This is a genomic window from Streptomyces sp. NPDC037421 (assembly GCF_055602105.1).
Window position 1 is genome coordinate 182288 of sequence record NZ_JBVJWV010000002.1, and the last position, 53875, is coordinate 236162.

Consider the following 53875-nt stretch of genomic DNA (forward strand, 5'->3'; position numbering starts at 1 on the left):
GCGACGACCGGCACAGCGCGGTGCTCCTGCTCCGGGGAGGCCCGGCGGCGGCCCGCACGTGGGTGGACGGAGTCCCCGTCGGCGAGGGCCGATGGCTGGACAACGGCGGGTGGTGGCAGGACGACCGGTTCTACGTGATCCGCGTCGGCGGCCCCGCCGACCATCCGCTCCAAGGCCTCGGCGACATCGGCGAGTGGCTCTACAGGATCGTTTCCCTCCTGGTGTACGACGCCGAGCGGGCGGTGGCGCGCGTGTTCGTCCCGCGGCCCGCCGAGGAGTGGACGGACCCGGTGCTGGAGGTCCGCGACGGCGTCGGCTACGTCTACGCGACCGAGGGGGCCCGCGAGGCCGGCGCCGCCGACCGGGAGTTCCCGGTGGACGGCCCGGACCCGGACCCGGAACCCGACCCGGCCGGGGGCTGAGCCGCCGCCGGACCCCGGGCCAGCAGGCGGCGTATCTCGCGCACCGCGGCGCCGCCCGCCCGGTTGGCGCCGATGGTCGAGGCAGACGGGCCGTAGCCCACCAGGTGGACCCGCTCGTCGCGCACCGCCCTGGTCCCCTCCACCCGGATCCCGCCGCCCGGCTCGCGCAGCCGCAGCGGTGCCAGGTGGTCGACGGCGGCCCGGAAGCCGGTGGCCCACAGGATCACGTCGGCGTCCACGCTCCGCCCGTCCGCCCACGCGACCCCGGTCGGGGTGATCCGGTCGAAGACGGGCAGCCGCTCCAGCACCCCGGAGTCCAGCCCCGCCCGCACGGCCTCCGTCAGGGCCAGCCCGGTCACGCTGACCACGCTCCGCGGGGGCAGTCCCCGCCGGACCCGCTCCTCCACCAGCGCCACCGCCGCCCGGCCCTCCGCCTCGCCGAAGGCCCCCTCGCGGAACACGGGCGGCCGCCGGGTGACCCAGGTGGTCCCCGCCGCCACCTCGGAGACCTCCAGCAGGTGCTGCACCGCCGAGGTGCCGCCGCCCACCACGACCACCCGGGCCCCGGCGAACGCCCCGGGCCCGGGGTAGTCCGCGGTGTGCAGCTGACGGCCCCGGAACAGCTCCTGCCCCGGGTAGCGCGGCCAGAACGGCCGGTCCCAGGTCCCGGTGGCGTTGACCAGCGCCCGCGCCGACCAGCTGCCGGACGCCGACTCGACGAGCAGCCGGCCCCCGACGCCCTCGCGCACCGCCGACACGTCCACGGGGCGGCGTACGCGCAGGCCGAAGCGCTCCTCGTACGCCGCGAAGTACTCCCCGATCACCTCGGACGAGGGCCGCAGCGGATCGGCGCCGGTCAGCTCCATGCCGGGCAGGGCGTGCATGCCGTGCACCTTGCCGTAGGTGAGCGAGGGCCAGCGGAACTGCCAGGCTCCGCCGGGCCGGGGCGAGTGGTCCAGCACCACGTGCCCGATACCGGCCCGGGCCAGGTGGTAGGCGGTGGACAGGCCCGCCTGACCGGCCCCGACGACCACCACGTCCACGTCCGCCGCGTCCGCCGCGCCCCTCAGCATTTCGTTCACGGTTCTACCAACTCGCGGTGCTCTCTGGATCTTCCCGGATGATCCGGAGCCCTGCCACGGGGACCTCTGGCCCCGGCCGGCCGGACATGGCGCTGGTCACCCTGGGATCCCCGCTCGGGGTGCGCGACCTGGTCTTCGACCGGCTCGTGCCGCCCCCGCACGCCGGACGCGGGCGCTGGCCCGCGCCCGTGCGGCAGTGGGTGAACATCGCCGACCGGGGGGACCTCGTGGCGCCGGCCCAGGAGCCGGCGCCGCTGTTCGGGGACCGGGTGCGTGACGTGCCGGTCCACAACGGGGACAGGGCGCACGACGTACGGCCCTACCTGACGGCCCGGGAGTGCGGCGAGGTGATCGGCGCGGCGCCGGCCGGGGGGAGCCGCTGACCCCGGACGGGGGCGAGGTCGTGCAGGCGTACGAGGCCCTGGCGGGACTCCTCGTCCAGCGGGACGAAGGTCGTCAGCCGAGGCCCCGAAGCCGGGCCCAGCCACAGGCTGGTGTGCTCCAGGCGCAGCAGCCCCACGTGGGCGTTGCGGATGTACTTGGTGTTGCCGCCGGCCGAGACCACCTCGTGCCGGGCCCAGATCTCCCGGAACTCCGGCGAGGCCGCCTCCAGCCGGGCCAGCAGCGTCTTCCACGCGGGCTCCGCCAGGTGCCCGGCCATGGAGGCCCGGAACTTGGCCGCGAGCAGCCGGTTCACGCCCGGCATGTCGACGAGGGAGGCCCGCCAGTCGGCGTTGGTGAAGGCCAGCCACACGCAGTTGCGGTCCCCGGGCGGCAGCGCTTCCAGGTCGCACAGCAGCCGCCCGTACGTCCGGTTGTAGGCGAGGATGTCGTACCGGCTGTTCTGCACGCACGCCGGGATCGGGTCCAGCTGGTCGAGCATCGCCCGCAGCGCCGGGGTCACGCTCGGGCAGCGGGTGTTCGGCGCCGGGTCGGTGCTGCCCGCCAGCGCGAACAGGTGCGCGCGTTCGCTGGAGTCCAGCAGCAGGGCCCGCGCCAGCGCGTCCAGCACCTGGGGGGACACCTGGATCTCGCGGGCCTGTTCCAGCCAGGTGTACCAGGTGACGCCCACGGCGGAGAGTTGCGCGACCTCCTCGCGGCGCAGCCCCGGGGTCCGCCGGCGCCGGCCCCGGACGAGCCCGACCTGCTCGGGTGTGATCCGCTCGCGGCGGCTGCGCAGGAAGTCGGCGAGCTCGTGACGGCGCAGGTCGCTCTCCGGGGCAACGGTGGTCATGACACCAGGATGCAACACCGCTCATCCCCTTGCCAGGTACTCCCGGTACCAGGATAAAGAGACTCTGGTACCAGGCTGAGCGGCGGTGGATCGTTCCTTCCGTGAGCGAAACAACCGTACGCACGACCCACCCGTCCCCGTCCGTCCCCGCGGCCCCGGCCGTCCCGGCCACCGCCGGGGCCGCGGAGCCCGCCGTCCTCACCCCGCTCGGGCTGTTCACCGTACTGCTGGGCGCGGCCCTCCCCCTGATCGACTTCTTCATCGTCAACGTGGCGCTGCCCGCCATCGACGCCGACCTCGCCGCCGGTCCGGCCATGCTGGAACTGGTCGTCGGCGGCTACGGGGTCGCGTACTCGGTGCTGCTGGTGCTGGGCGGGCGGATCGGCGACACGGTCGGCCGGCGGCGGCTCTTCGTCGTCGGCATGGCCGCCTTCGGGGTGACGTCCCTGGCCTGCGGCCTGGCGCCCACCGCCTGGGCCCTGGTCGGCGCGCGGGTGGCCCAGGGTGCCGCGGCGGCGCTGATGCTGCCTCAGGTGCTGGCCACCATCCAGGCCACCACCCAGGGCCCGCGCCGGGCCCGCGCGATGAGCCTGTACGGGGCCACCGGCGGCCTGTCCATGGTCGCCGGGCAGATCCTCGGCGGGGTGCTGGTCGCCGCCGACGTGGCCGGGTCCGGCTGGCGTTCGGTGTTCCTCGTCAACGTGCCCGTGGTCGTGGCGGGGCTGGTGCTCGCGGTCCGTGCCGTTCCCGAGACCCGTTCGGACCGTCCGGCGTCCGTGGACGTCCCCGGGACGCTGCTGCTCGGCCTCACCCTGGTGTCCCTGCTGCTGCCGCTGACCGAGGGGCGGGCGGCCGGCTGGCCGCTGTGGACCTGGGTGGCGCTGGCCGTGTTCCCCTTCGCGGCCCTGGCCTTCTACCTGACGGAGCGCCGCGCCGACCGGCTCGGCCGCACCCCGCTGGTGCCGCCCAGCCTGCTGCGGCTGGTGTCGCTGCGGCGCGGTCTCGTGATGCTGGCGCCGTTCTCGGTCGGTTTCAGCGGCTTCATGTTCGTGGTCGCCGTCGCCCTCCAGCAGGGCCTGCGCATGGGCCCGGTGGAGGCCGGGACCGCGCTGGTGCCGATGGCCCTGGGCTACTTCGGCGCCTCCCTCGCCGGACCCCGGCTGGTCGGCAGGTTCGGCAGCCGGGTCGTCACCGCCGGCGGGCTGGTCCAGGCCCTCGGAATCGCCCTCGTCCTGGCGGCCGTCGTGTACGGCTGGCCGGACCTGGGTATCGCCGGGCTGGCTCCGGGAGTCGCCGTCGCGGGCCTCGGCCAGGGCCTCCAGCAGCCGGTGCTGATGCGGCTGATGCTCTCGGACGTCCCCGCGGACCGGGCCGGGGTGGGCAGCGGGGTCATGATCACCACGCAGCAGTCCTCGCTGGCCCTGGGCGTGGCGACCGTCGGCAGCCTCTTCCTCACGCTGGTCGACCCGCTGGGGATGCGGGACGCCCTCGCCGTGACCCTGCTGGTCCAGCTCGGCCTGATCGCCGTGACGACGGCCCTCGCCCTGCGCCTGCCGCGCGTGGTGCGCTGAACGGCACCGGGGGCGCCCGCACCGCCAGCCCCCGCCGGCGTCAGGCGGAGGCGCCGGCCCCGCGCGCGAACAGCCACTCCTCGGCGGCGTCCGCGTCGAACTCCCGCTGGCCGCCCGCGAAGAGCAGCCCCGCCGCCGCGAACGCCGGATCGCCGGCGCTGTCCGCCACGTACGGGACCGCCACGCAGCCCATCCCGGCGGCGTGCGCGGCCAGCGCCCCCGGCGCCGCGTCCTCGACCACCACGCAGTCGGCGGGCAGGGCGCCGAGCCGGCGGGCCGCCTCCAGGAACACGTCCGGGGCGGGCTTGCCCCGCTCGACCTCCTCGGCGGAGACGACCGTGGTCAGCAGCGCCGACAGCCCGGTGCCCTCCAGCACGGCGTCGATCGCCTCCCGTGACGAGCCGGAGGCCACCGCCATCGGCACGCCCCGCGCGTGCAGCCGCTCCACGAAGGTCCGCATCCGGGGGAAGGCCTCCGTGCGGGTGCGGGCCAGCTCCAGGTAGGCGGCGTTCTGCTCCGCCAGCAGCTGTTCGGCCGGGGGCCGCAGGCCGTAGCGGTCCTTGAGGACTTCCAGGGTCTCCAGCGTGCCGATGCCGATGAAGCGGGAGTGCTGCTCCCACGTGAAATCGGGGACGCCGTGCCGCTCCAGGGTGAGGCGCCCCGACTCGTAGTAGTTCGGCTCGCTGTCCACGAGGGTGCCGTCGAGATCGAATATGACGGAGATCATCCGTTGTGCCCGTCCTGCCGGTCGTGTGCCTGTCCCGGCCATCCTGTCAGGATTTGTGCGTCGCCCGCCCCACGGACTCCACCAGCGGCAGCAGCCGGTGCGCGACCCGCTCGCGCAGGGCGACCTCCGTCCGCGTGCGGACCACGCCGGGAAGCCGGATCAGCCGCTGGATCACGTCCTCCAGATGCCCGGCGTCCCGGGCCACCACCCGCGTCAGCAGGTCCCCGCCACCGGTGATCGAGAAGGCCTCGACGATCTCCGGCACGGTCGCCAGCGCGTCCCCGACCTCGTCCAGGCGTCCTTGGGTGACCTCGATGTGCACGAACGCCAGCACCGGATGCCCCAGCGCGGCGGGGGAGAGGACCGGACCGGATCCGGTGATCACCCCGGTGCGCTCCAGCCGGTCCAGCCGGGCCTGGAGGGTACCGCGGGCCACGCCGAGGATCCGGGCGTACTCGCGGACGCTGGTGCGCGGCTGCTCGATCAGCAGGCGCAGGATCCGGGTGTCGAGCTCGTCCACCGCCATGTCAGGACTGTACCAATGGCCCGGATCGTCCCGCTGCCGGGAAGCCACCGCAAGCCACCGCAAGCCACCGCATCCGAGCACGCCCCCGGCGCCGAAGAACAGGGTGACAGCAGCCGCCCACAGCCCCCGACACGGAGCCGAGCGCATGAACACCGCAGTGGTCCTGTACACCTCCGACCTGCGCCTGCACGATCATCCGCCGCTGCGCGCCGCCCTCTCCTCCTGCGACCGGATCGTCCCGCTCTTCGTGCGCGACCGGGCCATCGAGGACTCCGGCTTCGCCGCGCCCAACCGGCTGGCCTTCCTCGCCGACTGCCTCGCCGACCTCGACGCGGGCCTGCGCGAACGCGGCGGCCGCCTCGTACTGCGCTCCGGGGACGTCGTCGCCGCGGTCTGCGCGCTCGTCCAGGAGGCCGACGCCGACGAGGTGCACCTGGCCGCGGGCGTCAGCGGCTACGCCCAGACCCGCGAGGAACGGCTGCGCGAGGCACTGGAGGCGCAGGGCCGCCGGCTGTACACCCACGACACGGTGGTCACGGCGGTCGCCCCCGGAGCGGTCCTGCCCACCGGCTCGGGCGCCGACCACTTCTCCGTCTTCACCCCCTACCTGCGCCGCTGGACGGAACTGCCCCGGCGGGCCGTGGCCGCCGCCCCGCGCCGCGTACGCGTCCCCGAGGACATCGGCTCCGAGGAACTGCCCCGCCGCGCAGCCGTCACCGGAACCTCCCCGGGCCTCGCGCGCGGCGGCGAACACGAGGCCCGGCGGCTGCTGGCCAACTGGCTGCGCTCCGGCATCACCCGCTACGAGGACACCCACGACGACCTCGCCGCCGACGCCACCTCCCGGCTCTCCCCGCACCTGCACTTCGGCACCCTCTCGCCCACCGAGGCCGTCCAGCGCGCCGGCGGTGCCGGCGGCGCCGGGGCCGAGGCCTTCGTCCGGCAGCTGTGCTGGCGCGACTTCCACCACCAGGTCCTCGCCGCCCGCCCCGGCGCAGCCACCGAGGACTACCGGCCCCGCCACGACCGCTGGCGCACCGGTCCGGCCGCCGAGGAGGAGCTCCAGGCCTGGAAGGACGGCCGCACCGGCTACCCGGTGGTCGACGCCGCCATGCGCCAGCTGCGCCACGAGGGCTGGATGCCGGGCCGCGCCCGGCTCCTGGCGGCCAGCTTCCTCGCCAAGAGCCTCTACGTGGACTGGCGCACCGGTGCCGGGCACTTCCTCGCCCTCCTCGTGGACGGGGACCTGGCCAACAACCAGCTCAACTGGCAGTGGGTGGCCGGCACCGGCACCGACACCCGGCCCAACCGGGTCCTCAACCCCGTCCGCCAGGGCGTGCGCCACGACCCCGAGGGCCGCTACGTCCACCGCTGGGTGCCCGAGCTGGCCGGCCTGCCCGCGCCCCGGGTCCACGAACCCTGGCGGCTGCCCGGGCCCGAGCGGGCCCGGTACGACTACCCGCCGCCGCTGGTGGAACTCGCCGATGCCCTCGGCCGCTTCCGCCAGGCGCGGCCCGGCGCCGCACCGGGCGGCGTACCGTAGGCCGGTGGACCCCGAACCCGCCCTGAGCACCGGCGCCGTCGCCCGCCGCCTCGGGGTCTCCCCGACCACGCTGCGCTCCTGGGAGCGCCGCTACGCCATCGGCCCGGCCCACCGCGAGGACGGCCGGCACCGCCGCTGGACGCCCCGGGACATCGCCCGTCTGGAGGAGATGTGCCGGCTCACCACGCGGGGCGTGCCCCCGTCCGAGGCGGCGCGGGTCGCGCTCGGCGCAGCACCCGCCGCCCGCGCCGGCGCGAGGGCGGCGGCCGCGGTGCCGGGCGGGCCCGGTGCCCTCCCCCTCGGGGAGGCGCGGCCGGAGGGACGGGGGCTCGCACGGGCCGCCGTACGGCTGGACGCGCCGGCGGTGGCGGAACTGCTGGAAGCCGCCCTGGCGGAACACGGCCTGGTCGCGGCGTGGGAGGAGGTCATCGCGCCGACCCTGCACGCGGTCGGCCGCAAGTGGGCCTCGGCGGGGGAGCGTTACATCGAGGTGGAGCACCTGCTGTCCTGGCAGGTCTCCGGCGCCCTGCACCGGATCCGCCCCGCGCCGGACCAGGCGCGGGTGCCCCCGGTGCTCCTCGCCTGCGTGCCGGGGGAGCTGCACAGCCTGCCCATCGAGGCCCTGGCGGCGGCCCTCGGCGAACGGGGCGTGCCGGTACGGATGTTCGGCGCCGCCCTGCCCGCCGGGGCGCTGTGCGACGCGGTACGGCGTACGGGTCCCCGTGCCGCGGTGCTCTGGGCGCACTCCCGCACCACCGCGGACCGGGCCCTGGCCCGCTCGGTCGCCGGCATCGAGTGGGGGCTGCGCGGCGCGCGCGGCCACTCGGCGCTCCTGCTCGCCGGACCCGGCTGGGGCCCGGAGGCCCAGGGGCCGCGCACCGGGCGGCTGTCCGGGCTGCGCTCCGGCCTCGGCGTCATCGCGGAACTGGTGGCCGGGCAGGCTCCAGCGACCGCCGCAGGGCGCGCAGGGCCCGCCGCGTATGGCTCTTGACGGTGCCCAGCGGGAGTCCGGTGCGCTCCGCGATCTGGCTCTGGCTCAGATCGGCGTAGAAGGCCAGGCACAGCACCCGCCGCTGGGCCACGGGCAGCCGGGCCAGCTCCCCGATGACCAGCACCCGGTCCAGGGCCCGCTCCGGCGGTGGCACCCGCGTCCCTTCGCGCGGCTCCCCGGCGCCCCGCGCGGCGGCCCGTGCCACCCGGGCCAGCCGCCCCCGGGCCTCCAGCGCGTCGGCCACCTTGTGCCGGGTGATGCCGGTCAGCCAGGCCCCGATCCCGCCGGGCCCCGGACGGTACCCGGCCCGGCCGCGCCAGGCCGCGAGGAACACCTGCTGGGTCACGTCCTCGGCCTCGCGCGGATCGCCCAGGGCCCGCCGGGCCAGGGCCTGCACCATGGGCCGCCAGCGCCGGTAGACGGCCTCCGCGCAGGCCTCGTCGCCGGCGGCGAATCCGGACTCCACGGCTGGGTCGGTCGCGGGGGCGTCGTCCTGCGGGCGGGAGCCCCGCGGGGGAACGGTGTTCATGCGACGAGCCTCCCGGGAGGGTGCGGGTCGTATCCACTTGCACCGTTCTCGCATCGATTCCGGCCGGGCTCGGCCCGCTCCGCTCCGGCTCAGCAGGTGCCGGGGCGCAGCGCCGGCTGCCGCAGGTAGGCCAGGGCGACCCCGCACACCACCACGGACGCGGGCAGCAGCAGCCAGTTCACCGTCCACCCGGCCCGCACCAGCAGGGCCCCGGTCAGCCCGCCCGTGAACATCGCGGCGATCGCCCACGCGCGCCGCCCCCACGCCCCCGTGCCGTATCCGAAGGCGCTGTCGTGCCCCAGCGCCGAGCCGCCGAGGAAGGCCGTCATCGACCGGGTGACCAGGGTGGTCGGGACCCCCGGCAGGTTGACCCGCATGCTGGTGACGTTGCGGAAGCCCATCGCCACCGCGAGGACGGCGGCCGTCATCAGGTGCCGCGCGGCCGGGTTCCCGTACCGGGGCGGCACGCCCCATCCGACGCAGACGGCGGCCAGGACCAGGGCCGCCTCCACCGCCAGGCCGATCACGAACCAGTGCCGCCCCCGGGCCTGCGCGGCCCCCTCCAGCCGGGCCGCGCACACCGCGCCGACCGCGAACGACAGCAGCGACACCCCCGACGCCAGCGCGGGCAGGCCCCCCTGGTGGGCCGTGCCGAAGGCCAGGAACAGCACGTTGCCGGTCTGCATGGCGGTGAACACCGGCCCCAGGGCCAGCAGGCTGACGGCCTCGATCAGCCCGGTCACCCAGGTCAGCACCAGCAGCAGGACGGTCAGCCGCCTGCACTCACGCACGTCCATGACGCCCGACAGTGACACGCCCTCCCCGTTCCGGGGGCACGACATGCCGGGCACCGGCGCACCGCCGTAGGGTCCGGACATGAGCGAACTGCTGCTGGTGAGGCACGGGGAGACGGCGTGGAGCGCGGACGGCCGCCACACGGGGCTGACCGACGTGCCGCTGACCGCGCGGGGCGCCGACGAGGCCCTCTCGCTGGCCCCCTGGTTCCGCGACCGGGAGCCCGCCCTGGTACTGACCAGCCCGCTGAGCCGGGCCGTCGCCACGGCCGAACTCGCCGGGCTCACCGGCGGGATCCCCGAACCCGACCTCCACGAATGGGACTACGGCGGCTACGAGGGAGTCACCACCGCCGAGATCCGGCGCACCCGGCCCGACTGGTCGCTGTGGACCGACGGCGTCCCGCCGGGCGACGCCCGGCACCCCGGAGAGCAGGCCGCCCAGGTCGGCGCCCGCGCGGACCGGGTACTAGCCCGCGTCGCGGGGGCCCTGAGCGCCGGCCGGGGCGACGTCGTGCTCGTCGCCCACGGCCACTTCCTGCGCGTCCTGACCGCCCGCTACCTCGGCCTGCCCCCGCAGGACGGCCGGCTCTTCCTGCTGCGCACCGGCACGGTCAGCACCCTGTCCACGGAGCACGGGCTCCCGGTCATCGCGGGCTGGAACACCCGTCCCTGACCACCCCTCAGGCAGGCTCCGGCCCCGCCGGCGGCGGCTCGGGCAGGGCCAGGCACAGGGCGTCGAGCGCCGCCGCGAACGCGTGCTCGGGCGGGGTGCCGTAGCCCAGCACCAGCCCGTCCCGCGGGGCCGTGGCACTGTCCGGGTGCAGGTACGGCCCCAGCCCGTCCAGCGCCAGCCCCGCCCGCCGCGCCGCGCGCAGGGCGGCCGCCTCGGTGCCCGGCGGCAGCTCCAGCACCGCGTGCAGCCCGGCCGCGACCCCGCTGACCCGGACGTGCGGGGCCTCGGCCGCGAGCCGCGCCGCCAGCAGGTCCCGGCGGCGCCGGTAGACCTGCCGCATCCGGCGCAGGTGGCGGTCGTAGCCGCCCGAGGAGACGAACTCGGCCAGGGTGAGCTGGTCCGTCACCCCCGACCACATCTCGCGCGGACCCTTCGCCTCCAGGACCTCGTCCACCAGCCGGCCCGGCAGCACCATCCAGCCCATGCGCAGCGCGGGCGACAGGCTCTTGCTGACGGAGCCGATGTACACGATCCGCTCCGGGTCCAGGCCCTGCACGGCGCCGACCGGCTGGCGGTCGTAACGGAACTCCCCGTCGTAGTCGTCCTCGATGACCACCCCGCCGCGGGCCCGCGCCCAGTCCACCACCGCCGCCCGCCGCTCGGGGTGCAGCGGCCCGCCCGTCGGGAACTGGTGCGCGGGCGTGAGCAGCACGGCCCGCGCCCCCGTCCCCGCGAGCTCCCCGACCCGCGCGCCCCGGCCGTCCACGGTCAGCGGCACCGTCGCCCTCCCGGCCCGCTCCAGGACCTCCCGGTGGAAGGGCAGCCCGTACGACTCCACGGCGACCGGGCCCGTCAGGACCCCGCCCAGCAGTTCCAGCGCGTGCGCGAAGCCGGAGCAGAGCACGATCCGGTCGGGCGCCGTCCGTACGCCCCGCGCCCGCGCGAGGTACTCCGTCAGGGCGCGCCGCAGCTCGATCCGGCCGCGCGGGTCGCCCACCCCGAAGGCGTCGTGCGGGGCGGCGGCCAGGGCCCGCCGGGCCGCGCCCAGCCAGGCCGTACGGGGGAAGGCGGAGGCGTCCGGGGAGCTGGGCAGCAGATCGTGGACGGTACGCCGCCGCGTGGGCCGGGCCGGACCGCGCGGCCGCTCGGGCTCCAGCGGGACGGCCCGCTCCGCGACCCGGGTGCCCGACCCCTGGCGCGCCGACAGCCAGCCCTCCTCGACCAGCTCGGCGTACGCGTCGGCGACGGTGTTGCGGGCGATCCCCAGGTCGGCGGCGAGCGTCCGGTAGGGCGGCAGCCGGGTCCCCGGCGCCAGCCGCCCCGAGTGCACCGCCTCCCGCAGGGCGCGCATCAGCCGGGAGCGCAGGCTGCCCCCGCCGCTCAGGTCCAGGTGCAGATCGCTGCCGTTGCCGGAGGGAGGTTCCTCCGCTGAATTGACCCAGGATCTCCGCATGGAAATGAACCCTACGTCCGGTCGATCACGCCCATAGCTTCTTCACATGACAACTTTTCAGGTTCCCGAACGCATGGACTTCTCCGCCGTCGCCCCCCGCGTCTTCAAGGCCGTACTCGCCCTCGACGCCGCCGCCCGCAAGGGCCTGGACCCCGTCCTCCTCGAACTGGTCCAGATCCGCGCCTCGCAGATCAACCGCTGCGCGTACTGCATCGACTACCACGCCGGCGACGCCCGCAAGGGCGGCGAGTCGCAGGAGCGGATCCACCAGCTCTCCGCCTGGCACGACTCCAGCCTGTTCACCGAGAAGGAGCGCGCGGCCCTCGCCCTGACCGAGGAGATCACCCTGCTGCCCGGCGGCGTCTCGGACGCCGTCTACGACGAGGCCGCACGGCACTTCGGTGAAGAGGAACTGGCCCACCTGATCGCGCTCGTCTTCACCGTCAACACCTGGAACCGGATGAACGTCACCACCCGCAAGACCCCCGGCACCGAGTAACGCGGCCCGCCCCGCCCGCCTCGCGCGCCGCCGTAACGTGCGTGACGATGCGTACATGAACGACGGCGACCGCGCCGAGGCGGGCAGCACCATCGGGGACGCCGGCCCCGAGGAGGGCCTCAAGGCCAACGCGATCGGCTTCCTCGACGCGCTCGTCATCGGCCTCAACTCCACCTCGCCCGCCTACTCCCTGGCCGCCGTCATCGGCCCGATCGTGGCCCTGGCCGGCATCTACGCGCCGGGCGTGATGCTGGCCTCCTTCGTGCCGATGCTCCTCATCGCCGCCGCCTTCTACTACCTCAACAAGGTCGACCAGGACTGCGGCACCACCTTCTCCTGGGTGACCCGGGCCATGGGCCCCTGGGCGGGCTGGCTCGGCGGCTGGGCCATCACCATGACCGGGGTGCTCGTCATCGGCTCCCTCGCCGACGTGGCCGTCCACTTCGGCCTGCTCGCCGCCGGGCTCGACGGCTGGGCCGCCAACCAGGTGGTCCGCCAGACGCTCACCGTCGTCGTCATCCTCGCCATGACCGCCGTCTGCGTCATCGGCACCGAACTCTCCGCCCACCTCCAGGACGTCCTGATCCTCGCCCAGGTCTTCTTCCTGCTGGTCTTCGCCGTCGTCGCGATCTACCGCGTCTACGCCGGCACCAGCACCCTCGACGGCATGGAGCCCTCACTCACCTGGCTCAACCCCTTCGGGGCGGGCGGCGCCGCCCTCACGGGCGGACTGCTGCTCGGCGTGTTCATCTACTGGGGCTGGGAGTCCGCCGTGAACCTCACCGAGGAGGTCGAGGACTCCGCCACCGCCCCCGGCAAGGCCGGCATCTGGTCCACCCTGGTGCTGCTGGTCACCTACCTGTCCGTCGGCTTCGCCATCGTCGCCTACGCCGGGACGGAGTTCCTCGCCGAGAACGCCGCCGAGGAGGAGGCGGTCTTCGCCGTCCTCGCGCACGAGGTGATGGGCGGCTGGGACTGGATGGTGCTCCTCGCCGTCTGCACCTCCGCCCTCGCCTCCACCCAGACGACGATCATCCCCGCCTCCCGGACCGCCCTGTCCATGGCCCGCCGGCACGCCCTGCCCCCGCACCTCGCCCACATCCACCCCCGCTTCCACACCCCGGAGGTCAGCACCTGGTGGGTGGCCGGCATCGCCATCGCCTGGTACCTCGTCGTCAACCAGATCAGCGAGAACGCCCTCCTGGACTCCCTCACCGCCCTCTCCCTGCTGATCGCCTTCTACTACGCGCTCACCGGCGTGGCCTGCGCCGTCTACTACCGCCGCCACCTGCTGGAGAACGCGCACAACTTCTTCCTCATCGGCGTGGGCCCGCTGATCGGCGCCGGACTCCTGACCTGGCTGCTGGTGGAGTCCGTCATCGACATGTCCGACCCGCGCAACTCCGCCGGCGGGGCCTCCTGGTTCGGCCTCGGCCCGCCGCTGGTCATCGGGATCGGCATCGCCGCCCTCGGCGTGCTCCTCATGTGCTTCTGGCGGGTCCGCGACGGCAGGTTCTGGCAGGAGCGCCGGGGCGTGGTCGACCCGGCCCTCGTACGCGGCGGGAAGAGCTGAGGAGGCCGGATGTCCGTGGTCCTTGGTTACGACGAGTCCCCCGGCGCCGAGCGGGCCCTGCGGGTGGCGCTGGAGGTGGCCACAGCCTTCGGGGAACCCCTGGTCCTCGTCTACGGAGCCGCCGCGCCCGGAGCCACGGGGGAGGAGTACCGCGCCCACCGCGAGGCCGTCCTCCAGGCCGGCCGCGCCGCGCTCGCCCGGGCCGTCGAGGCCGCCGACGAGGCGGGCGTCCCCTCGACGGTGGAGGTGGTGGACGACAAGCCGGCCCAGGCCCTGCTCGCCGCCGCCGAACGCCACCACGCGCGGGTCATCATCGTCGGCAGCTGGGGTGACAGCCCGATCCGGGGGGCCCTGCTCGGCTCCACCCCGCACAAGCTGCTGCACCTCTCGCCCGTCCCGGTGCTGTGCGTGCCGACCGAGGACGGCCCCTGATCCGACCGGGGCTCAGTCGCCGAACACGCCCGCCAGGCAACCGGCCAGCCCTTCGGCCGTCGGCGGGCAGGGCCGGGCCCCCGGGCAGCCGTCGGGCCGCACCACGAAGGCCGTCGGCTCCCGCACCCCGTACAGCCGGGCGAACTCGCCCCGCCCGTCGCGGTACACGGGCCACGCAGCCCCGGCGGGCGCGGTCCCGCCCTCGGAGAGGACCGCGTACGCCGTGAGCCGCCCCGCCGGCAACCCGTCCGCCAGTGCGGCGAGTGCGGGGACGTACGAGCCGGGTGCGCCGTCCGTGTGGAGCAGCAGCACGTGCTCGCGGTCCCGTGGCAGGTCGAACAGCCGCAGCGGGAACCGCGCGACCTCCCCCGTCAGCCCCCCGCAGTCCGGGGCCCGCTCGCCGGGCCGCGGGCCCCCGTGCCCTCCGTCGTCCGCCCCGTGGTCCGCCCGCCGGACGACCTGGCTGTCGGGGTGGCCGACGAGCAGCTGCGCCTCCCGCAGCACGAAGGAGGCGGGGTCGGCGGGATCGGCCGAGAACCCCTGGGTGGCGTGCCGGACCGTCCGCCGGACGACCTCCTCGCCGGCCGGCCGGCGCTCCGCGTCGTGGCTCTCCAGGAGCCGGGGGTGCCCCTCCCCGGCGACCGCGGGGGAGAGCTTCCAGGCCAGGTTCCAGGCGTCCTGGATGCCGGTGTTCATGCCCTGGGCGCCGGTGGGCGGGTGGATGTGGGCCGCGCCCAGGAACCGGGTGCGCAGCTCCACCGCCGCGGTCAGACCCACCGGGCCCGCGCCTGCGACGAGCACGTCCGCCGCATCGCCTCGCACCCCTCCATCGTGTGCTCGCCGCCCCCGCTCCGCGCGACGGGGAGCCCGGCGCCCGGCACGCTCCGGGACCGCCCGGTCCGTTGGCCTCCCAGTGGCCGGAAATCGCGCCCCGGAGCTGTGCCAACGGTCCAGCGTGACGGACGTCGCTTGAGCCATTGCCCCTGCGGATGCTTATCTGTGTCATATCCATGTACTTTCGGCGCCGCGCAGCGCCGGACGGCAACGAGGCCGGTCCGGAGCGCGGTGCCTTCGCCGTGCCCGTCCGCCGCCCACCACCCCCGGGCGGACGCCGGGCCGGCGCGCTTCACTCCGAGGGGGGCGGCACACCGCCATGAAGAGGATGTTCGTGGCTCCGGATCCGGGGCGCACCAGACTGCGGAACTCGCTCAGGGCGGTGATCGGCACCGGGCTCGCCGTCGCCGTCGCCGAACTGGCGGGGCTCTCGCTCACCGCCTCCATCACCGGCGGGCTCGCGGCGCTGCTCGCGCTGTTCACCGTCCTCGACGCGAACGTCCGCGCCCAGCGGGTGACCACCGCCCTGCTGCCCGCTGCCGGCTTCCCCGTCCTGGTGCTGGCCACCGGACTGCACGGGATGCCGCCCGCCCGCGACGCGGCCTTCCTCGCCGTCGTCTTCGCCGGGGTCTACGCACGCCGCTGGGGGCCGCGCGGCCACGCCCTCGGCATCTTCGGCTTCATGATGTTCTTCGTCACCCAGTTCCTGCACGCCCGGCCCGCCCAGCTGCCCGAGCTGTTCGCCGCCGTCGCCCTGGCGCTCCTGTCGGCCGGGGCGGTGCGCTTCGTGCTGTGGCCCATCGAGCGCCGCACGCCCCCCGCCGCCGCGCCGCCGCCGCTGCCCGGCACCGGCCTGGCCCGGCCCACCACCCGCCAGGCCTTCCAGGCCACCGCCGCCTGCGCCTTCGCCCTCGCCATCGGCCAGGTGCTGTCCGAGGACCGCTGGTACTGGGCCGTCGGCACCGCCTGGTGGATCTTCGTCAACACCGCCTCGCGCGGCGAGACCCTGGTCCGCGGCTTCCGCCGGGTCCTGGGCACCGTCGTGGGCATCGCCGCCGGCCTGCTGATAGCCGTACCGCTGCACGGCGCGCCCGCGCCCACCGCCGCCCTCGTGGCCGTCTGCGTCTTCGGCATCTTCTACACGGCGGCGCCCTCCTACTCCTGGATGATGTTCTTCGTCACCGTCATGGCCGGGCTGCTCTACGGGCTCCTCGGCGTGCTGCACCCCGGACTGCTGCTCCTGCGCTTCGAGGAGACCGCCGTCGGCGCCCTCGGCGCCGCCCTCGCCGTGGTGCTGATCCTCCCCGTGACCACCCACGGCGCCAACGACGCGTGGATCCAGCGCGCCCTGCACTGCGTACGGGCCGCCACCGCGGCCTCCCTCGACCGCCTCGCCGGAGACCCCGCGGCCGACCCCGCCCCGCACGCCGCCGAGCTGGAACTCCTGCTGGTCCGCGCGCGCGTCGCCCTCGCGCCGCTCGTCCACCCGCTGAGCCCGCTGCGCGCCCGCAAGGCCCGGGCCCGGCAGGTCATGGCGCTGCTCGACGACTGCGCCCGCGAGGTGCGCGGGCTCGTGGCCGTCGCCGCCGACCCGCAGGCCTCCCACGACGCCCGGCTCGCCGCCGCCTGCTGGCGGGTGGAGGCTGCCGTCGAGGCGCTCACCACCCCCGAGGGAGCCCCGGAGCCCGCCGCGCCGCGCACCGCCGCCCGGGAGTCCGGAGCCGAACCGGCCCTGGCCCACCTGCACGGCCTGGAGGAGGCCCTCGTCGCCCTGGCCACCCCGCTGCGCACGGACCCCCGCGCCCCGCTGGTCATCACCGCCTGAACCGCCCGAGCCGCCTGGACCGCCCGAGCCGCCTGGACCGCCCGTACCGCCCGCCCCGCGCGGGCGGTACGGTCGGGGCCATGACGACCCCGCAGGCCCCGGCCCTCGAATACCGCACAGCCCGCCCCGGGGACCGCGAGGCGATCGAGTCCCTGGACGGCTCCTTCCTCACCCCCACCGTGTTCGAGGTGACCGCCACCGACGGCGGCTTCGCGCTCCGCGAGGTCCCGGTGGACCCTCCGCTGCGCAAGGTCTTCCCGCCCGCCCAGGACGGGGAGGACGGGGAGGACGGGGACGGCGCGCAGGGGGAGGACTCCCGGACCTTCGTCGCCCTGGACGCCGGGGCCCTGTGCGGCTTCGCCGCCGTCACCTACGCCCCCTGGAACCGGCGCCTGACCGTCGACGACATCGAGGTCGCCCCCGGCCACCGGGGCCGCGGCGTCGGCCGGGCCCTCATGGAGCTCGCGGCCGGCTTCGCGCGCGAACGCGGCGCCGCGCACCTCTGGCTGGAGGTCAGCTCGGTCAACGCCCCCGCCGTGCACGCCTACCGGCGCATGGGGTTCACGCTCTGCGGCCTGGACACCGCCCTCTACGACGGCACGCCGGCGGCGGGCGAGCACGCCCTGTTCATGAGCCGCCCCTGCGGCTGACCCGGCCCGCTCGCGGCCCCGCTCCCCAACTATCCGGAATGCCGCGGATGATAGGCCCACGAGGCACCTCACCGCAGGGCAATGCACCGAGATCACTCGGAGGGGTGTTCCGGGCGCTCCAGCCCCGTCGGGCTGACCTGCGCCGTGTACAACGGGTGATTGTTCATTGCACATTCATCCGGCATGTACAGGGTGGATCTGGTCGGACAGGGGGTAACCGCCCGGAATGGAAATTCTGCAGAAGCACTCGAGCGCCGCTCAGGTGTGGGAGGAAGCCGAGGAGTTCATCCGGCTCTTCCACCGGGAGAATCCGCAGGCCGGTGATCCGCGTGCCCGGCTCGCCGCCGTACGGGCCGAGCTCGCGGAGACCGGCACCTACCGGCACACCCCGCAGGAGCTGGTCCACGGCGCCCGCGTGGCCTGGCGCAACAGCAACCGCTGCATAGGCCGGCTCTACTGGAACTCCCTGCGGGTCCGCGACCGGCGCGGGCTGACCGGGGCCGAGGACATCGCCGCCGAGTGCTTCGAGCACCTGCGCGAGGCGACCAACGGCGGCCGGGTCCGGCCCACCATCACCGTCTTCGCCCCCGACGCCCCGGACCGCCCGGGCCCGCTGATCTGGAGCGAGCAGCTGGTGCGCTACGCCGGCTACGGGGACCACCACTCCATAACGGTCGGCGACGCCCGCAACGCACCGCTCACCGAGGCCCTGCTCGGACTCGGCTGGTCCGGCGGCGCCGGCACCCCCTTCGACCTCCTCCCGCTGGTCGTGCAGGGCGTGGACGACAAGCCCCGCTGGTTCGACACCCCGGCGGACGCCGTGCTGGAGGTCCCGATCCGGCACCCCGACGAGCGCGACGACTGGAGCGACTGGGGGCTGCGCTGGCACGCCGTTCCCGCCATCTCCAACATGTGCCTGGAGATCGGCGGCATCCACTATCCGGCCGCCCCGTTCAACGGCTGGTACATGGGCACCGAGATCGGCGCGCGCAACCTCGCCGACACCGACCGCTACAACCTCCTCCCGGCCGTCGCCCGCAGACTCGGCCTGGACACCTCCAGCGAGCGCTCGCTGTGGAAGGACCGGGCGCTGGTCGAGCTCAACCGCGCGGTGCTGGACTCCTTCGACCGGGCCGGGGTCACCATCGCCGACCACCACACCGAGTCCCGGCGGTTCCTCTCGCACCTGGAGCGCGAGGAGCGCAAGGGCCGCGAGGTGGGCGCGGACTGGTCCTGGATCGTCCCGCCGATCTCCGGGTCCGCCACGCCCGTCTTCCACCGGACCTACGAGGACCGGCCGAGCTCCACCGCGTACGTCCACCACCCCGGCGCCCAGGAACGGGCCAGGGGACGGGACTTGGTCTAGACCTTCTGTTACCGTCGGCTCCGGAGGCGGATCCGGGACGGCGGAAAGAGGCACCAGTGGGCGGCGCGCACAGCACGGACCAGGGCGGCGGACACCGGGCCTACATCGGCTCGTTCACCTCGGGGGGCGGCCGCGGTGTCACCACCGCGGCCGTGGATCCGGCCACCGGAGCGCTGACCCCGCTCTCGTCCGCGGACTCCCTGGCCGACCCCTCGTACCTCACCGTCGACCGGGATTCCGGCGTGCTCTACGCGGTGAGCGAGACCGGCCGGGGAGCCGTGGGCGCCTTCCGCGCCACCGCCGGAGGGCTCGCCCCGCTGGGCGCCCCCGTTCCCGTCGACGGCTCGGGGCCCACCCACCTCAGCCTGGCCGGCCGTCGGCTGCTCACCGCCAACTACGGCTCCGGCAGCGTCAGCAGCCTGCCGCTCGCCCCCGACGGCGGCATCGCCGGCCCGGCCGCCGTCCTCACCCACAGCGGCTCCGGGCCCGATGCCGAGCGGCAGGCCGGCCCGCACGCCCACCAGGTGCTCCCCGACCCCACCGGCCGCTGGGTGCTCACCGTGGACCTCGGCGGCGACGCCGTACGCGTCCTCGCGCTCGACCCGGCCACCGGCGCGCCCCGGGAGCACGCGAAGGCCGTCCTGCGCGCCGGGACCGGGCCGCGCCATCTCGCCTTCCACCCGGCGGGCGAGGTGGTCTACGTACTGCACGAGCTGGAGCCGCAGCTGACCGTCTGCCGCTGGGACGCGGCCGCCGGCCGCCTCGAAGTCGCGGGCGAGGTCCCGGTCGCCTCCGGGGCCGCTCCGGACGGCGCACGGGCCTACCCCTCGGCGGTCACGGTCTCGGCCGACGGCCGCTTCCTCTGGGCCGCCGTCCGCGGGACCGACACCCTGGTGACCTTCTCCCTCGCCGGCGGCCCCGAGCGGCCGCGGCCCACCGGGACGACCGGATGCGGCGGCCACTGGCCGCGCGACCTGGCCGCCGACCCCTCGGGCCGCCGCCTCTACGCGGCCAACGAGCGCTCCGGGGACGTCACCTGGTTCGAGGTGGACCCGCTGACCGGGCACCCGCACCGGGCCGGCTCGGTGGCCGTCCCCGCGGCCTCCTGCGTGGTCTTCGCATAGGTCTCCCGGCACGGCGAAGGGCCCGTCCGGAACGGATTCCGGACGGGCCCCCTCACACGTGCGGGCGGTCCTACTGCGCGGCGGCGCCCAGCTGGATGCCCAGGGCGGCGCTGTACTGCGCCACGGCCAGCTTGCCGAGCGCCGGATACGACCCGAGCACCTCGGCGGCCGAGCAGTCGGCCTCCTTGCAGGCGGTGTCCAGCAGGCCCTCGGCCGCTTCCGGGCCGATCAGGTACGGGGCCAGCGCCAGCTGGACCGAACCGGAACCGCGCAGTTCGGCGGCGACCGCCGCCACCGAGCCCTCCTGGTCGAGGGCGGCGGCGATCACGGGCACCGCGAGCCGGGCGGCCAGCAGCATGCCGGTGATCCCGGCCGCCTGGACGGCCTCCTCGCCGCCGGTGGTGGCCAGGATGATGCCGTCGGCGGCGGTGGCCACGGTGAACAGGCGGGCCCGGTCGGCGCGGGCCAGGCCGGCCTCCGAGAGCCGGACGTGCAGGCCCTCGGCGAGCAGCGGGTGCGGGCCGAGTACGTCGGCCAGCTCGGCGGCGGCCGAGGAGTCCATCAGCGCCTGGCGCATCCGGCGCAGCAGGTCCCCGTCGGGGCCGGCCAGCAGGGGCACGACCACGGCGTCGGGGCCGGTCGGCGCGGGCACGTCCAGACCGGCGGCGCGGGCGAACTCCGCGCGCGCGGTCCGCTCCTGCGCGACGGCGTTCAGGACTCCGGACAGCGAGGGGAACTCGCTCTCCTCGCCGTCCTCGCCTTCGAGGTAGCCGATCCGGGCGTCCAGGCCCGGCAGCTCGGAGCGGCCGATGCTGATGACCTCTTCGGCCAGCCCCCGCGAGGCGGCCGAGGGGGCACCGGGCACGGCGAGCACCAGCGCGGGCGCGCCCTCGGGCGCCACCGCGGGCTCGGGCCGGCGGTGCCGTCCGGTCTGGCGGGGTCGCGGCATTCGTACGGGCAGGCCGTTTGCGGGCCCAGTGGGGGAGCTCATGGCGCCGCATGCTACTGGTTTATCGGAACCACGTGTTCGGGCAGGGCCCGCTCGGGCGGCATCTGTCCGGATTTATCCATTGAATGTCGTAGTTCAATGTCATATAAGGTTCAACTGACTGTCGGCAGGCGCCAGTCGACGGGCTCCGCTCCCTGCCCGGCCAGCAGCTCGTTGGTCCGGCTGAACGGCCTCGACCCGAAGAAGCCCCGGTCGGCGGACATGGGGGAGGGGTGGACCGACTCCACGGCCGGCAGGCTCCCCAGCAGGGGGCGCAGACGGCGGGCGTCGCTGCCCCACAGGATGGAGACCAGCGGCTTCCCGCGCGCGGCGAGGGCCCGGATCGCCTGCTCGGTGACCGCCTCCCAGCCCTTCCCCCGGTGCGCGTTCGGCTTGCGCGGGGCGGTGGTGAGCGAGCGGTTCAGCAGCAGGACGCCCTGCCGGGTCCAGGGGGTCAGGTCGCCGTTGAGCGGCCGGCCCGTCCCGATGTCCGCGTGCATCTCGCGGAAGATGTTGTCCAGGCTGGGCGGCCACGGACTCACCTCGGGGGCGACCGAGAAGGACAGGCCCATCGCGTGCCCGGGGGTCGGGTAGGGGTCCTGCCCGACGATCAGTACCTTCACCTCGTCGAAGGGCTGCTGGAACGCGCGCAGCACGTTCGCCCCGGCCGGGACGTACGTTCTGCCTGCCGCGATCTCGGTGCGCAGGAAGTCGCCCATGGCGGCGATCTGCCCCGCCACCGGCTCCAGAGCACGGGCCCAGCCCGGCTCGACGATCTCGTTCAACGGTCGTGCTGCCATGGGTGATCACTCTACTGGCCCACACCGACAGCCGGTCCCGCTCCGGGCCTCAGGGCAGTACGGCCGCCCGTACGCAGAGCACGTCCGGCAGGTGCTCGGCGAGCAGCTGCCAGCTGTCGCCGTCGTCGTGGCTGGCGTACAGCTCGCCGTTGCGGTTGCCGAAGTAGACGCCCGCCGGGTCGGCGTCGTCGGTGCACAGGGCGTCGCGCAGGACGGTGCCGTAGTGGTCGCCGGCCGGCAGCCCCTTGGAGAGGGGCTCCCAGGTGGCGCCCGCGTCCCGGGTGCGGAAGACCCGGCAGCGGTGCTCCGCGGGGACCCGGTCGGAGTCGGCGTTCAGCGGGAAGACGTACGCGGTGTCCGGGCGGTGGGGGTGGGCGGCCACGGCGAAGCCGAAGTCGGAGGGCAGCCCGGCGCCGATGTCGGTCCAGGCGGCGCCCGCGTCGTCGCTGCGGTAGACCCCCCAGTGGTTCTGGAGGTAGAGCCGGCCGGGGTCCCCGGCGTCCTGGGCGATCTTGTGGACGCACTGGCCGAACTCCGGGTCCGGGTCCGGCAGGAAGGCCGCCGAGACCCCGTGGTTGGACGGCTCCCAGCTCGCCCCGCCGTCCCGGGTGCGGAACACCCCGGCGGTGGAGACCGCCACGGTCACGGCGTCCGCGTCGGCCGGGTCGGTGATCACCGTGTGCAGGCCCTCGCCGCCGCCGCCCGGCACCCACTCCGAGCGGGTCGGGTGCTCCCACAGCGGCCGGACCAGCTCGAAGGACTCGCCCCGGTCGGCCGAGCGGAAGAGCGCTGCGGGCTCCGTCCCGGCGTAGACCACGTCCGGGGCCTCCGGGCCGGCCGGGTGCAGCTGCCAGACCCGCTCCAGCGAGGCGCCGGTGTCCTGCGGGAACTTCACGGCGGGCGAGGCGGGCTCGCGCCAGGTCGCGCCCAGGTCGTCCGAACTGAAGACGGACGGCCCCCAGTGCGAGCTGTCCCCGCCGACCAGCAGCCGGGGCCGCGGCCCCCGGGTGTCCAGGGCCACCGCCGAGACGGCCTGGGCGTTGAAGTGCGGTCCGTCGAACTCCCAGGGGCGCCCGCCCCGGCGGCGGCCGATGAAGAGGCCCTTGCGGGTCCCCGCGAGCAGTACCACGTCGGTCATGGCCGACACCTCCGGACGTCGTTGTCCTTCACGGCAGCTTTCCAGCCAGTCTGCACCCGACCGCCGGCAGCGGTGGGGCAGGCCGGGCCGCCGAAGGTCCGTTCGACCCTTCGAGGTCGTTGTACGAGAAGACTCGTACTACGGGAGTTTTCGTAGTACGGTGCTTCTCGTACTTAGCGCCGACCCCGGTGCGCGTCCGGTCACGTCTGGAGAGCCCCATGAGTGCTGCACCCGCTGCCTTCGCCGCCCTGTTCCAGCCCTACACCCTGCGTTCGGTCACCATCCCGAACCGCGTCTGGATGGCCCCGATGTGCCAGTACAGCGCCGAGGCCTTCGGCCCGAACGCGGGAGTGGCCCTGGACTGGCACTTCGCGCATTACGCGGCCCGTGCCACCGGCGGCACCGGCCTGATCATCCAGGAGGCCACCGCCGTCGCGCCGGAGGGCCGCATCAGCCCCTATGACCTCGGCATCTGGAACGACACCCAGGTCGAGGCCCTCCGCCGGATCACCGCCTTCGTCAAGTCCCAGGGCTCCGTCCCCGGCATCCAGATCGGCCACGCGGGGCGCAAGGCCTCCACCGAGCGCACCTGGAAGGGCGGCCGCCCCGTCGGCCCCGAGGGCCACGGCTGGCAGCCCGTCGCCCCGAGCGCCGTGCCGTTCGACGAGGGGTACCAGGTGCCCCACGAGCTCACGGCCGAGCGGATCCACGAGATCACCGGCCAGTTCGCGGCCGCCGCCGAACGTGCGCTGGCGGCCGGCTACGAGGTCCTGGAGATCCACGGCGCCCACGGCTACCTCATCGGGGAGTTCCTCTCCCCGCACAGCAACAGGCGCGCCGACTCCTACGGCGGCTCCTTCGAGAACCGCACCCGCTTCGCCCTCGAAGTCGTCGACGCCGTACGGGCGGTGTGGCCCGAGGAGCTGCCCCTGTTCTTCCGGATCTCCGCCACCGACTGGCTGGAGGAGGCCGGCTGGACCGCCGACGAGACCGTCCGGCTGGCCCGGCTGCTCCAGGAGCACGGCGTGGACCTGCTCGACGTCTCCACCGGCGGCCTCGCCCCGCACGTGCAGATCCCGGTCGGCCCCGGCTACCAGGTGCCCTTCGCCGCCCGGGTGAAGGCCGAGACCACCCTCCCGGTCGCCACCGTCGGCCTGATCACCGAGCCGGAGCAGGCCGAGAAGGTCCTGGCCAACGGCGAGGCGGACGCGGTCCTCCTCGGCCGCGAGCTGCTGCGCGACCCGTACTGGGCCCGCCGCGCGGCCGCCGAGCTGGGCGCGGAGATCCGCACGCCGGACCAGTACCACCGCAGCTGGTGACCCCGGTGCGGCGCCGGCCGCTCCGGCGCCGCACCCGCGTCCTTCCTACGACGCTTCTCGTACGATGGGATCCGCAGCCGAGCCGAACGAGTGGAGCAGGACATGACGGAACGCGACACGGCCCGCGCCCTCGCCCACCCCGAGCCGCGCGAGATCCGGCTGGAGGGCGTCCTGCACGCGCTCTCCGACCCGATGCGGCTGTCCATCGTCCGCGAACTCGCCTCCACGGACGCCGAACTGGCCTGCTCCGACTTCGTCCTGCCGGTCACCAAGTCCACGACCACCCACCACTTCCGCGTCCTGCGCGAGAGCGGTGTCGTGCGCCAGACCTACCGCGGCACGGCCAAGATGAACGGCCTGCGCCGCGAGGACCTCCAGTCCTGCTTCCCCGGCCTCCTGGACAGCATCCTGACAGCCGCCACGGCCGAGGAGGGCCGGCTCGGGGACAGCCCTTAGGTCTGCGAGAGGCCCGCCGCCGCGCGGAGGCCCGCCCAGTCGGGGATCTTCACCGAGCGGCGGCCCAGGGAACGGCCCAGGGCCTCTTCGGCCGCCTCGATGGACAGCCAGCCCGGCCATTCCACCGGATGCAGGCCCGCCGCACGCAGGGCGTCCAGCGGGTCCGCGGGCAGGTCCCGCCGGGCCAGCGCACCCGCGTCCTGGAGCAGTGAGGACACCGTCTCCTTGGCGCACGGCCGGTTGGTGCCGATCACCCCGGTCGGGCCGCGCTTGATCCATCCCGCCACGTACTCGCCCACCGAGGCCCGGCCCCCGCGCACCACCCGGCCCGCCGCGTGCGGCACGGTCCCGGTGGCCGCGTCGAAGGGCAGGCCCGGCAGCGGCACGCCCAGGTAGCCCACCGAGCGCAGCACCAGCTCGGCCTCGACGTCCTCGTAGGCACCCGTCCCGGTCACCCCGCCCCGGCCGTCCGGGGCGGTCCGCTCGAAGCGGAGCCCGCGGACCCGGCCGCCGGGCCCGCCCAGCACCTCCACCGGCCGCAGGTAGAAGCGCAGCCGGATGTCCCGGCCAGAGCCGTCGCCGCCGTCCGGTCCGGCCTCGGACCAGCCGCGCAGCACGTCCAGGTTGCGCCGGACCGCTGCCGGCAGCGCCTCCGCGCCCTGGCCCTCGTACGCCGGGTCGAGGGCCAGCTCGGCGGGCTCCACCCGGGTGCCGACCCCGGGCAGCGTGCCCAGTTCGCGGAGTTCCTTCGTGGTGAACTTGGCCTGGGAGGGGCCGCGCCGGGCCACCATCGACACCGTCCGCACCCCGCTGTCGGCCAGCACGCCCAGCGCGGGCTGGGGCATGTCGGTCGGCTCCAGCTCGGGCACGCCCCGGGCCAGGATCCGCGTCACGTCCACCGCGACGTTGCCGGCGCCGACCACCACCGCCGAGCGGACCCCGCGCAGGTCGAAGGAGCCGGCGTCCGGGTGGCCGCTGTACCAGGACACGAAGGCCGTCGCGGAGTGCACCCCGGCCAGTTCCTCGCCGGGGATGCCGAGCATCCGGTCGCGGGCGGCGCCCACGCAGTACACCACCGCGTGGTACAGCTCCAGCAGCCGCGCGGTCGACAGCCCCTCGCCGCCGACCTCCACGTTGCCGAGGAAGCGGATGTGCTCGTCCTCCAGTACCGACCGGAGATTTCCGGTCAGCGATTTGATCTTCTCGTGGTCGGGGGCCACCCCGTACCGCACGAGGCCGTACGGGGCCGGCAGCCGGTCCAGTACGTCGACCCGTACACCCGGCACCTCCCGCTGCTGGACCAGCGTCTGGGCGGCGTAGACCCCGCTGGGGCCCGAACCGACGACGGCGACACGAAGCACGGCGGTACTCCTCCCGCAGGTGCTCCCAGGATGCCACCGGCCCCCGGACCCGTCAGCCCATCGCGCGCATCCGCTCGATCTCGGCGCTCTGGGTGGCCACGACCTCGTTCGCCATCTCCTCCACGGCGACGTTGTTGCCCTGGGCGAGGGCCTCCCCGGCCATCTTCAGCGCCCCCTGGTGGTGGGCGGTCATCAGCCGGAGGAAGAGCCGGTCGAAGTCGGCCCCCTTGGCGGCGGTCAGCTCCGCCAGCTGCTGTTCGGTCGCCATGCCGGGCATCGCGGCGTGGTCGTGGCCGCCGGAGCCGCCGCCCGGCGCCGGGTACCGGGAGAGCCACTTCTCCATGGCCCCGATCTCCGGCCCCTGCGCGGCCGCGATCCGCTCCGCGAGCCGCTTCACCCCTTCCGCCGAGGCCCGGCCGGGGGCGAGGGCGCTCATCGTGAGGGCCTGCCGGTGGTGTTCTGTCATGTGCCGCACGTACGCGTGGTCGGCCGCGTTGGGGCTGTCGTCGGGGCGTTCCTTCGCGGCCTGCTCGGGGGTGAGGGTGCGGGCCGGGCCGCCCGGCTTGCCGGGGGCGACGACCACCGGCGAGCCGTCGCCCGCCGCGCGCGGGCCGGCGTCGTCGTCGCGGCAGCCGGTGAGTGCGAGGAGGAGGCCGGCGGCCAGCGCCGCCCCCAGGAATCGGCCGAGTAATGCATTTGCCATGTCCATGAAAAGCAAGATACTGCCGGGGTCCAGGTTCCGTTCCCAGGAGGAGCGAAACGTACGGGCCCCCACGGGAGGCACAGTGACCTCGCAGCACAGCGTCAGAGTGCGCCACCGGAGTCTGGGGGCGGCCCTGGCCGCCGCCGGACTCCTCACCACGCTCCTGGCCACCGCCGGACCGGCGGCCGCCACCCCCGACCCGGGCGACCTGACCCCGGGCCCCGGATCCCGGCAGAGCGCCGCCCCCGCTCAGGACCGCGAACTCGCCCCCGGGGAGATCCCCGGCAAGGACGAGATCGTGCACAGCGCCAACATCAAACCCCTGGCCAACATCCCCAGCGCCAACCCGGCCGGGATCAACTCCGACCTGGCGTTCCAGGGCGACTACGCGTACGCCGGCAGCTACGACGGCTTCACCATCTACGACATCGCCAACCCCAAGTCGCCCAAGGTCGTCACCCAGGTCCTGTGCCCGGGCGGCCAGAACGACATCTCGGTCTCCGGCGACCTGCTCTTCCTCTCCACCGACTCCTCCCGCAGCGACGACTCCTGCAACAGCGTCTCGCAGCCTGCGACGGAGAAGTCCTCGTGGGAGGGCATCAAGATCTTCGACATCAAGGACAAACGGAACCCCAAGTACGTCAAGTCCGTCGAGACCGCCTGCGGATCCCACACCCACACCCTGGTTCCCGGCGGCCGCGACATCTACCTCTACGTCTCCTCGTACTCGCCCAACGAGGCCTTCCCGGACTGCAAGCCGCCGCACGACGGCATCTCCGTGGTCAAGGTCCCGAAGAAGGCCCCGACCCAGGCCGCCGTCGTCGGCTTCCCGGTGCTCTTCCCGGACGGCGGCAACCCGGGCGCGCCGGCCAACCCCGGGGTCTCCAAGACCACCGGCTGCCACGACATCACCGTGCTGCCGTCCAAGAACCTGGCCGCGGGCGCCTGCATGGGCGACGGCATCCTCTTCGACATCGGCAAGCCCGAGCAGCCGAGGGTCATCGACCGTGTCCAGGACAACGTCAACTTCGCGTTCTGGCACTCGGCGACCTTCAACGAGCGGGCCAACAAGGTGGTGTTCACCGACGAGCTCGGCGGCGGTGGCGGCGCCACCTGCAACGAGGCCACCGGCCCCAACCGCGGCGCCGACGGGATCTACGACATCACCGGCCGGGGCGACCAGCGCAAACTGGTCTTCAAGGGCTACTTCAAGATCCCGCGCCACCAGGCCGACACCGAGAACTGCGTCGCGCACAACGGCTCGCTGATCCCGGTCGGCGGCGGCCGCGACATCATGGTCCAGGCCTGGTACCAGGGCGGCGTCTCGGTCTGGGACTTCACCGACTCCACCGCCCCCAAGGAGATCGGCTACTTCGAGCGCGGCCCGCTGACCACCGACCAGCTGGGCCTCGGCGGCTCGTGGTCGGCGTACTACTACAACGGGCACATCTACTCGAACGACATCGTCAAGGGCCTCGACGTGCTGAGGCTCGACGACTGGCGCACCGAGAGCGCCAAGTGGGTGCGGATGGACCGGCTCAACGTGCAGAGCCAGCCCGAGTACCACTGACGACGACCGCCCCGCGCTAGCGGGGAAACGTTCCGCCGGGCGGCCCCCCGTCCGGCGGGACACCCAGCTCCCAGTCCAGCCCGTACCGCTGGAACAGCTCCGCCCGCAGCCGGGCCGCGGGCATCGGCGCCCCCGGCAGCAGCACCGCGACCACCGCCCCCATCAGCAGCGCCCGCAGCAGCGGGTAGTCGGTGTCCACGTCCGCCGAGCCGTACGCGGTGACGGCGCCCCGCAGCAGCTCCGCCAGGCGCTGCTGCTCCGGACACCGGATGAACCCCTCCGCCTGGAGGATGCCCGCCATGTGCGTCCGCATCAGCCGGGGCTGGTCCCGGGCCAGCCCCAGGATCGCGTCGATCGCCCGGGCCAGCAGCTCCCGGCCGTCGTCGGTGCGGGGCTCGCGCTCCAGGGCCGCTTCCAGCGTCAGGTGCATCAGCCGGTGCACGGCGGACTGCAGCAGCTGGCGCTTGCCGGGGAAGTAGTACGAGACCAGGCCGCGCGCCGCGCCCGCCCGGTCGGCGATGTCGCCGAGCTTCGTGGCCTCGTACCCGCGCTCGGCAACCAGTTCGACCGTAGCCTGCAGCAGCCGCTCCCGGGAACGTCTGCGCAATTCTTCATTGACCGACGGGCTGCGCGGGACCATGCTTACTCCTGCGTTGACTGGCTCCGAGCCAATATACTCAGCGCACGGGACCGTCTGCTCGGGGCGACGCGGGGGATCGCCCCGGGCAGGCATGCCGGAACGCGGCGAGCGACACCGCGGCCACGCCCAGGAGCCAGCCCGCGAGCACGTCCGTGAACCAGTGGACGCCCAGGTAGAGCCGGGTGAAGCCGACCCCGAGCACCGAAACGGCCGCCACCGCCCAGGCCGCGGCCACCGCGCCCGCGGGTGCCTTCGCGGGCAGCAGCCACAGCAGCAGCCCGCACACCACCGTGGCCGTCATCGCGTGCCCGGACGGATAGGCCGCGTAGTACGCCGAGTCGACGGGATCCGGCCACACCGGCCGGGCCCGCCCCATCAGCACCTTCATCCCCTGCTGGATCCCCGCGGCCGCCAGCGTCGCCGCCCCGACCCGCACCGCCCGCGAGCGGTCCCCGCGCCGCCAGAGCCACAGGCAGGCCAGGACGGCCAGGGCGCGCATCGTCCACGGGTCCCACACCCAGTCGGAGAGGACCCGCACGACACGGGTGACCCCGGTGTGGGTGACGGCGTACGCGTGCAGGTCCCGCGCGAGCCGGTCGTCGTACGAGATCAAGGGCGGCCAGCCCGCCACCACCAGCACGCTCAGCACGGCCGCGAGCAGCGCGCAGCCCACCCCCGCCCTCGAAAGCCACGTGTTCCGCATGCCCCTGATCCTGTCAGGACGCGGGCCGCGCCCCTCAGGCCAGCGCGCTCAGACCCGGTACGAAGGCCACCAGCAGCGGCACCGCCGGAACCAGCGCGGCCAGCGCCGCCAGCCGCAGCCGGCGGGCCGGCGACAGGCGCGGCGCGGCCGACAGCAGCCGCCGCACCCGCTGCGGGACGTGCGCCTGCTCGGGCCCGCACGGGCCGAAGACGCCCCGGTCCTCGTTCAGTCCGACCAGGGCCAGGGCGACGGTCAGCCGCCCGTAGCGCCGCGAGGCCACGTCGTCGGCCGCCAGCTCCACCAGCCGGTGCATCTCCGCCTCGAACGCCGCGAACACCGGGACCTGCGGGAACCCCTGGGCCAGCGCCCGCGAGCAGTGCAGCAGCCAGTCGTGCCGGGCGGCCACGTGCCCCTGCTCGTGCGCGAGCACCGCGTCGAGCTGGCTGCCCTTGAGCCGGCCCAGCGCCGCCGTGGTCACCACCAGCCGCGGCGCCGCCCCGGGCTGCCACCAGGCCTCCGGACGCGGACCCTCCAGCACCACCAGCCGCGCCGCGGCCGGGTCCTCGCCGGGCAGCAGCGGTGCCCGGACCAGGAGTTCGGCCCCCCGGGCGCGCCGCCGGGCCCGGGCCCGCAGCACCTCCCGCGCCAGCATCGCCCCGGTCCACAGCCCCCCGCAGGCCAGCGCCAGTGCGGTGGCCGCGGCCCAGGACCCGCCCTCCGCCCCCAGCGCGTACGCGTCGACCACCCCGTGCGGGGCCACGGAGAACAGCCGGCCCCGTACCGCCTGCCAGGCGGCGGCCGCGCTCAGCAGCATCGACAGCGCCAGGCACAGCAGGGTCGCGGCCACCACGCACTGCCACACCCACAGCGCGACCACCGGTTCGCGCTCGGGCCACTCGGCCCGGGCCAGCAGGCGGGGCGCGAGCACCGCGGTCAGTGCGCCGAGCAGCAGGAGAGCGGCGGGGACCATCATGTCCGCCAGCCTATGAGCGCGGCCACGCCCACCGGTACGGGCTCGGGGCATTGGTGACGCAGGACACGTCCCGCCCGCGCCCCGGCACCCGGGCCGGGGGCCTCACATGGCCAGCAGCATCGCCAACATCCCCGTCCCCATGGCCAGTCGGCAGGCCCGCGTCAGGTCCCCGGCCCCACCCGGGGCCCCTCCCGCGGCCGCGGGCAACGGCTGCGACGCACCGCCCGCCGTCACCAGCCGGGCCCCGCCGAGCAGCACGTACCCGGCGTAGTAGAGGAGCAGCGCCCCCGTCACCGCGGGCAGCCCCGCCCGGCCGTGCCCGTGCCCGGCGGTCATGGCGAGGGCCATGTACGCCATCGCCAGCGAGCCGACCAGGTGGTGCGCGTGGTGCACCCCGTCGCGCAACAGCCACAGCGCGTGCAGGGCCGCCCCGCAGAAGACGGCCAGCAGGACCGGCGGACCCCACGGGCCGGTGCCCGCCGGCAGCGCCATCGCCGCCATGCCGAAGCCCATCACCGCCTCGCCGGCGGCCGCCCCGCGCGCGCTCCGGTCCGCTCTGCGCGCCCGCAGCAGGCAGTACCCGCCGCTCGCCGCGCACAGCGCCACGAGCATCCAGGCCAGGGTGAGGGGCAACGCGGATCCGTGCACGGCGGAACCTCCCGGTTCGTCGGCGTCAGCAGAAGGGATTCCCTGCTCACGCCGCCCTCACGCCGACCCGGGTTAGGCTCTGCGTGCCGTACCAGGCATGTCATATGCCGCCGCGATGAACGGAGCCCCCGATGCCGACCGCCCAGCCCGCCGCCCTGAGCTTCCGCAGCGCCGTGGAGGCGGACGTACCGGACCTGGTGGCCCTCGTCGAGTCCGCCTACCGGGGCGACGCCAGCCGGGCCGGCTGGACGACGGAGGCCGACTTCCTGGACGGCCAGCGCACCGATCCGGAGGGCGTGGGCGCGATCATCGCCGACCCGGAGGGCATCCTGCTGGTGGTCGAGCGGGCGGGCGGGATCGTCGCCTGCTGCCAGCTCGAACACCGCGGGGACCACGCCTACTTCGGCATGTTCGCCGTGCGCCCGGGGCTCCAGGGCGCCGGCCTCGGCAAGGAGGTCCTGGCCGAGGCCGAGCGCCGGGTCCGCGAGACCTGGGGTGCCAAGCAGATGCGGATGACCGTGGTGAACGTACGGGAGGAGCTCATCGCCTATTACGTGCGCCGCGGCTACGAGCGCACGGGCGAGCTGAGCCCCTTCCCCTACGGCGACGAGCGCTTCGGCGTCCCGCTCCGCGACGACCTGGCCTTCGAGCTCCTCGTCAAGGCCCTGTAGGGCTCTTCGCGCGGCCGGCTGCTCAGGCGGTGAACCGGCCGGTGCTGCGGATCTCCGGGAAGTCGGTGGCCGCGCCGTCCAGTTGCAGGGCCCGCGCCAGCCGCAGCTGGTCCAGGGTGTTGACCGTCCGGCCCGTCACCCGCAGCCCCGCCGCGTGGGCCGCCTCCACCGTCTCCAGGGTGAGCCGGCGGATGTCCAGGGCCACGGTGCGCGCGCCCGCCGCCAGCGCCAGGTCCACGAGGTCCTCGGCGGCCGCGCCGGGCCGCCCCGGGTGCAGGGCCGTCCGGACTCCGGGGGCGTGCCGGGCGACCGCCGCGAGCACCTCGCCGTCGCCGGAGGCCACCTCCACCCGGGAGGCCAGGTCGCGGCGCACGATCAGCTCCGCGAGCGCGGTGGCGGCCGCCTGGTCCTGCACCGACACCTGGAGCGGGACCCGGACGGCGTCCAGGACCTCCTCCAGCACCGGGACGCGCTCGCCCTGGCCGGCGTCCAGTTCGCGCAGCTCGGCGAGGGTCAGGTCGGCGACGGCACCCGCGCCGTTGGTGGTGCGGTCGACCTCGGCGTCGTGCAGTACGACGAGGGCGCCGTCCTTGCTGAGGCGGACGTCCAGCGCGATGACGTCCATCCCGCAGCGTTCCGCGCGGACGAACGACCGCAGGGTGTTCTCCGGCTCGACACCCATGACCCCGCGGTGACCGATGGTGAGGAAAGTCAAGGTTCTCTCGCTTCCGTCGAGGGCGGCTCCCCGCGCGGTCGCGGTGTCCCGACCGGCCGCGCGCGGTGAGGACGCATGCTAGTGCGCCCCGGCCGCGATGGGACCGGTCGTGCAAGGGCCCGCGGAAGCCCTCCGGCCGCTTCCCGCCAGGGGTGTGCGCCGCCCGTCGGGTCCGGGGCTCCGTACCGCGTCACCCCTGCGTGGGCGCGTCCCCGCCGGCTTGACGGACGGCCGCCCCGAGTGCCGCGGTCCCGGTCCCGGACGCTCGCGGGCCGGCCCCGGCGGCCCGCGCCCCGGCCTCGCGGAGGTCGTCGAGCAGGGCCCCGGCCAGGTCCAGCTCGGCCAGGTGCTGGCGCTCGCTCCAGCGCAGCGCGAGCACGGGGAAGGCCCATTCCGGTACGTCCGCCGCGTGCCCCATGGCCTCCCGTACGGCGGCCAGCTCGCCCCGGGTCCGCTCCATGTGGTCCTCGACCACCGCGCGCAGCCGCTCCGGCTCGGCCAGGTGGCCCAGCCAGATCCGCAGCAGCAGCCCGTGCTTGAGCACCGGCGGTCCGGCGTCCGCGGTGTCGGAGGCCCAGCCCGAGAGGGCCTCGCGGCCCGCCTCCGTGATGGCGTAGCGGCGCTTGGCGCGGACCTCCTCGGGCCCCGAGCGCGCGGAGGCCGCGTAGCCCAGTTCCTCCAGGCGGCGCAGTTCGGCGTAGATCTGGCTGATCGCGGGCGACCAGTAGAAGAAGCGCAGGGAGGAGTCCGCCCACTTCTTCAGTTCGTAGCCGGTGCGCTCGCCGGGGAACGACAGCAGGCCGAGCACCGCCCACGCGGTCGGCGGGAGGTCTTGCTTCTTCGAGGTCTGACTACTAGTCATATTCCTAATCGAAGTAAGACCGGGCACGGGACGCATCCCTGGAGGCATCGTGAAATTCTCCGTGATCTTCGAGGCTCAGCTGGCCGATCCGACCGTGGAACGGGAACACCAGGTCATCCGGGACTGCGTCGAGCAGGCGGTCCTCGCCGAACGCATGGGATTCGACCGGATCTGGGCCGTCGAGCACCACTCCTTGAAGTGGTACGCACACCTGAGCGCGCCGGAGGTCTTCCTGAGCTTCGTCGCGGCCCGGACGAACACCATACGCATCGGCCATGGCGTCGTGTGCATGCCCTTCAACTTCAACCACCCGGTACGCGTGGCCGAACGGGCCGCGATGCTCGACCTGCTCTCCGGCGGCCGGCTCGACCTGGGCGCCGGGCGCGGCGGCACCGAGCAGGAGACCTCGCTGTGCGGGGTGGACCGGGAGCGCACCACCGCCGAGGTGGAGGAGGCGCTGCGGATCATCGGGAAGGCCTGGCAGGAGGAGGAGCTGGAGTACCACGGGGAGCTGCTGGACATCGGTCCGCACCCGATCCTGCCGCGCCCCGCCCAGCGGCCCCATCCGCCGCTGTTCCTGGCGTGCAGCCGGGGCGAGACCCTGGTGCAGGCCGCCGAACTGGGGGTCGGGGCCCTGGTGATGGGCTTCGCCGGGCCGGACTCCATCGCGGGGATGCGGGCCGTGTACGACGCCGCGCTCGCCGCCCGCGACGGCAGCCGGTTCGTCTCCACGGCCGTCAACGACCACTTCTCGGTGCTCTGCCCGACCATCGTGCTCGACGACCCCGAGGAGGCCCGCCGGATCGGCGTCCGGGGGCAGCGGTTCTTCGCGCAGTCCATCGGGCACTGGTACGGCGGCGCGGGGATCCCGGACGAGGCGGTGGTGGCCGGCGCCGACGAGGCGGCGGAGATGCGCCGGGCCGCGGAGCAGGTGGTGGCCCGGCTGCACGAGCTGGACATCCCGGTGCGGCCCACCTCCACGGCCACCTTCAACGCCGACCACGCCTACGGGAGCGCGGACGAGGCCATCGCGTACGTGGAGCGGCTGCGGGCGGCGGGCGCGGACGAGGTGATGTGCCTGGTCCAGATGGGCACGGTGCCGCAGGAGGCCTGCCTGGAGACCCTGCGGCAGTGGGGGGAGAAGGTCATCCCGCACTTCAGGGAGGGGCGCGGCGGCGCGCCGGGCCCGGCCTGACCCGGAAGGCGCGGCCCGAGGGGTGATCCGGGCGCGGCGGACCCCCGGTCGGGCCGGCCCCGCGCCCGGGTGGAGTCCCGGTGTCATGCGGACGGACCGGATCCTGCGTCTTTTTCGCGCCGCCGCCGGGGGTGGCCGGATGGCCCAACTACTAGGCGGAGTGGTGGATTCCACCGTGGGTTACGGGAAGACTTCCGGTGGAGTGGGGGGTCACACAGGATATTTTCCTTAGATTCCTCTTGAGTAGGGGAGCCTCGCATGCATACGCTGTCTTAACGCGAGGTTCTCCTGTGGAGGAAGTGACATGACGGAAACTCTTGTGCCGGGCTCCGGCGGTGCCGTGATAACCGCTGGCGCGCGGGTGGTCGACCACCCCGCCTGGCCCGCGCTCAAGGCCGCCGTGGAGGAGATCCGCCCCTGGCAGGCCAAGGACGGATCGATCGACTTCGACGCCGAGGGCGCCCCCGCCCGCGTCGACGTCGAGGCCACCGTTGAGCGGGTCGTCGGCGCCGTCGAGGAGCTGTCCCCGCTGCTGCCGCACGCCACCGCGTACCACGCCGCGCTCGTCGCCGACCTGCGCAAGTGGGTCGCCGAGGGCTTCGGCGTGCCGGACTTCCTGGACTCCCTGCTGGCCTTCCACCCGGCCGCCCAGCGCGCCGACGGCCTCCAGCACCTCGTGGTCTTCCCGATGTACACGCAGAACGGCAACCCGGACCGCAACTTCGAGGCCGTCGTCCTGAAGATGGTGTGGCCCGAGTGGCTCTCCGAGCTGGAGCGCACCCGGTACGACAACCCGCTCTTCCTCGGCATCACCTTCGAGGACTTCACCCCGGGCTACGACACCAACTCCGCGGTGCTCTTCCCCGAGACCATCGCCGTCCGCGAGGCCCCCGAGCGCTTCACCTGGGGCGGCATCTTCTGCGACCGCGAGGCGGCCCGCTACCGCAAGGTCACCGCGGCGGCCGTCGACATCCTCGGCATCGAGCTGCCCGAGGACATCGCCCGCATGGTCGAGGACCAGGAGCGCTGCGAGAAGGCCTTCGTCCTGTGGGACATGGTCCACGACCGCACCCACAGCCACGGCGACCTGCCGTTCGACCCCTTCATGATCAAGCAGCGCCAGCCGTTCTGGATGTACGGCCTGGAGGAGCTGCGCTGCGACCTCACCGCCTTCAAGGAGGCCGTGAAGCTGGAGTCCGAGGGCAACGAGCACGGCCGTGACGTGCAGTACGCCGTCCTCTTCGACCGGATGTTCCGCTTCCCCGTCTCCGGCGACCGCAACCGCAACTACGACGGTCTCGGCGGCCAGCTGCTCTTCGCGTACCTCCACAAGCACGACGTCGTGCGCTGGACGGACAACAAGCTGAAGATCGACTGGATGCGCGCCCCGCAGGTCACCAACCAGCTGTGCGCCGAGATCGAGGACCTGTACCGCGCGGGCATCGACCGCCCGAAGCTGGTCCACTGGTTCAAGGCCTACGAGCTGGTCTCCACCTACCTCGCCCCGCACCCGGGCTCCAAGTGGGCCAAGGGCCCCGACGCCCTGGACCTGACGCAGCCGCCGCGCAAGCTCGTGGACGACGTGCTTCCCGACGAGTTTCCCCTCAGCATGTTCTACGAGGCCCTCGCCAAGAAGCTCAAGGGCGTGATCGCCTCCACGAAGGGCATCACCCCGGCGAACGCGGACGACGCCGAGCGGGCCGCCGCGTGAGCGACCGCGCACAGGAGGCTGTACGGATGAACGGCAATGGGACGCTCCACGGAGCGGTCGTGGCGGTGGCCGGGGCCGGCGGCCCCGCCGGCCGGGCGGCGCTGATGCGCCTGGCCGAGGCGGGTGCCACGGTCGTGGCCTCCGACGCCGACGCGGCGCGCCTGGCGGAGGCCGTCGACGCCGCCCGCTACGCCCACGGCGGCGCCACCGTCACGGGTGACACCGTCGACCTGCTCGACCTGGAGGCCACCAAGGCCTGGGCCGAGCGCACCGAGAAGGAGTTCGGCCGGGTCGACGGCCTCGTCCACCTGGTCGGGGGCTGGCGCGGCAGCAAGACCTTCACCGACGTGGACCTCGCGGACTGGGACTTCCTGGAGAAGCTCCTCATCCGCACCGTCCAGCACACCTCGCTCGCCTTCCACGACGGGCTGCTGCGCAGCGACCGCGGACGCTACGTGCTGATCAGCCAGTCCGGCGCGCACAAGCCGGTCGCCAACAACGCCGCGTACAACGCCGGCAAGGCCGCCGCCGAGGCCTGGACCCTGGCCATGGCGGACTCCTTCCGCAAGGCCGGGGGCGAGGACGGGCCGCAGGCCGCTGCTGCGATCCTGGTGATCAAGGCACTGGTGCACGACGCGATGCGCGCCGAGCGTCCCAATGCGAAGTTCGCGGGCTTCACCGACGTCAAGGAGCTGGCCGAGGCCATCGCCGGCGTCTGGGAGCGGCCCGCCTCCGAAGTGAACGGACAGCGTCTGTGGCTCACTCCACAACCGTGAAGACCGATGCCCGCCGCCACCACGATCCGGCGGTCCGCGGTTTCGCGAGCGACAACTACGCGGGGGTGCATCCGGAGATCCTGGAGGCCGTCGCGCTGGCCAACGGCGGCCACCAGGTCGCCTACGGCGAGGACCAGTACACCGAACACCTGCAGAAGGTCATCCGCAGCCACTTCGGCCCGTACGCGGAGGCCTTCCCGGTCTTCAACGGCACCGGCGCGAACGTCACCGCCCTCCAGGCGATGACCGACCGCTGGGGTGCCGTGATCTGCGCCAAGTCCGCCCACATCAACGTGGACGAGGGCGGCGCACCGGAGCGGATGGCGGGCCTCAAGCTGCTCGCCGTGCCCACCCCGGACGGCAAGCTCACCCCCGAGCTGATCGACCAGGAGGCCTGGGGCTTCGAGGACGAGCACCGGGCGATGCCCCAGGTCGTCTCGATCACCCAGAACACCGAGCTCGGCACGGTCTACACGCCGGACGAGATCAGGGCGATCTGCGAGCACGCCCACGGCCTCGGCATGAAGGTGCACCTCGACGGAGCCCGGATAGCCAACGCCGCGGCCTCGCTCGACGTGCCGATGCGCACCTTCACCAACGCGGTGGGCGTCGACGTGCTGTCGTACGGCGGCACCAAGAACGGCATGATGTTCGGCGAGGCCGTGGTCGTGGTGAACCCGGACGCCGTCCGGCAGATGAAGCACGTCCGCAAGATGTCGATGCAGCTCGCCTCCAAGATGCGCTTCGTGTCGGTGCAGCTGGAGGCGCTGCTCGCGAAGGACCTGTGGCTGCGCAACGCCCGCCAGGCCAACGCGATGGCGCAGCGGCTCGCCGCGGGCGTGCGCGAGACCGACGGGGTGGAGATCCTCTACCCGGTGCAGGCCAACGCCGTCTTCGCGAAGCTCCCGCACGAGGTGTCGCGCCGGCTCCAGCAGCGGTACCGCTTCTACTTCTGGGACGAGGCCGCCGGCCACGTCCGCTGGATGTGCGGTTACGACACGCAGGAAGAGGACGTGGACGGCTTCCTCCAGGCACTCAAGGAGGAGCTGGCCCGCTAGCCGTGCGCCTCTCCAGAAGTGAATAGATATGCCTTCAGCTGTAAATCTATTGATCTACGGTCGGGGGCATGCCTATGCTCCCGGCCATGCAGCTCATCCAGCAGAACCCTGATATCCATGCGTATTTGGCCTCGGATGAGGCCATAGACCACTGGCATCCCTTGGTGCAGCAGACCGCCGACGACCTCTGGTCCGCCACCGGAGATGCATACTCATACGCCAAGGCGGCCTTCGAATTCGTCCGGGACACCATCCCGCACTCGGCCGATTCCGCAGACCCGCGCGTCTCCTGGCGGGCCTCCGACGTACTGGCCACCCGCAACGGCATCTGCTACGCCAAGTCCCACGCCCTCGCCGCCCTGCTGCGCGCCCAGGGCATCCCGGCAGCCCTGTGCTACCAGCTCCTCGGCGACGACGACGGCTCGGGCCTCGTCGTCCACGGGCTCGTCGCCGTCCGGCTGCCCGGCGCCGAGGCCTGGTCCCGGATCGACCCTCGCGGCAACAAGCCCGGCGTGGACGCGCGGTTCGACCTCGACCGGGAGCGGCTCGCCTTCCCGGTCCGCCCGGAGCTCGGCGAGATCGACTACCCCGAGCTGCACGCAGCCCCGCACCCCGCCGCGCTCAAGGCGCTCCAGGAGTCCGCGGACCGGCCGGAGCTGTGGCGGAACCTCCCGACCGCTCTCTGACCCCCTCGGCCGGTACGGGTTTCCGTGCCGCCACCAGCGCGTGCAGCGCGGCAGCCGCGAGCTGCAGTACGGCGATCCCGAGCAGCAGCGTCCACGGCGGCGCGGCGGCGGCCAGCCCCACCAGGGCGGCGCCCGTCGAAGCCGCCGTGATCTTCAGCCCCGCCCCCAGGGTGAACACCTGCGGCCGCACCGCCGCCGGGGCGTGCTCCGAGCGGATCCGCAGCGTGGCCGTCAGCAGCGGCCCGTCGCAGAAGCCGGCCACCGCGAACGCCACCGCCGTCAGCGCCACCGACGGCGTGAACGCCGCCACCGCGAGTGCCACCCCGGTCCCCGCCATGCCCCAGCGGGCCAGCCGGCCCGGCGCCACGCCCGTCATCCGGCCCAGCGTCAGGGATCCGGCCAGCGCACCCGCCGCGAAGGCCGTCATCAGCACCCCGCCCGCGCCCGGCCTGCCGAGCCCGGTCGCCAGCAGCACCGAGGTGGTGGTCAGCGACCCGATGCCCACGAAGGCCAGGGTCGTCGCCGAGGTGATGGCCCTCAGCTCCCGGACCCGCCACAGGGCGGCCAGCCCCGCCCCCAGCCCGGCGCGGGGTCCGTCCGGGGAGGGGCCCGCGCCCGGGTCCCCGTACGGCAGGGACGCCGCCAGCAGCGCCGCCAGCGCCGCCGAAGCCGCCAGCACCGCCATCGCGGGCCCGGCCGAGAGCAGCGCCCCGACCACACTGACCGCCGCCGGGGCCGTGACCGCCGCCGCGTTGTAGGTGGAGGCGTCCCAGCCGTACGCCCGGTCCCGCGCGGGGCCCGCCGGCAGCAGTCCCGCGACCAGGCTGGAGAGCCCGCCCGTCACCACCGGCCCACAGGTCCCGCCGAGCACCGCCACCACGAGCACCGCCGGCACCGGGGCCCGCCCCAGCAGCAGCGACAGCCCCGCCACCGCCGCCGTGAACCCCGCCAGCGCGCCCGCGTAGAACAGCCGGGGCCGCCGGGCGCGGGCCGCGGCGGTCCCCGCCAGCGGTGCGGCCAGCACGTGCGGCGCCAGCCAGGCGGTCAGCACGAACGCCCCGTGAGCGGCACTGCCGGTCCGCTCCACGGCCAGCAGCACCACCGCCATGCCCATGCCCTCGGACGCGAAGCGCGCGGCCAGCGCCGCCGCCAGGTACCGCCCGAACCCGCCCATCGGCGAACCCCCTCCGCGTTCGGTAACGTGTTGAGCCGAAAAGACGTTACGTCAGACGAGTGCAGGATGAAAGGATCCGTGCATGGCGGACCGGCGGGACTCGAGCGGTGGATTCGCGGCGGCCCGGAGGGTGATCGAGCTCGCCGAGGCGGTCCGCGCGGACCCCGCACTGCCGCGCGCCGCCCTGGCGGAACTGCTCGCCCGGCACGGGGAGCGTCCGGAGGAACTGGCTCCGGAGGTCTTCACGGAGGCGGAGGCGGAGGAACTGCGCGCCGCGGTCCGGCGCATGGCGGAGGTCCTCGCCGAGACCGACGAGGACCGCGCGGCCGGAGCCCTCAACGCCCTGCTGGAGGAGTGCGCCACCCGGCCCCGGCTGACCAGGCACGACGGCCACCCCTGGCACCTGCACGTGGACCGGGGCGACGGGGCGCACTGGGGGGACTGGTTCCTCGCCTCCGGCGCCCTCGTCCTCGCCCAGCTGCTCACCGAGTACGGGCGCCTCGCCTGGGGCGCCTGCGCCGCGGCCGGCTGCGGGCGGCTCTACCTCGGCACCGGCCCCGGCAGCGCCCGCCGCTACTGCACTCCCGCGTGCGCCACGCGCGCCAGGGTCGCCGCCCACCGGCGCCGCAGGCGCGACGGTGCGGCACCGGATCCGGCGGGCGGTCCGGCGGCGGGGCCGTAGGACGGGGTCAGTTGGCCTCGCGCTCCTTGACCTGCGCGGCCGTCGGGGCGGTGCCGCCGAGGTGGGCCGGGAGCCACCACGAGTCCTCGGAGCCCTGCGGCCTGGCCGGGTAGGCGCTCTGCGCCGCGTCCAGCAGCTCCTGCACGCGCTCGCGCACGCGGCGGGTGATGGCGCCCGCGAACTGGTCCTTCGGCGCCTCGATCGGCTCGCCGACGCGCATGGTCACCGGGATGTGGCTGCGCTTGAGGTTCTTCGGGCGGCCCTTGGTCCACAGTCGCTGCGTGCCCCACAGGGCCACCGGGATCAGCGGGACCCCGGCCTCCTGGGCCATGCGCGCCGCACCCGACTTGAAGCTCTTGAGGGTGAACGACTGGGAGATCGTCGCCTCCGGGAACACCCCGATGATCTCGCCGGAGCGCAGCGAGTCCAGGGCGTGCTGGTACGCGGTCTCACCCTGCTGGCGGTCGACCGGGATGTGCTTCATCGCGCGCATCAGCGGGCCCGAGACCTTGTGCCGGAACACCGACTCCTTGGCCATGAAGCGGACCAGCCGCTTCTGCGGGCGCGCCGTCAGGCCTGCGAAGATGAAGTCGAGGTAGCCGATGTGGTTCGACACCAGGACCGCCCCGCCCTTGCGCGGGATGTTCTCGGTGCCCTTCATGTCGATCCGGATGTCCAGCGCACGGAAGAGGGTGTGCGCGGCACCGATCACCGGGGGGTATACGAGCTCAGCCATGATGGGGAGACCCCGCTTTCTGCCTGGGGAGGTGCTCCCGGCCGGAAGTTACGGCAGCGTAGGTACGCGGCCATGGGGATCGTGCCCCAAACGCGGCCCGCTGGCCAGCCCAGACGACCGCGCCGGGCGAGATTCTCGTCACGCGGGGAATGCCGGGCGCCGGACGGATGCTCGGACGAGGGTACGTACATGCGAACAGGGCGGACGGGAGCGGGTGTGCGCGGGCACGGAGAAGGAACGCGGCGGCCGGGCCGGCAGGGGCCCCTCGGGGCCGCCGAGCTGGGCCGGGAACCGGGGGAGCGGGCCAGTCTGGTCCAGTTCTCCACCGCCTTCTGCCAGCCCTGCCGGGCCACCCGCAGGATCCTCGCCGAAGTCGCCGAAATGGTGGACGGCGTCGAGCACATCGAAATCGACGCCGAGCGCGACCTCGAACTCGTGCGCGCCCTCGGCATCGAGAAGACCCCCACCGTCCTCGTTCTGGACGCGGCCGGGCGCGTCGTGCGGCGCGCGGCCGGGATGCCGCGCAAGGCGGACGTGATCGCCGCCCTGGGGGCCGCGGTGTGACCGGCGCGCCGGTACGCGCGCCCGCACGCAGCGTGACGCGCCTGACATCTGCCCGCTGCGGCTTGACTGTGTACGCGTGAGATCGCCAGGCTGGCGGCATGCGGTATGAACTCCTGCTTTACGGGCGGCTCCACGTGGACCTCGTCCGCCATGCGAGCGCGCGCTGTCGGGACCGCTGAAGGCCCCAGTCCAGGCACCCGGCCCCCGGTCCCCCTAGCGCGCCCGCGACCCCGCGGCAGAAGGAAGCATCCCCCATGACGGCCCCGACGGCCCCGCCCGTACCCCTCGGCTCCACCGACGACCCCCTGCCCGGCTCTCCCGAACTGCTCCGCGCCGTCTTCCGGCGGCACGCCGCGGGTGTCGCGGTGATCACCGCCGAGACCGCGGGCCGGCCCGCCGGTTTCACGGCGACCTCGCTCAACTCCGTCTCCGCGGACCCGCCGCTGCTCTCGTTCACCATCGGCACCGGCGCCTCCAGCTGGCCGGCCGTGCGCGACAGCGAGTACCTCGGCGTCCACATACTCGGCGAGCACCAGCGGGAGCTGGCCGGCCTCTTCGCGCGCAGCGGCGCCGACCGCTTCGGGGCGCAGACCGAGTGGGCTCCCGGTCCGCACGGCGTGCCGCTGCTCGGCGGCGTGCTGGCGTGGATGGTGTGCCGGGTGGTGGCGCGGGTGCCCGCCGGAGCGCACCGGGTGGTCATCGCCGAGGCGGTGGCGGGGGACCCGGCCGGGCAGGGCCGCCCCCTGCTGTACCACCAAGGGCGCTTCAACGCGTTGCGGGACTGAATCGTCCCTGCTGGGGCGGGTTCGGGCGGCGTTGGACAGATCACAGTTCAGCGGCCTTGCAACCGGGGAAGACCCACTGTGTACTGACGAGTAACATTCCCTTCGGAGCGCGGGCCGCCCCGACCGGGACCCGCCCTACAAGGCGCCTATGCTGCCTGCACAAGGCGGTTTCAGAAAAAGACGATGCGGTAGGAGAGCCGGCGTGAGCCTGAGGATCGTTGTCTGTGTGAAGTACGTGCCCGACGCCACCGGTGACCGGCACTTCGCCGATGACCTGACCGTCGACCGCGACGACGTCGACGGTCTGCTGTCGGAGCTCGACGAGTACGCCGTCGAGCAGGCGCTGCAGATCGCCGACGAGGCGGACGACGCCGAGATCACCGTTCTGACGGTGGGCCCCGAGGACGCCAAGGACGCGCTGCGCAAGGCGCTGTCGATGGGCGCCGACAAGGCCGTCCACGTCGAGGACGACGACCTGCACGGCACCGACGTCATCGGTACCTCGCTGGTCCTCGCGAAGGCGATCGAGAAGTCCGGCTACGACCTGGTCATCACGGGCATGGCGTCGACCGACGGCACCATGGGTGTCCTCCCGGCGATCCTGGCCGAGCGCCTGGGCGTCCCGCAGGTCACCCTGCTCTCCGAGGTCAAGGTCGAGGACGGCACCGTCACGGGCCGCCGCGACGGCGACTCCGCGAGCGAGCAGCTGGAGGCCTCCCTCCCGGCCGTCGTCTCGGTGACGGACCAGTCGGGCGAGGCCCGCTACCCGTCCTTCAAGGGCATCATGGCCGCCAAGAAGAAGCCGGTGGAGTCCTGGGACCTGTCGGACCTGGACCTGGAGGCCGAAGAGGTCGGCCTCGAGGGCGCCTACACCGCGGTCGACTCCGCGGCCCAGCGTCCGGCCCGCACCGCCGGCACGATCGTCAAGGACGAGGGCGAGGGCGGCAAGCAGCTGGCCGAGTTCCTGGCCGGCCAGAAGTTCATCTAAGAGCTTCGGTCACCCCTCTCAAGCCCCCAGACACTTCGCAATAGCAGGAGAGCAGTCCCATGGCTGAAGTTCTCGTCTACGTCGACCACGTGGACGGTGCCGTCCGCAAGCCCACCCTCGAGCTGCTGACGCTGGCCCGCCGCGTCGGCGAGCCCGTCGCCGTCGCCCTGGGCGCCGGTGCCGAGGCCACCGCCGCCGTGCTCGCCGAGCACGGTGCCGTCAAGGTCCTCACCGCCGACGCCCCCGAGTTCACCGAGTACCTCGTCGTACCGAAGGTGGACGCGCTGCAGGCCGCGTACGACGCCGTCTCCCCGGCCGCCGTGCTCGTCCCGTCCTCCGCCGAGGGCAAGGAGATCGCCGCGCGCCTCGCCGTGCGCATCGGCTCCGGCATCATCACCGACGCCATCGACCTGGAGGCCGGTGACGAGGGTCCGGTCGCGACGCAGGCCGCCTTCGCCGCGTCGTTCACCACCAAGTCCCGCGTGTCCAAGGGCACCCCGGTCATCACCGTGAAGCCGAACTCGGCCCCGGTCGAGGCCGCCCCGGCCGCCGGCACCGTCGAGGCGCTCGCCGTCACCTTCGGCGCCCTGGCCACCGGCACCAAGGTCGTCTCCCGCACCCCGCGCGAGTCGACCGGCCGTCCGGAGCTGACCGAGGCCGCGATCGTGGTCTCCGGCGGCCGCGGCGTCAACGGTGCCGAGAACTTCGCGATCATCGAGGAGCTCGCGGACTCCCTCGGTGCCGCCGTCGGCGCCTCGCGCGCCGCCGTCGACGCCGGCTGGTACCCGCACTCCAACCAGGTCGGCCAGACCGGCAAGTCGGTCTCCCCGCAGCTGTACATCGCCTCCGGCATCTCCGGCGCGATCCAGCACCGGGCCGGCATGCAGACCTCGAAGACCATCGTGGCCATCAACAAGGACGCCGAGGCCCCGATCTTCGACCTGGTCGACTACGGCGTGGTCGGCGACCTCTTCGAGGTCGTCCCGCAGCTGACGGGCGAGATCAAGGCGCGCAAGGGCTAAATCCCGCGCCCGGTCCCTGACCTGCGCATCTCTTGGCCTACGGGGCCGTGTGGTGATTGTCACCGCACGGCCCCGAGTCGTTTGTCCCAGGCGGTGGAGGGACCATTGACTGAGCGGAACCCCGTGGCTAAATTCTGCTATGCGGATCTAAGCTTCCGTGAAGCGGAAAAGAGGAGAGTGCACGATGGGTCAGCAGGAGAAGGTGGCGACGAGCCTCGCAGGCGCGGTCAGCGAGGGCATCAGCGCCTCCCTGGCGCCGGTGGACGCGGAACTCGCGCGTCACTACCCGGGCGACCCCGGCACCCGCCAGCCCATCCACACCGTCTACGTGCCCGGTGACGTCTTCGCGGCCGACACCATCCGCTCCTGGGGCGACCAGGCCCTCGCGGCCATGGACGAGCACGCCCCGGACGCCGCCACCTTCGCCAAGGTACTCGGTATCTCCGACGAGCTGGCCGTACCGGTCTACGACCGCGTCCGCGCCAAGCTCGCCACCGAGCCCATCGAGGACCTCCGCGTCGACTTCGAGGACGGCTTCGGCGTCCGCTCCGACGAGGAGGAGGACCAGGCCGCGGCCCGCGCCGCCCGGCTGATCTCCGAGGCCTACTCCAACGGCACCAACGCCCCGTACATGGGCATCCGCATGAAGTGCATGGAGTCCAACGTCCGCGACCGCGGCATCCGCACCACCGACGTCTTCCTCTCCGGCCTGCTCGCCCACGGCGGCCTCCCGGAGAACCTGGTCCTGACCCTGCCCAAGGTCACCTACGCCGAGCAGGTCAGCGCGTTCGTCGAGCTGCTGGAGGCCTTCGAGTCGGCCCGCGGCCTGCGCTCCGGCCGGATCGGCTTCGAGATCCAGATCGAGACCAGCCAGTCCATCCTGGCCTCCGACGGCACCGCCACCGTGGCCCGGATGATCGAGGCCTCCAAGGGCCGCGCCACCGGCCTGCACTACGGCACCTTCGACTACAGCGCCTGCGTCGGCGTCTCCGCCGCCTACCAGGCCAGCGACCACCCCGCCGCCGACCACGCGAAGGCGATCATGCAGGTCGCCGCGGCCGGCACCGGCGTACGCGTCTCCGACGGCTCGACGAACGTGCTGCCCATCGGCACCACCGAGAAGGTCCACGAGGGCTGGCGGCTGCACTACGGCCTCACCCGCCGCGCCCTGGCCCGCGCCTACTACCAGGGCTGGGACATGCACCCGGCGCACCTGCCGACCCGCTACGCGGCCGTCTTCACCTTCTACCGCGAGGGCCTGGAGGCCGCGGCCGCGCGCCTGAAGGCGTACGTGGCCAAGATCGAGGGCGACGTCATGGACGAGCCCGCCACCGCCAAGGCCCTGGCCGGCTACCTGGTCCGCGGCCTCGACTGCGGCGCCGTCGGCACCGAAGAGGTCACCGCCCTCACCGGCCTGACCCGCGCCGAACTGGACGCCTTCGCCATCCCGCGCCGCTCGGCGACCCTGACGGCGACCGCCTGACCTCCAGACCCCCGCACGGCCAGGCCCGGAATCATCCGAGCCGGGCCGTCGGCACGTCGGGCAGCAGCCAGCAGCGCAGGGTGCCGTCGTCCCCGGAGGAGGCCAGCAGGCTCCCGTCGGGGGAGAAGGCGACACCCCGGACGGCGCCGGTGTGCCCGGTCAGCGGCAGGCGGGTGGCGGCCTCGCCCGTGGCGGTGCCCCAGAGCTGCACGGTGCCGTCCGCGCCGGCGCCGGCGAGCCGGTGCCCTTGGGGGGAGAACGCCAGGTCGTACACCGGGCCGGTGTGCCCGGAGAGGCGGTGGGCGGGGGTGCCGGGCGCGCTGACGTCCCACAGCAGGACGTCCCCGTCGGCGTCACCAGTGGCCAGCAGGTGGCCGTCGGGGGAGAAGGCCAGGGCGCCGACGGTGCTCAGGTGGCCATCCAGCTCCAGGCCGGATCCTGCCAGGGCGGCCGGATCCCACAGCACCACCCGCTCGCCCATTGCGGCGGCCAGCACGCTCCACTCCGGCGCGGCTGCGAGGGCGTACACGTCCGAAATCCCGTCCGGAACGTGCGCGGCGGCCGTGTTCGGCACTGACACCCGTCCCTCCGCACCGATCACGGCCACCGGCGCGGTGGCGCCGCAGAACGCGACGTGCTGCACCAGGGACACGGGGCGGGCGAAAGGCAGGCCCGGGGTCCAGAGCACGGCAGGCCCGCCGCCGGCCGGGAAGTCCAGCCCCCAGGGAGCCGTACTGCCAGGCGTGAACAGGGTCTCGGGCAGCTGGACGCGTGCCGCCGGGTCCCAGGAGAGGACCTGGCCGTCCTGCGCCCGGACCACGAGGCGGCCGCCGTCCGGCGAGAACGCGAGCCTGCGCAGGGCGACTTCACCAGCCGCAGCCAGGGGAGACAGAGGCACGGCCTGACCTTGGCCCAAGGCCGAGTCGAGGGCCCGCATCGAGAGTGGCCGGGGCGGCGTGGGTTCCGCGTGAGGTGTGTCGTGGTAGACGACCAGGCTGTTGCTCTCGCCGCAGACGGCGAGCACACGGCCGTCGGGGGACAGCGCCGGCGAGTGGAACGGACCCTTGTGCACGGTCAGCGGCCGGCCCAGAAGGTCACCGGTCGAGGGATCCCACAGGCGCAGGGCGCCGCCGTTGTCCACGGAGGCGAGCCGGCGGCCGTCCGCGGAGAAGGTCAGCTTGCCACCACCATCGCCGGACTCGGGCAGGCTGCGCACGAGGGTGTGGGTCGCGGTGTCCCACAACGACGTCGTCTCAGGGCCGGTCGTGGCCAGCAGGGTGCCGTCGGCGGAGAACGCGGCCCCGGACGCCGGACGCAGGTTCCCGGTGAGGTGCGTACCGACACTCGAACCGGTTCCGAAATCCCAGAGGAACAGCCCCTGCTCGTGGCTGAACGCGGCCCGGACCCGGCCGTCGGGGAGGCAGACCAAGGCCCCGATCTCACCGCTGTGGCCGATCAGCGGGGGTCCGACGGGCTTTCCGGTGGCGACGTCCCAGCGGATGATGGCGTTGACGTCGTCGGCCGCGACCAGTATCCGGCCGTCCGGCGTGAAGGCGAGGGCGTCGACGGAGCCGTCGTGGCCGAGCATGGGGGGCCCCGTCGGTCGGAGGGTGGCGGTGTCCCACAGTCGCACCCCGCCGTCCATGTCCCCGACGGCCAGGACCCGGCTGTCCGGGGAGAACGCCAGCGAAAGGGCGGCGGCCTCTCCCTCGAGCGTGCCGAGCGGGGCTCCGCGGAAGGGGTCCCACAGGCCCACCACTCCGTCATTGGTCTCCCGCACGCCGGACACGGCGAGGATCCGGCCGTCGGGGGAGAACGCCGCGCAGTAGTTGTTGTCCACCCATGTGCTGAGTACGTGGGCCACGGCGAAGCCGGTCCCGCCGACGGGAACGGGGGGCTTGGCTGCCGGGGAGCGCCGGACCGGCTCCAGGGCGGCCAGTTCGCGCCAGCGGCGGCGCCAGGGCTCCAGCTCGGGGGAGTTGTGGGGCGGCACGGGCCGCTCCACTCCGAACGCGTCGTACGCGTAGAGGATCCGGACCAGGCCCATCAGCCGGTCCAGCCCCAGCAGCCGTTCACCCCGAAAGGCCTCGCTCTGGGTGGCCACCGGCAGACGGATCCCGGTCGCGGACCTCGCCGCGCGCGCAGCGAGGTCACGGTACGAAGGCTTGCCGCGCTCGATCCGCAGCTGCCGCAAGTCGGCGGCGAGCGAGGCGAGTTCTTCCTTGAACGTAGACACGCTTTTCATTACCGGCCAGGTTATGAGGGTACGAACGGGTCCGCCGGACAATCCCGAACAGTGCCGGACGCAGCCGTGTCCGGCGCCGGTTCCGGGTTCGTCCGGCGGAGGCCGTCCCCCGGTGCGCGGCGCGCTGGAATCGGGGCATGACCACAGCCCCGGACGACACCGATCCGCCCCTGCTCACCCTGCACGCCGCCGTCGTGCTCCTCGGCGCCCTGTTCACCGGCCTCGTCACCGGCGGGCTGAGTTACCTCGGCGGGGTGCCGGCCCCGCTGGCCGTCCTCGCCGGGCTCACCGGCGCCGGCGGGGCCGTGCCCGGGCTGCGGTCGCTCATCCGGTGAACGGCGGGAGTTCGCCCGAGCCGCGGGGGATGAGGCGGGTGGGGAGTTCGATGCGGGTCGGGGGGAGGGCGGTGCCCGACAGGCGCTGGAAGAGGCGGTCCGTGGCCACCCGGCCCAGGGCCGCCGGGTCCTGCGCGACCACCGTGACGCCCGGGCGCAGCAGGTCGGCGAGTTCGAAGTCGTCGAAGCCGACCAGGGCCACCGGCCGGGGCAGCGCCGCGAGGACCCGTACGACGGTGACGGTGACGCGGTTGTTGCCGGCGAAGACGGCCGTGACCGGCTCCGGCCCCGCCAGCATCGCGCGGGCGGAGGCCGCCACCCGTTCGGGGGCGGTGGAGCCCAGGGAGACCCAGGCCCCGGACACCGGCAGACCCGCCCGTCCCATCGCCTCGCGGTAGCCGCGCAGGCGTTCCGTCGCGGTGTGGATGCGGGGGTGGTCGCCGATGAACCCGATCCTGCGGTGCCCGGCCGCGATCAGGTGCGCCACCCCGTCCCGGGCGCCGCCGAAGCTGTCCGACAGGACGACGTCCGCCTCGATCCCGCCCGCCGGGCGGTCCACGAACACGGTGGCCACCCCCGCCCGGATCTCGGGTTCCAGATAGCGGTGGTCGTCCCCGGCGGGGATCACGATCAGCCCGTCCACCCGTCGGGCGCACAGCGCGAGCGCCAACTCCCGCTCGCGGTCCGGGTCCTCGGCGCTGGAGCCGTTGATGAGCAGGGCGCCGTGGGCGCGGGCCACCTCCTCCACGGCCCGGTTGAGCGGACCGTAGAAGGGGTCGGCGAGGTCCTCCAGGACCAGGCCCACGGTGGCGGTGCGCCCCTTGCGGAGCACCCGCGCGCTGTCGTTGCGCCGGAAGCCGAGCTCCTCGATGGCCTCCTGCACCCGCCGCTCGGTGTCGGGGGTCACCCCCGGCTCGCCGTTGACGACCCGCGAGACCGTCTTCAGGCCGACGCCCGCCCGGGCCGCCACGTCCTTCATGGTCGGCCGGTTGCCGTAGCGGGGCTCGGACGGGTGGCGGGTCTGCGGCACGGCGGGGAATCCTCCGGAGGTGGCGGGTGACGGGCGGCGCGGAAGGGCTCCGGCCCCGGCTGTGATCTCGGCTCCGCCCCCGAGCATAAGCACTCGACCGGCGGGCGGGTTTCCATGGCAGGGTGGGGCGGGCAAGCCACCGGGGGGCTTCGGAGGCGAGCCATAGGGAGAGGGGTAGACGTGATTGTCTGGATCAACGGCACTTTCGGCGCCGGGAAGACCAGCACGGCCCGTGAACTGGCCGGACTCCTTCCGGACAGCAGCCTGTACGACCCGGAGCTCATCGGCGACGCGCTGCGCCGGCTGCTGCCGCCCAAACGCCTCGCCGAGGTCGACGACTACCAGGACCTCCCGAGCTGGCGGCGGCTGGTCGTGGACACGGCGGTGGCGATGCTGGCGGAGCTGGGAGGGGTCCTGGTCGTGCCGATGACGCTGCTGCGGCAGGAGTACCGCGACGAGATCTTCGGCGGCCTCGCGGCGCGCCGGATCCCCGTGCGGCACGTGCTGCTCGCCCCGGAGGAAACGATCCTGCGGGAGCGCATCGCCACCCGTCAGGAGCCGGGGGCGCCCGAGGAGGTGGACGTACGGGTCCGCCAGTGGGCGTACGACCACATCCCGGCGTACCGGCAGGCGCTGGGCTGGCTGAGCGCCGACGCGCACCTCGTCGACAACGGACATCTGACGGTACGGGAGACGGCACAGCGCATCGCCGACGCCGTACGCACCGGCACGGCGGCGGTCTGCGACATCGTGCAGACCCCGGAGCCGACGCGGGAGACGGTGGCGGCGGGGGTGCTGCTCTTCGACGACCGGGACCGGGTCCTCCTGGTGGATCCGACGTACAAGCCGGGCTGGGAGTTCCCGGGCGGGGTGGTCGAGCCGGGCGAGGCCCCGGCACGGGCCGGCGTACGGGAGGTCGCGGAGGAGCTCGGCCTGACACTGGAGCAGGTCCCCGGGCTGCTCGTGGTCGACTGGGAGCCGCCCCGTGCCCCGGCGTACGGGGGGCTGCGGCTGCTGTTCGACGGCGGGAGGCTGTCGGAGCCGGAGATCGCGCGGCTGCGGCTGCCCGGCCCGGAACTGCGCGCCTGGCGCTTCGTCACCGAGTCCGAGGCCGCTGGCCTCCTGCCGCCGCAGCGCTACGAACGGCTGCGCTGGGCCCTGCGCGCCCGCGAGCGCGGCAACCCGCTCTACCTGGAGTCGGGCCGCCCCACTCCGTGACGCGGTCCGGACCCCGGTCTCGCGCACCGGGGTCCGGCCGTGCTCAGGCCGCGGCCGCCCGCGCCGCCTCGTGGAGTGCCTTGGCGGTGTCCTCGGTCCAGGGGTCGCCGTGGCCGAAGCAGGCCACGGAGGGGGCGAGGGCGGCCAGCCGGCCGAAGGAGGCGACGGCCTCGGCCCGGTCGACGTTGAAGACGCCCAGCATCACCTGGCCGACCCCCGCCACGCAGTCCCCCGTGAACAGGACGCCGTGCCCGGGCAGGTGCACGCCGATGCTGCCCGGAGTGTGCCCCGGGGCGTGGACCACCACCGCCCCGCCGCCGAAGTCCAGCACCTCGCCGTCCTCGAGCTCCCGGTCGACCCGGGTCGGCGGGGCCTCGGGGACCGTCATCCCGTGTGCGTAGAGCGGGACTTCCCAGTCCAGCAGCACCGGCTCGGGAACCGGCTGCTCGCCGCGCACCACCGGGGCGTCCAGCCGGTGGGCCAGCACCTGCGCGCCCCAGCGGGCGGCGAGTTCACCGGCGGCGCCGACGTGGTCGCGGTGGCAGTGCGTCAGGACGATCCGCTCCAGCCGCTCGGGCTCCAGCCCGAGGGAACGTATCGCCTCCTCGATGCCGTCGGCGGAGCCGGCGTGCCCGGCGTCGATCAGGGTGAGGGCTCCGCCGTCCTGCCAGAGGTAGGCCTGGCCGATGGCGAAGTGCAGCATGTGGAGCCGGTCCGGGATGACTTCAACAAGATCCATGACGGCGACCGTAGGCGCCCGGGCCCGCCCCGCGCACCCGGCTTCGCCGGGAGCGGAGTACGCCCAGGGCGCAGTGTGCCCTGGGCGTACAGAAGGGGATTCCCGCGGGTGGCGTCAGGCGGTCAGGCGCTCTTGGAGGCCGCGTAGTTCACCAGGAACAGGGCCTCGGCGACCGACAGCCGCTCCAGCTCCTCCGGGGAGACGCTCTCGTTCACCGCGTGGATCTGCGCCTCCGGCTCGCTCAGCCCGATCAGCAGCATCTCCGCCCCCGGGTACAGGGACGTCAGCGTGTTGCACAGCGGGATGGACCCGCCCATGCCGCTGATCTGCATCTCCTGGCCGTCGTACGCCTCGCCGAGGGCCGCCGCCATCGACGCGTACGCCGGGCTGCTCGTGTCCGCCTGGAAGGGCTGTCCCTGGCCGACGACCTCCAGCTCCAGCCTCGCCTTCCACGGGGTGTGCGCCACCAGGTGCGCCTCCAGCAGCTTGATGGCCTCGGTGGTGTCCACGCCCGGCGGCACGCGCAGGCTGATCAGCGCGCCCGCGCTCGCGTGCACCGAGGGGGTCGCGCCGACCACGGGCGGGCAGTCGATGCCGAGCACGGTGACGGCGGGACGGGCCCACAGCCGGTCGGCGATGGTGCCCTCACCGATCAGCTCGACGCCGTCCAGCACCTTCGCGTCGGCGCGGAAATCGGCCTCCGGGTACTGCAGGCCCTCCCACACGGCGTCCGAGGCCAGGCCGTCCACGGTCGTCGAACCGTCCTCGGAGCGCAGCGAGTCCAGCAGGCGGATCAGCGCGGCGAGCGCGTCGGGGGCGACACCGCCGAACATGCCGGAGTGCAGGTTGCCGCCCAGGGTGTCGAGCTTGACCTTGATCAGGGTCATTCCGCGCAGGGTGGCCGTCACCGTCGGGAGTCCGAGGCGGAAGTTGCCCGCGTCGCCGATGACGATGGTGTCGGCGGCCAGCAGCTCCGGGTTGGCCTCGGCGTACTGCTGGAGGCCGCCGGTGCCCTGCTCTTCCGAGCCCTCGACGATGACCTTCACGTTGACGGGCACCCCGCCGTTGGCCTTCAGGGCGCGCAGCGCGAGCAGGTGCATGATGAAGCCGCCCTTGCAGTCCGCGGCACCGCGCCCGTACCAGCGGCCGTCGCGCTCGGTCAGCTCGAAGGCCGGGGAGATCCAGGCGGCGTCGTCCAGCGGCGGCTGCACGTCGTAGTGCGCGTACAGCAGGACGGTCGGGGCGCCCTCGGGGCCGGGCAGAAACCCGTACACCGACTGGGTGCCGTCCGGGGTGTCGAGCAGCGCGACGTCCTGGAAGCCCTCGGCGCGCAGGGCGTCGGCCACCCAGTTCGCGGCGGCCTGGCTCTCGCTCTGCGGGAACTGGGCCCAGTCCGCGACCGACTGGAAGGCCACCAGCTCGGTCAGCTCCGCCTTGGCGCGGGGCATGAGCGAGGCGACGGTCTCGGCGATCGGATTCTGGGACATGGGCACGCTCCTCGTGGGTGCGACGTTGTTGTGGGTGCCGGGGTACGGCGAATACAAGGCGAAAGACTGTCACGATCCTCGCACAGAGGGACGAGGCGGCGGCTCGCCGTAGGATTTCCACGGCATCGGAGCAACCGGGTGATCAGGAGCAGCAGCACATCGTGAGCAGCGACGACGACGTGAACGGCGCGAGCGCAGAGCAGGCCGCTCGGGCGGCGGACGAGGGGACCCCGGCGGAGGCGGTGGGGGAGACGGCCGAACGGGCGGCCGCCGAGGGCGCCGCGGAGGTGTGGGACGTCGTCGTGGTCGGCGCCGGACCGGCCGGGGCGTCGGCGGCGTACGCCGCGGCCTCGGCGGGCCGGAGCGTCCTGCTGCTGGAGAAGGCGGAGCTGCCCCGGTACAAGACCTGCGGCGGCGGCATCATCGGCCCCTCGCGCGACGCCCTCCCGCCGGGCTTCGTGCTGCCCCTCAAGGACCGCATCCACGCCGTCACCTTCTCCCTGGACGGCAGGCTGGCCCGGACCCGGCGTTCGAAGACCATGCTGTTCGGGCTCATCAACCGG

Annotated in this window: 56 protein-coding genes (2 of these 56 cut by a window edge); 31 read left to right on the forward strand and 25 right to left on the reverse strand. The window is 74.1% G+C overall.

What is annotated here, in order from left to right; translation table 11 throughout:
- Positions 1–422: the 3' end of a hypothetical protein gene (locus ACZ7IF_RS04265; RefSeq protein WP_470962741.1), read on the forward strand. Its footprint begins 517 nt before the window's first position; 422 of the gene's 939 nt are visible here — the last part of the coding sequence; its start codon lies beyond the left edge, outside the window; its stop codon occupies positions 420–422.
- On the opposite strand, the gene ACZ7IF_RS04270 is transcribed toward ACZ7IF_RS04265, so the two are convergent.
- Positions 323–1495, reverse strand: coding sequence for an FAD-dependent oxidoreductase (locus ACZ7IF_RS04270; RefSeq protein WP_470963480.1), 1173 nt, complete (start codon positions 1493–1495; stop codon positions 323–325). The two genes, ACZ7IF_RS04265 and ACZ7IF_RS04270, sit on opposite strands and share 100 nt — an antisense overlap.
- Positions 1496–1542: 47 nt before the next feature.
- Here ACZ7IF_RS04270 and ACZ7IF_RS04275 point away from each other — a divergent pair, with 47 nt between their 5' ends.
- Positions 1543–1887 carry a hypothetical protein gene (locus ACZ7IF_RS04275; RefSeq protein ID WP_470962744.1) on the forward strand — a complete coding sequence of 115 codons (345 nt, stop codon included), beginning with the start codon at positions 1543–1545 and terminating at the stop codon, positions 1885–1887.
- On the opposite strand, the gene ACZ7IF_RS04280 is transcribed toward ACZ7IF_RS04275, so the two are convergent.
- Complete coding sequence (locus ACZ7IF_RS04280) at positions 1824–2738, reverse strand: MmyB family transcriptional regulator (RefSeq protein WP_470962746.1); 915 nt, start codon at positions 2736–2738, stop codon at positions 1824–1826. The genes ACZ7IF_RS04275 and ACZ7IF_RS04280 overlap by 64 nt on opposite strands.
- A gap of 101 nt (positions 2739–2839) precedes the next feature.
- On the opposite strand from ACZ7IF_RS04280, the gene ACZ7IF_RS04285 reads away from it, so the two are divergent.
- Entirely contained in the window at positions 2840–4309 is a 1470-nt protein-coding gene (locus tag ACZ7IF_RS04285) for an MFS transporter (protein ID WP_470962750.1), read from the forward strand.
- Between the two features lie 40 nt (positions 4310–4349).
- On the opposite strand, the gene ACZ7IF_RS04290 is transcribed toward ACZ7IF_RS04285, so the two are convergent.
- Positions 4350–5036: an HAD family hydrolase gene (locus ACZ7IF_RS04290; protein WP_470962753.1), complete on the reverse strand. Its 687-nt coding sequence runs from the start codon at positions 5034–5036 to the stop codon at positions 4350–4352.
- Between the two features lie 46 nt (positions 5037–5082).
- A complete protein-coding gene (locus ACZ7IF_RS04295) occupies positions 5083–5562 on the reverse strand; it encodes an Lrp/AsnC family transcriptional regulator (protein WP_470962756.1) in 480 nt (159 codons plus the stop codon).
- A 145-nt stretch (positions 5563–5707) separates the two neighbouring features.
- On the opposite strand from ACZ7IF_RS04295, the gene ACZ7IF_RS04300 reads away from it, so the two are divergent.
- Positions 5708–7105, forward strand: coding sequence for a cryptochrome/photolyase family protein (locus ACZ7IF_RS04300; RefSeq protein ID WP_470962759.1), 1398 nt, complete (start codon positions 5708–5710; stop codon positions 7103–7105).
- Positions 7106–7109: 4 nt separating this feature from the next.
- Positions 7110–8096, forward strand: a complete 987-nt coding sequence (locus ACZ7IF_RS04305) for a MerR family transcriptional regulator (RefSeq protein ID WP_470962762.1) — start codon at positions 7110–7112, stop codon at positions 8094–8096.
- Here ACZ7IF_RS04305 and ACZ7IF_RS04310 read toward each other — a convergent pair.
- On the reverse strand, positions 8020–8625 hold the full coding sequence (locus tag ACZ7IF_RS04310; RefSeq protein WP_470962765.1) for an RNA polymerase sigma factor: 606 nt from the start codon (positions 8623–8625) through the stop codon (positions 8020–8022). The two genes, ACZ7IF_RS04305 and ACZ7IF_RS04310, sit on opposite strands and share 77 nt — an antisense overlap.
- Before the next feature lie 89 nt (positions 8626–8714).
- A complete protein-coding gene (locus tag ACZ7IF_RS04315) occupies positions 8715–9422 on the reverse strand; it encodes a YoaK family protein (RefSeq protein ID WP_470962769.1) in 708 nt (235 codons plus the stop codon).
- Between the two features lie 79 nt (positions 9423–9501).
- Here ACZ7IF_RS04315 and ACZ7IF_RS04320 point away from each other — a divergent pair, with 79 nt between their 5' ends.
- The gene (locus ACZ7IF_RS04320) at positions 9502–10095 is read left to right on the forward strand and encodes a histidine phosphatase family protein (RefSeq protein ID WP_470962772.1); all 594 of its coding nucleotides are present in this window, start codon (positions 9502–9504) and stop codon (positions 10093–10095) included.
- A 7-nt stretch (positions 10096–10102) separates the two neighbouring features.
- On the opposite strand, the gene pdxR is transcribed toward ACZ7IF_RS04320, so the two are convergent.
- Positions 10103–11548, reverse strand: a complete 1446-nt coding sequence (gene pdxR, locus ACZ7IF_RS04325) for a MocR-like pyridoxine biosynthesis transcription factor PdxR (RefSeq protein WP_470962775.1) — start codon at positions 11546–11548, stop codon at positions 10103–10105.
- A 46-nt stretch (positions 11549–11594) separates the two neighbouring features.
- Between pdxR and ACZ7IF_RS04330 the strand changes: the two genes are divergently transcribed.
- Genes ACZ7IF_RS04330 through ACZ7IF_RS04340 form a run of 3 tightly spaced genes read left to right on the forward strand, consistent with a single transcriptional unit; the run spans position 11595 to position 14052 of the window.
- Positions 11595–12047: a carboxymuconolactone decarboxylase family protein gene (locus tag ACZ7IF_RS04330; RefSeq protein WP_470962778.1), complete on the forward strand. Its 453-nt coding sequence runs from the start codon at positions 11595–11597 to the stop codon at positions 12045–12047.
- Positions 12048–12102: 55 nt separating this feature from the next.
- Positions 12103–13620 carry an APC family permease gene (locus tag ACZ7IF_RS04335; RefSeq protein ID WP_470962781.1) on the forward strand — a complete coding sequence of 506 codons (1518 nt, stop codon included), beginning with the start codon at positions 12103–12105 and terminating at the stop codon, positions 13618–13620.
- A 9-nt stretch (positions 13621–13629) separates the two neighbouring features.
- The gene (locus tag ACZ7IF_RS04340) at positions 13630–14052 is read left to right on the forward strand and encodes a universal stress protein (protein ID WP_125814510.1); all 423 of its coding nucleotides are present in this window, start codon (positions 13630–13632) and stop codon (positions 14050–14052) included.
- Between the two features lie 12 nt (positions 14053–14064).
- Here ACZ7IF_RS04340 and ACZ7IF_RS04345 read toward each other — a convergent pair whose 3' ends face one another.
- Positions 14065–14874: an FAD-dependent monooxygenase gene (locus tag ACZ7IF_RS04345; protein WP_470962783.1), complete on the reverse strand. Its 810-nt coding sequence runs from the start codon at positions 14872–14874 to the stop codon at positions 14065–14067.
- A 331-nt stretch (positions 14875–15205) separates the two neighbouring features.
- On the opposite strand from ACZ7IF_RS04345, the gene ACZ7IF_RS04350 reads away from it, so the two are divergent.
- The 4 genes from ACZ7IF_RS04350 (at position 15206) to ACZ7IF_RS04365 (ending at position 19851) form a co-directional block, all read left to right on the forward strand.
- On the forward strand, positions 15206–16711 hold the full coding sequence (locus ACZ7IF_RS04350; protein WP_470962786.1) for an FUSC family protein: 1506 nt from the start codon (positions 15206–15208) through the stop codon (positions 16709–16711).
- Between the two features lie 80 nt (positions 16712–16791).
- A complete protein-coding gene (locus ACZ7IF_RS04355; RefSeq protein ID WP_470962789.1) occupies positions 16792–17361 on the forward strand; it encodes a GNAT family N-acetyltransferase in 570 nt (189 codons plus the stop codon).
- 226 nt (positions 17362–17587) lie between these two features.
- Entirely contained in the window at positions 17588–18727 is a 1140-nt protein-coding gene (locus tag ACZ7IF_RS04360) for a nitric oxide synthase oxygenase (protein WP_470962791.1), read from the forward strand.
- A 56-nt stretch (positions 18728–18783) separates the two neighbouring features.
- Positions 18784–19851: a lactonase family protein gene (locus ACZ7IF_RS04365; RefSeq protein ID WP_470962794.1), complete on the forward strand. Its 1068-nt coding sequence runs from the start codon at positions 18784–18786 to the stop codon at positions 19849–19851.
- Between the two features lie 70 nt (positions 19852–19921).
- Here the strand turns inward: ACZ7IF_RS04365 and ACZ7IF_RS04370 are convergent, their stop codons facing one another.
- From ACZ7IF_RS04370 to ACZ7IF_RS04380, 3 genes are all read right to left on the reverse strand, one after another.
- A complete protein-coding gene (locus tag ACZ7IF_RS04370; protein WP_470962797.1) occupies positions 19922–20842 on the reverse strand; it encodes a sirohydrochlorin chelatase in 921 nt (306 codons plus the stop codon).
- Between the two features lie 110 nt (positions 20843–20952).
- Positions 20953–21639 carry a uracil-DNA glycosylase gene (locus tag ACZ7IF_RS04375; protein ID WP_470962800.1) on the reverse strand — a complete coding sequence of 229 codons (687 nt, stop codon included), beginning with the start codon at positions 21637–21639 and terminating at the stop codon, positions 20953–20955.
- A gap of 49 nt (positions 21640–21688) precedes the next feature.
- Positions 21689–22777 (reverse strand): WD40/YVTN/BNR-like repeat-containing protein, encoded by a 1089-nt coding sequence (locus ACZ7IF_RS04380; protein ID WP_470962803.1) that lies wholly within the window; start codon positions 22775–22777, stop codon positions 21689–21691.
- 218 nt (positions 22778–22995) lie between these two features.
- On the opposite strand from ACZ7IF_RS04380, the gene ACZ7IF_RS04385 reads away from it, so the two are divergent.
- A complete protein-coding gene (locus tag ACZ7IF_RS04385; protein WP_470962806.1) occupies positions 22996–24096 on the forward strand; it encodes an NADH:flavin oxidoreductase/NADH oxidase in 1101 nt (366 codons plus the stop codon).
- 102 nt (positions 24097–24198) lie between these two features.
- A complete protein-coding gene (locus ACZ7IF_RS04390; protein WP_470962809.1) occupies positions 24199–24552 on the forward strand; it encodes an ArsR/SmtB family transcription factor in 354 nt (117 codons plus the stop codon).
- Here the strand turns inward: ACZ7IF_RS04390 and ACZ7IF_RS04395 are convergent.
- Complete coding sequence (locus ACZ7IF_RS04395; protein ID WP_470962812.1) at positions 24549–25913, reverse strand: FAD-dependent oxidoreductase; 1365 nt, start codon at positions 25911–25913, stop codon at positions 24549–24551. The genes ACZ7IF_RS04390 and ACZ7IF_RS04395 overlap by 4 nt on opposite strands.
- Positions 25914–25965: 52 nt before the next feature.
- On the reverse strand, positions 25966–26622 hold the full coding sequence (locus ACZ7IF_RS04400; RefSeq protein ID WP_470962815.1) for a DUF305 domain-containing protein: 657 nt from the start codon (positions 26620–26622) through the stop codon (positions 25966–25968).
- Between the two features lie 76 nt (positions 26623–26698).
- On the opposite strand from ACZ7IF_RS04400, the gene ACZ7IF_RS04405 reads away from it, so the two are divergent.
- Positions 26699–28186, forward strand: coding sequence for an LVIVD repeat-containing protein (locus tag ACZ7IF_RS04405; protein ID WP_470962818.1), 1488 nt, complete (start codon positions 26699–26701; stop codon positions 28184–28186).
- A 16-nt stretch (positions 28187–28202) separates the two neighbouring features.
- Here the strand turns inward: ACZ7IF_RS04405 and ACZ7IF_RS04410 are convergent, their stop codons facing one another.
- From ACZ7IF_RS04410 to ACZ7IF_RS04425, 4 genes are all read right to left on the reverse strand, one after another.
- Positions 28203–28826, reverse strand: coding sequence for a TetR/AcrR family transcriptional regulator (locus ACZ7IF_RS04410; protein ID WP_470962821.1), 624 nt, complete (start codon positions 28824–28826; stop codon positions 28203–28205).
- A gap of 37 nt (positions 28827–28863) precedes the next feature.
- Positions 28864–29529 carry a phosphatase PAP2 family protein gene (locus ACZ7IF_RS04415; RefSeq protein WP_470962824.1) on the reverse strand — a complete coding sequence of 222 codons (666 nt, stop codon included), beginning with the start codon at positions 29527–29529 and terminating at the stop codon, positions 28864–28866.
- Positions 29530–29563: 34 nt separating this feature from the next.
- Entirely contained in the window at positions 29564–30502 is a 939-nt protein-coding gene (locus tag ACZ7IF_RS04420) for a M56 family metallopeptidase (RefSeq protein ID WP_470962826.1), read from the reverse strand.
- A gap of 102 nt (positions 30503–30604) precedes the next feature.
- Positions 30605–31150 carry a DUF5134 domain-containing protein gene (locus ACZ7IF_RS04425; protein WP_470962829.1) on the reverse strand — a complete coding sequence of 182 codons (546 nt, stop codon included), beginning with the start codon at positions 31148–31150 and terminating at the stop codon, positions 30605–30607.
- 131 nt (positions 31151–31281) lie between these two features.
- On the opposite strand from ACZ7IF_RS04425, the gene ACZ7IF_RS04430 reads away from it, so the two are divergent.
- The gene (locus ACZ7IF_RS04430; protein ID WP_470962832.1) at positions 31282–31821 is read left to right on the forward strand and encodes a GNAT family N-acetyltransferase; all 540 of its coding nucleotides are present in this window, start codon (positions 31282–31284) and stop codon (positions 31819–31821) included.
- A gap of 22 nt (positions 31822–31843) precedes the next feature.
- Here the strand turns inward: ACZ7IF_RS04430 and ACZ7IF_RS04435 are convergent, their stop codons facing one another.
- Positions 31844–32536 (reverse strand): glycerophosphodiester phosphodiesterase, encoded by a 693-nt coding sequence (locus ACZ7IF_RS04435; protein ID WP_470962835.1) that lies wholly within the window; start codon positions 32534–32536, stop codon positions 31844–31846.
- Between the two features lie 190 nt (positions 32537–32726).
- The gene (locus tag ACZ7IF_RS04440; RefSeq protein WP_470962838.1) at positions 32727–33398 is read right to left on the reverse strand and encodes a PadR family transcriptional regulator; all 672 of its coding nucleotides are present in this window, start codon (positions 33396–33398) and stop codon (positions 32727–32729) included.
- Between the two features lie 49 nt (positions 33399–33447).
- On the opposite strand from ACZ7IF_RS04440, the gene ACZ7IF_RS04445 reads away from it, so the two are divergent.
- From ACZ7IF_RS04445 to ACZ7IF_RS04465, 5 genes are all read left to right on the forward strand, one after another.
- Positions 33448–34593 carry an LLM class flavin-dependent oxidoreductase gene (locus ACZ7IF_RS04445; RefSeq protein WP_470962841.1) on the forward strand — a complete coding sequence of 382 codons (1146 nt, stop codon included), beginning with the start codon at positions 33448–33450 and terminating at the stop codon, positions 34591–34593.
- A 304-nt stretch (positions 34594–34897) separates the two neighbouring features.
- Positions 34898–36304, forward strand: coding sequence for a DUF6421 family protein (locus ACZ7IF_RS04450; RefSeq protein ID WP_470962844.1), 1407 nt, complete (start codon positions 34898–34900; stop codon positions 36302–36304).
- 26 nt (positions 36305–36330) lie between these two features.
- Positions 36331–37080: an SDR family NAD(P)-dependent oxidoreductase gene (locus ACZ7IF_RS04455; protein ID WP_405982058.1), complete on the forward strand. Its 750-nt coding sequence runs from the start codon at positions 36331–36333 to the stop codon at positions 37078–37080.
- Positions 37077–38138, forward strand: coding sequence for a threonine aldolase family protein (locus tag ACZ7IF_RS04460; protein WP_470962847.1), 1062 nt, complete (start codon positions 37077–37079; stop codon positions 38136–38138). Before ACZ7IF_RS04455 ends, ACZ7IF_RS04460 begins: the two co-directional genes overlap by 4 nt.
- Positions 38139–38224: 86 nt before the next feature.
- Entirely contained in the window at positions 38225–38824 is a 600-nt protein-coding gene (locus ACZ7IF_RS04465; protein WP_470963483.1) for a transglutaminase-like domain-containing protein, read from the forward strand.
- On the opposite strand, the gene ACZ7IF_RS04470 is transcribed toward ACZ7IF_RS04465, so the two are convergent.
- Complete coding sequence (locus tag ACZ7IF_RS04470; RefSeq protein WP_470962850.1) at positions 38760–39998, reverse strand: MFS transporter; 1239 nt, start codon at positions 39996–39998, stop codon at positions 38760–38762. The two genes, ACZ7IF_RS04465 and ACZ7IF_RS04470, sit on opposite strands and share 65 nt — an antisense overlap.
- Before the next feature lie 82 nt (positions 39999–40080).
- Here ACZ7IF_RS04470 and ACZ7IF_RS04475 point away from each other — a divergent pair, with 82 nt between their 5' ends.
- Positions 40081–40680, forward strand: coding sequence for a CGNR zinc finger domain-containing protein (locus ACZ7IF_RS04475; protein ID WP_470962853.1), 600 nt, complete (start codon positions 40081–40083; stop codon positions 40678–40680).
- Positions 40681–40687: 7 nt separating this feature from the next.
- Here ACZ7IF_RS04475 and ACZ7IF_RS04480 read toward each other — a convergent pair whose 3' ends face one another.
- Complete coding sequence (locus ACZ7IF_RS04480; protein ID WP_470962856.1) at positions 40688–41416, reverse strand: lysophospholipid acyltransferase family protein; 729 nt, start codon at positions 41414–41416, stop codon at positions 40688–40690.
- A gap of 189 nt (positions 41417–41605) precedes the next feature.
- On the opposite strand from ACZ7IF_RS04480, the gene ACZ7IF_RS04485 reads away from it, so the two are divergent.
- The 5 genes from ACZ7IF_RS04485 to ACZ7IF_RS04505 all read left to right on the forward strand — a co-directional run bounded on the left by ACZ7IF_RS04485 (position 41606) and on the right by ACZ7IF_RS04505 (position 46258).
- Positions 41606–41980 carry a TlpA family protein disulfide reductase gene (locus ACZ7IF_RS04485; RefSeq protein ID WP_470962859.1) on the forward strand — a complete coding sequence of 125 codons (375 nt, stop codon included), beginning with the start codon at positions 41606–41608 and terminating at the stop codon, positions 41978–41980.
- Positions 41981–42234: 254 nt separating this feature from the next.
- Positions 42235–42765, forward strand: a complete 531-nt coding sequence (locus ACZ7IF_RS04490; RefSeq protein ID WP_470962862.1) for a flavin reductase family protein — start codon at positions 42235–42237, stop codon at positions 42763–42765.
- 202 nt (positions 42766–42967) lie between these two features.
- Complete coding sequence (locus ACZ7IF_RS04495) at positions 42968–43753, forward strand: electron transfer flavoprotein subunit beta/FixA family protein (RefSeq protein WP_470962865.1); 786 nt, start codon at positions 42968–42970, stop codon at positions 43751–43753.
- A 59-nt stretch (positions 43754–43812) separates the two neighbouring features.
- A complete protein-coding gene (locus ACZ7IF_RS04500) occupies positions 43813–44775 on the forward strand; it encodes an electron transfer flavoprotein subunit alpha/FixB family protein (protein WP_470962868.1) in 963 nt (320 codons plus the stop codon).
- 184 nt (positions 44776–44959) lie between these two features.
- Complete coding sequence (locus ACZ7IF_RS04505) at positions 44960–46258, forward strand: DUF6986 family protein (protein ID WP_470962872.1); 1299 nt, start codon at positions 44960–44962, stop codon at positions 46256–46258.
- A 31-nt stretch (positions 46259–46289) separates the two neighbouring features.
- Here the strand turns inward: ACZ7IF_RS04505 and ACZ7IF_RS04510 are convergent, their stop codons facing one another.
- Entirely contained in the window at positions 46290–48494 is a 2205-nt protein-coding gene (locus ACZ7IF_RS04510; protein WP_470962875.1) for a hypothetical protein, read from the reverse strand.
- Between the two features lie 146 nt (positions 48495–48640).
- On the opposite strand from ACZ7IF_RS04510, the gene ACZ7IF_RS04515 reads away from it, so the two are divergent.
- Entirely contained in the window at positions 48641–48838 is a 198-nt protein-coding gene (locus ACZ7IF_RS04515) for a hypothetical protein (protein WP_470962878.1), read from the forward strand.
- On the opposite strand, the gene ACZ7IF_RS04520 is transcribed toward ACZ7IF_RS04515, so the two are convergent.
- On the reverse strand, positions 48828–49817 hold the full coding sequence (locus ACZ7IF_RS04520; protein WP_470963485.1) for a LacI family DNA-binding transcriptional regulator: 990 nt from the start codon (positions 49815–49817) through the stop codon (positions 48828–48830). The genes ACZ7IF_RS04515 and ACZ7IF_RS04520 overlap by 11 nt on opposite strands.
- A 231-nt stretch (positions 49818–50048) precedes the next feature.
- Between ACZ7IF_RS04520 and ACZ7IF_RS04525 the strand changes: the two genes are divergently transcribed.
- The gene (locus tag ACZ7IF_RS04525) at positions 50049–51086 is read left to right on the forward strand and encodes an NUDIX hydrolase (protein ID WP_470962881.1); all 1038 of its coding nucleotides are present in this window, start codon (positions 50049–50051) and stop codon (positions 51084–51086) included.
- A gap of 43 nt (positions 51087–51129) precedes the next feature.
- Here the strand turns inward: ACZ7IF_RS04525 and ACZ7IF_RS04530 are convergent, their stop codons facing one another.
- Both ACZ7IF_RS04530 and ACZ7IF_RS04535 read right to left on the reverse strand, forming a co-directional pair.
- A complete protein-coding gene (locus ACZ7IF_RS04530; protein WP_470962884.1) occupies positions 51130–51825 on the reverse strand; it encodes an MBL fold metallo-hydrolase in 696 nt (231 codons plus the stop codon).
- A gap of 122 nt (positions 51826–51947) precedes the next feature.
- On the reverse strand, positions 51948–53312 hold the full coding sequence (locus tag ACZ7IF_RS04535) for a M20/M25/M40 family metallo-hydrolase (RefSeq protein ID WP_470962887.1): 1365 nt from the start codon (positions 53310–53312) through the stop codon (positions 51948–51950).
- Positions 53313–53554: 242 nt separating this feature from the next.
- Between ACZ7IF_RS04535 and ACZ7IF_RS04540 the strand changes: the two genes are divergently transcribed.
- Positions 53555–53875, forward strand: the 5' end (the start) of a protein-coding gene (locus ACZ7IF_RS04540) for a geranylgeranyl reductase family protein (protein ID WP_470963488.1). The gene runs 915 nt beyond the window's last position; the window shows 321 of its 1236 coding nt (coding positions 1–321); it begins with the start codon at positions 53555–53557; its stop codon lies off the right edge, out of view.

Bases quoted from the DNA above. Each gene is read 5' to 3' on its own strand.
- ACZ7IF_RS04485 (WP_470962859.1), top strand. From the start codon at position 41,606: ATGCGAACAGGGCGGACGGGAGCGGGTGTGCGCGGGCACGGAGAAGGA.
- ACZ7IF_RS04350 (WP_470962786.1), top strand. From the start codon at position 15,206: ATGAAGAGGATGTTCGTGGCTCCGGATCCGGGGCGCACCAGACTGCGG.
- ACZ7IF_RS04440 (WP_470962838.1), bottom strand. From the start codon at position 33,398: ATGACTAGTAGTCAGACCTCGAAGAAGCAAGACCTCCCGCCGACCGCG.
- ACZ7IF_RS04290 (WP_470962753.1), bottom strand. From the start codon at position 5,036: ATGATCTCCGTCATATTCGATCTCGACGGCACCCTCGTGGACAGCGAG.
- ACZ7IF_RS04335 (WP_470962781.1), top strand. From the start codon at position 12,103: ATGAACGACGGCGACCGCGCCGAGGCGGGCAGCACCATCGGGGACGCC.
- ACZ7IF_RS04430 (WP_470962832.1), top strand. From the start codon at position 31,282: ATGCCGACCGCCCAGCCCGCCGCCCTGAGCTTCCGCAGCGCCGTGGAG.
- ACZ7IF_RS04280 (WP_470962746.1), bottom strand. From the start codon at position 2,738: ATGACCACCGTTGCCCCGGAGAGCGACCTGCGCCGTCACGAGCTCGCC.
- ACZ7IF_RS04455 (WP_405982058.1), top strand. From the start codon at position 36,331: ATGAACGGCAATGGGACGCTCCACGGAGCGGTCGTGGCGGTGGCCGGG.
- ACZ7IF_RS04300 (WP_470962759.1), top strand. From the start codon at position 5,708: ATGAACACCGCAGTGGTCCTGTACACCTCCGACCTGCGCCTGCACGAT.
- ACZ7IF_RS04315 (WP_470962769.1), bottom strand. From the start codon at position 9,422: ATGGACGTGCGTGAGTGCAGGCGGCTGACCGTCCTGCTGCTGGTGCTG.
- ACZ7IF_RS04355 (WP_470962789.1), top strand. From the start codon at position 16,792: ATGACGACCCCGCAGGCCCCGGCCCTCGAATACCGCACAGCCCGCCCC.
- ACZ7IF_RS04465 (WP_470963483.1), top strand. From the start codon at position 38,225: ATGCAGCTCATCCAGCAGAACCCTGATATCCATGCGTATTTGGCCTCG.
- ACZ7IF_RS04410 (WP_470962821.1), bottom strand. From the start codon at position 28,826: ATGGTCCCGCGCAGCCCGTCGGTCAATGAAGAATTGCGCAGACGTTCC.
- ACZ7IF_RS04505 (WP_470962872.1), top strand. From the start codon at position 44,960: ATGGGTCAGCAGGAGAAGGTGGCGACGAGCCTCGCAGGCGCGGTCAGC.
- ACZ7IF_RS04375 (WP_470962800.1), bottom strand. From the start codon at position 21,639: ATGGCAGCACGACCGTTGAACGAGATCGTCGAGCCGGGCTGGGCCCGT.
- ACZ7IF_RS04270 (WP_470963480.1), bottom strand. From the start codon at position 1,495: ATGCTGAGGGGCGCGGCGGACGCGGCGGACGTGGACGTGGTGGTCGTC.
- ACZ7IF_RS04480 (WP_470962856.1), bottom strand. From the start codon at position 41,416: ATGGCTGAGCTCGTATACCCCCCGGTGATCGGTGCCGCGCACACCCTC.
- ACZ7IF_RS04420 (WP_470962826.1), bottom strand. From the start codon at position 30,502: ATGATGGTCCCCGCCGCTCTCCTGCTGCTCGGCGCACTGACCGCGGTG.
- ACZ7IF_RS04360 (WP_470962791.1), top strand. From the start codon at position 17,588: ATGGAAATTCTGCAGAAGCACTCGAGCGCCGCTCAGGTGTGGGAGGAA.
- ACZ7IF_RS04415 (WP_470962824.1), bottom strand. From the start codon at position 29,529: ATGCGGAACACGTGGCTTTCGAGGGCGGGGGTGGGCTGCGCGCTGCTC.
- ACZ7IF_RS04275 (WP_470962744.1), top strand. From the start codon at position 1,543: ATGATCCGGAGCCCTGCCACGGGGACCTCTGGCCCCGGCCGGCCGGAC.
- ACZ7IF_RS04470 (WP_470962850.1), bottom strand. From the start codon at position 39,998: ATGGGCGGGTTCGGGCGGTACCTGGCGGCGGCGCTGGCCGCGCGCTTC.
- ACZ7IF_RS04535 (WP_470962887.1), bottom strand. From the start codon at position 53,312: ATGTCCCAGAATCCGATCGCCGAGACCGTCGCCTCGCTCATGCCCCGC.
- ACZ7IF_RS04370 (WP_470962797.1), bottom strand. From the start codon at position 20,842: ATGAGCTCCCCCACTGGGCCCGCAAACGGCCTGCCCGTACGAATGCCG.
- ACZ7IF_RS04515 (WP_470962878.1), top strand. From the start codon at position 48,641: ATGACCACAGCCCCGGACGACACCGATCCGCCCCTGCTCACCCTGCAC.
- ACZ7IF_RS04380 (WP_470962803.1), bottom strand. From the start codon at position 22,777: ATGACCGACGTGGTACTGCTCGCGGGGACCCGCAAGGGCCTCTTCATC.
- ACZ7IF_RS04400 (WP_470962815.1), bottom strand. From the start codon at position 26,622: ATGGACATGGCAAATGCATTACTCGGCCGATTCCTGGGGGCGGCGCTG.
- ACZ7IF_RS04520 (WP_470963485.1), bottom strand. From the start codon at position 49,817: ATGAAGGACGTGGCGGCCCGGGCGGGCGTCGGCCTGAAGACGGTCTCG.
- ACZ7IF_RS04390 (WP_470962809.1), top strand. From the start codon at position 24,199: ATGACGGAACGCGACACGGCCCGCGCCCTCGCCCACCCCGAGCCGCGC.
- ACZ7IF_RS04310 (WP_470962765.1), bottom strand. From the start codon at position 8,625: ATGAACACCGTTCCCCCGCGGGGCTCCCGCCCGCAGGACGACGCCCCC.
- ACZ7IF_RS04340 (WP_125814510.1), top strand. From the start codon at position 13,630: ATGTCCGTGGTCCTTGGTTACGACGAGTCCCCCGGCGCCGAGCGGGCC.
- ACZ7IF_RS04530 (WP_470962884.1), bottom strand. From the start codon at position 51,825: ATGGATCTTGTTGAAGTCATCCCGGACCGGCTCCACATGCTGCACTTC.
- ACZ7IF_RS04385 (WP_470962806.1), top strand. From the start codon at position 22,996: ATGAGTGCTGCACCCGCTGCCTTCGCCGCCCTGTTCCAGCCCTACACC.
- pdxR (WP_470962775.1), bottom strand. From the start codon at position 11,548: ATGCGGAGATCCTGGGTCAATTCAGCGGAGGAACCTCCCTCCGGCAAC.
- ACZ7IF_RS04330 (WP_470962778.1), top strand. From the start codon at position 11,595: ATGACAACTTTTCAGGTTCCCGAACGCATGGACTTCTCCGCCGTCGCC.
- ACZ7IF_RS04490 (WP_470962862.1), top strand. From the start codon at position 42,235: ATGACGGCCCCGACGGCCCCGCCCGTACCCCTCGGCTCCACCGACGAC.
- ACZ7IF_RS04295 (WP_470962756.1), bottom strand. From the start codon at position 5,562: ATGGCGGTGGACGAGCTCGACACCCGGATCCTGCGCCTGCTGATCGAG.
- ACZ7IF_RS04320 (WP_470962772.1), top strand. From the start codon at position 9,502: ATGAGCGAACTGCTGCTGGTGAGGCACGGGGAGACGGCGTGGAGCGCG.
- ACZ7IF_RS04450 (WP_470962844.1), top strand. From the start codon at position 34,898: ATGACGGAAACTCTTGTGCCGGGCTCCGGCGGTGCCGTGATAACCGCT.
- ACZ7IF_RS04500 (WP_470962868.1), top strand. From the start codon at position 43,813: ATGGCTGAAGTTCTCGTCTACGTCGACCACGTGGACGGTGCCGTCCGC.
- ACZ7IF_RS04475 (WP_470962853.1), top strand. From the start codon at position 40,081: ATGGCGGACCGGCGGGACTCGAGCGGTGGATTCGCGGCGGCCCGGAGG.